Origin of the sequence: Xenorhabdus sp. NBAII XenSa04 (assembly GCF_963866145.1) — a bacterium.
Classification (GTDB): Bacteria; Pseudomonadota; Gammaproteobacteria; order Enterobacterales; family Enterobacteriaceae; genus Xenorhabdus; species Xenorhabdus indica.
The window spans coordinates 1-44,257 of record NZ_CAWMEB010000450.1 but is presented as its reverse complement, the minus strand read 5'-3'; the positions used below and the strand labels follow the sequence as shown (position 1 = coordinate 44,257).

Genomic DNA, 44,257 nt, shown 5'->3' with positions numbered 1-44,257 from the left:
GAATTAACCGATATGCGCAAGCGCAACATATCAATATGTTGATGCAATACATTCCACACCTTTTGCAAAAGGGCTATATCAATCTGTTTTTCTATAAAAGCATACCAACCGAGATTGTGTATTGGACTATTTTCATAAAGTGCCTGTTCGTAAAACACATCTTCCTGAGAAGGGTGGAGGGGATATAAGTTCGGACGCAATGAATTCTCAGATATTCTCATAATAAATTATACGAATGTATTCCGTTTACAAGTTATTTGTAATTTATGGTGTAAATGAGTAGATTTAATTATTTGCCTGATCTTAATTAATTTATGTTTTAGCATTCATTTAATTAAGGGTGATATACATCTGATTTTATATCTTTCAATATTAAATTGTTATTTTTGTTTAATCGGTATTGGCATAATCTATCATAGTGTTATTACAGATAATCTCGCAATCTTTCAACACTCTCCTTAATGAAAAATAGTTAATATTTATTGGGTAATGATTGATTTTTTATTTTTGATATTTTCAAGTATACATCCTTATCACCTGCCTTATTTTTTAGTTTATTTTCAGTAATATTATCATTGCTTTTATTTGTCACTTTATGGTCATAAAACCCTTTGCAGTGCAATAGTGATTCTCATTTGAGTTGATGTCTATATTATTTTTTGTTTATTATGGCCATTTTTTATGGTTTATAGAGGTAAGGTGGTATATTTAAAGCTATTTATAACCGTCTGTTGATGATTTGATTACTATACCAATCTAACTTCAAGATGCGTATGATTTCTCCCCGCGAAGCGGGGAGAAATCAGGTTTCATCTAGTGTTGTAAATTGCAATTTGAAGTTTAATGCGTATATATTGTTGTTTTTTATTTTTGATGAATAATTTTATTAAGTTATTTTGTTAGTAAGTTATTAATGATTTTTTAATATTATTTTTGTTGGTAGCCAAACAAAGTTTAAAACTTAGATAGAATTATTATTCTCCGATTTAAGAGAGTGAATGAATTATAAGTAATATATGAAGGTAAGATCATTTATTATATACCCGTTGTCTTTCAAGTTGCTTTTTGAAATCCATAGGGTATAAATTTTTATCTCGGCTTATATTTGTTTTTGCCGCATTGGTTTTTAATAATCAGATAATCGGCGGTATATTGCTTAAATTTAACCACGCTTTAAACTTTCACTCGGTGTTTCACCATAGCGTGCCTTATATTCTGCACTGAATCGTCCCATATGGGCGAACCCCCAACGCAGAGCGACTCCCGTGACATTGCTTGCTTCTCCTGCCAGTAGCTCTGTACGAACATGTTCCATGCGCAAGTCGCGTAAATACTGCATCGGGCTGATATCCAAAAATTCCCTGAAACCAGAATAGAGACTGCGAAGGCTGACTCCTGCCACTTGAGCAAGCTGCTCTACCGTAATAGGTTCATGGGCATGAGCCTGTAAATATTCCTGCACTTTTCGTACATGTCGTGGGCGAATGGAACAGCGACGATTCGTGGAGGAGCCGCTGTAATTATGCTGATGGGTGGACAGCAGGGTAACAGAAAGTAATTGCTCAATCTGACCAGTAATAAGTTTATATTGCAGAATATCAGGTAGTTGTGTCGTATATTCAAGCAGATAGAGCATCAGGCAGCGCCACGCCTGACAACGTTGCCATTCAAACCCCAGTTCAAATACCAGTGGTTGATCCAAAGGATGCCCCAATTGTCCAATAAGGGTTCTTTCCAGCAAAGTGCGGGAGATCCTGATCATAAACTGATCATTATCGGCACTCCAGCGCATGGAGGTATGCTGATCCGGGCTGAGGATGGAGGCCAGATTTGGTGTTGAATCAAGGTGCTGACCACCGCTTTCAATACAGGCACTGCCTGATAACGGCATCTGAATAAGAAAAAAAGACTCCAGTGCGTTCGGATTGATTTCAACATTAGCCCCGTAACGCAGGCGGCTCATGGAAAAGTCCCCAAACGGGATATAGTGCATTCTGGCATCCAGCTTCCGGCTGCTACCCAGTATATTTAGCTGGTGGGGTTTCATCACCCGACCGACCATTGATTTCACTTCATCAAGATCATGGGATGAAAAAAGTAAATGTTCTGGAGAATTGAGGTGAGACTCAATTTTGGGTACTGCATATTTTGGGTCTGCGTACCTTGAATCAGAGCTTCTGGGATCAGAATAATAGTGAGACCACGGATTGCCCATCATTATTAGATACCTCTTTAAACATTTATTAAAGCTATACAGTTTTCTACTAGCAGTATCCACATTTTGCTTAAATGGAAGATATATGATTATGAATATATTCATGAGAAACCTTACTCATTATTAAGATAGTAATAAGTTTCAATCACCCTCATTCATATCTGTTTTGGCGGTTTTTTTTATCCGCTCTCTGCATGTTCTATCCAGACACTGCGTAAATCATAATGACATGACAGATCATGTATTGACCGTTGATTCATACTCTCATTACATAATACCCATACAGAAATGCGAGGCGATTGATCATGGCGGAACGATCATTTGTTAAAGAAGTGGAAAAATTACGTTTGGGTCAGGGGGAACTTTTCCGAGGGGAAGGCATACTCGCTGTGACAAAAGCGTTGTTGGAATCAGGCGTTGCTTATGTTGCAGGTTATCAGGGCGCACCCATTTCCCATCTGATGGATGTCCTGGCTGATGCGCAAGCGATCCTTTCCGAATATGGTATTCGTTTTGAAAACAGTGCCAGTGAAGCAACGGCCGCTGCCACACTAGCGGCTTCTGTTAATTATCCATTACGCGGGGCTGTCACATTTAAGGCGACTGTAGGCACAAATGTTGCCTCAGATGCGTTGGCAAATCTGGCATCCGGTGGCGTTTTAGGCGGTGCGCTGATTATTGTCGGCGAAGATTATGGTGAAGGTTCTTCCATCATGCAGGAGCGCAGCCATGCGTTTGCGATGAAATCCCAGATCTGGTTGCTTGATCCGCGTCCCAATCTGCCTTCAATTGTGCAGGCAGTAAAAATGGGGTTTGCGTTATCGGAAGCCAGCCATACACCAGTGATGTTGCAGATGCGTATCCGTGCCTGCCATGTGCACGGTCGGTTTGTTTGCGCAGATAATCGCGTATCAGCATTCAAAATAAAAGATGCACTGACAAATCCGGCGCGTGAGCTCAATCGGATTGTTTTGCCTCCTGCCAGCTTCTTACATGAGAAAGAGAAAATTCAGGAACGCTGGCCTGCTGCTGTGCGCTTTATTCAGCAGAAGGAATTGAACGAATTTTTTGCTGAAAGTGCTGATGACATAGGCATTGCTTTGCAGGGAGGATGCTATAACACCGTGATCAGAGCCCTAAATTTGTTAGGGCTGGCGGATGTGTTCGGTAACAGCCGGATTCCGCTATATGTCATGAATGTGGCATATCCGTTGATCGATGAGGAATTTGAACGCTTTTGTTATGGCAAGCAGGCAATTTTAGTATTGGAAGAAGGTCAACCTAATTTTGTAGAACAAAATATCGCCAATATCTTACGGCAGCGTGATATTACCATTCGGTTACATGGTAAAGATTTACTGCCAATGGCGGGAGAATATGATACAGCCACTGTGTTAGCAGGAGTTCGTGCTTTTCTTGAACGTTACGGCAAGGTTGAAGCTGAAGTGTCAGTCGCGGCCTGTCAGGTGCGCATTCCGACGGTTACTTTGCCCGCTGAGAATTCATCAGATAAAGACTCATCAGACAAAAAATCGTCAGTGACAGAAAATAATGTGGTTCATGTCCGCCCGCCCGGTTTTTGTACGGGTTGCCCGGAGCGTCCGATCTTTACCGCTATGAAATTGATAGAGCGGGAATTGGGTCAACATCATGTCAGTGCGGATATTGGTTGCCACCTGTTTGCCATCTTGCCTCCATTCAATTTGGGGAATACCACGATGGGATATGGGCTAAGTGCAGCGAGCGCAGCAGCATTGAGTGTACCAGTTGTGGATAAGCGAGCGATTTCAGTGATGGGAGATGGGGGATTCTGGCACAACGGCTTGACGAGTGGTATTGCTAACAGTGTTTTTAATCGCAGTGACAATCTGACCATTATTGTGGACAACAGCTACACTTCCGCCACAGGAGGGCAGGATATTCCATCTTCAACTGCTTTCAACGCCAGCCGCAGTACGGGTCATGATATCGAAAAAGCGGTTAAAGGCGTTGGGGTGAAGTGGATACGCACGATCAAACGTACCTATGACCTTAAGACCATGATCCATACTCTGCGGGAAGCACTGACAACAAGTGAACAGGGGCCGAAAGTCGTGGTCGCACAGAGTGAATGTATGTTGAATAAACAGCGCCGTGAGAAAAAAAGGAACAGAGAAACGATAGCGGCAGGACAACGAATAGTGCGTGAACGCTTTGGCGTTGATCCTGATACTTGTACGGGAGATCACTCTTGTATCCGTTTGTCTGGTTGTCCTTCACTGTCAATTAAGCCAAATCCTGATCCCTTGCGTACCGATCCGGTGGCAACAGTATTGAATAGCTGCGTGGGTTGTGGATTGTGCGGGGAAGTTTCCCATGTCGCGGTATTGTGTCCTTCTTTCTTTAAGGCCCGGATCATCACCAACCCCAACTACCGGGAGCGGTTGCTTCATCGTATTCGTAAAGGATTTATCAGTTATTTGCAACGTCGTGATGCTAAACGTCGCGAGCGGTATGACGTTTAAAAGCTAAACCCTGTAGGCTCTAAGGGGAAATTATGTCTATGTCATCATCCATTCAGTCTCCGATTATGAAACCGAAAATCCAACCTATCAAAATTGCGATTTTGGCAATGGGAGGTGAGGGTGGTGGTGTACTGGCAGATTGGATCGTCAATTTGGGTGAAGAGCATGGTTATTTTGCTCAGGCAACATCCGTACCCGGTGTCGCACAACGGACAGGTGCGACGATATATTATGTCGAATTGTTCCCCGGAGCAGATGATCCCGATGTTCCGGCTCCGGTACTGGCATTAATGCCAACGCCCGGTGATGTGGATATTGTATTGGCTTCTGAGTTAATGGAAGCCGGACGTGCAGTCCAGCGCGGTTTTGTGACGCCGGATCGTACTACGTTGATCACTTCAACTCACCGAGTATTCTCAATGGAGGAGAAAACAGCAATGGGTGACGGGCGTGTGGGTAGCCATGTCCTGATCCAGCAATCACGACAGGCTGCGTTACGTTTTGTCCATTTTGACATGGCATGGATGGCAGAAAAGAGTGGCAGTGTGATAAGTGCTGTGTTGTTTGGGGCACTCTGTGGTACGGGGCTCCTGCCATTCAGCCGTATGCATTTTGAAAAAACGATTATCAAAGGAGGCGTGGGGGTAAAACCTAGCCTGCAAGCATTTGGCTTGGGATTGAGCAGGGTACAGTCAGAAGAATCCGGCTACCAGCCTTGCTATCAACATTCTCATCATGAGCATTCTCAATATGGCCGCTTAAATCGTAATCGTTTCAACCATAATCGTACCGATGACGAGAGCATAAAAGCTTTTTTATTGCGTATTCGAAAAACATTGCCTTCCTCTATCCATGAAATTGCTGCTGAAGCCGTCAGGCGTTTGGTGGATTATCAAGATCCGGCTTATGCCGATTTATATCTTGATAAATTGCAGTATCTGACTGAGCAGACTGGAAAACATCATCAGCGACTACTGTGTGAAACTGCCCGTCATCTGGCGCTGTGGATGACTTATGAAGACACTATTCGGGTGGCAGATCTGAAAATCAGAGCCAGACGGTTTGAGCGGGTTTACAAAGAAGTGGGGGCACACAGTAAAGAGCTTGTTGAAATTAATGAATTTCTGCATCCCAGAATGGAAGAGATCTGTGACACCTTGCCCGCCCCTGTTGGCCGTTGGTTATCCCGTCCTCATTTTGTAAACCGGATGCTGACAAAACTATTCAGCCGTGGGCGTGTCATTACCACCAGTTCAATTTGGGGATTTTTGTTGCTGTATACGCTGGCGGGTTTACGCCGTGTTCGCCGACGTACTCTGCGTTTTCAGCATGAAACCGAACGGATTGAAAATTGGTTGCAGCGGATCGTGATTGCAGTGAAACATGACCCGGCGTTGGCTGTAGAAATTGCCCTATGCCAGCAGTTGATTAAAGGATACGGTGATACCCATACCCGTGGATTGCGTAATTTTCAAAGCCTGATGGGGATTATTGATCGCCATCTCGTTCATTTGTCTCCGGCCAACTTGCGACAACTGCGTGAGGCGGCATTAGCAGATGAAGATGGCAGACGGTTACGTGAGTACCAACAGCATCTTGAAGCCACTATTTTAGAACAACGTACTAAAACGACGGTATTAAAACGACAACATTGAGGAGGAGTCACTGATGAGCCTGCTTAGATTTGTACAGCCTCATAAGATTCGATTTTCTGAATGTGATCCTGCGGGGATTGTTTTTTATCCCCAATATTTTGTGATGTTCAATAATTTGTTCGAAGACTGGTTCGATGAATTAACTTCAATCGGATACGCCAATTACATTGCTAAGCATCGCTTTGGTCTGCCAACTGTTCATTTAGAGGCAGAGTTTAAAGCGATCAGCAGAATGGGAGATCAGGTTTGGCTGGAGTTAAATGTTGAGCAGATAGGCAAAAAATCACTGAAACTTCGCCAGCGCTGTATCAGCAAGGAAGGAGAATTAAGGATGAGTGCAGTTCAGACTTATGTGACGACATCACTGGATACCCATCAGGCTATCCCGATCCCTGATGAACTTTATTACTCATTAACTAAATCAATACCTTAATTAAAACAATGCCTTAATTAAAACAATGCCTCAACTATATATAACCTAAACTAAATACCTTAACTGAATCCCTGAATTTATGCGCCGTGGCAGGTATGGTGTAACGGGAGAGAAACCATGAACAAAAAAAATATGAACATCGTATGTATTGGCGGCGGGCCAGCGGGTTTGTATTTCGGTTTGCTAATGAAATTACAAAATCCTGCTAACCGTGTTGTCGTGATCGAGCGTAATCGTCCCTATGACACTTTTGGTTGGGGGGTGGTGTTTTCGGATGCAACATTGGAAAACCTGAATGCGGCAGATGCGGTATCAGCCAGTACCATTGGTGCAGAATTCAGCCGTTGGGAAAATATTGATATCCATTTCAAGGGAACGATAAATCGTAGCGGCGGTCATGGATTTATCGGTATTGGCCGTAAAAAATTACTCAATATCCTGCAAGATCGCTGCCAGCAGTTGGGGGTTGAGTTGGTGTTCGAAGTACAGGTTAAGGACGAACAGGAAATCGCCCGAAGATACGATGCCGATTTGCTGATTGCTTCTGATGGGATCAACAGCCAAATCCGCACCCGCTATGCTGAGGCTTTTGCACCTGATATTGATCAACGCCATTGCCGTTTTGTCTGGTTGGGAACCCGAAAAATATTTGATGCTTTTACATTTTTGTTTGTTGAAACAGAACATGGCTGGTTTCAGGTTCATGCCTACCAATTTCAGGAAGGATTATCGACTTTTATCGTTGAAACTACAGAAGAGGCATGGTTAGCCGCAGGTATCGATAAAATGTCACAAGAAGAAGGCATTGCATACTGTGAAAAGATATTTGCCCCGTGGCTGGATGGATATGAGTTGATATCCAATGCAGCGCACTTACGCGGAGCTGCTATTTGGATCCGTTTTCCTCGTGTCATCTGTCATCATTGGGTGCACTGGATCAGGCCGGAGGGCGGTAACGGCAAAAATGTACCGATCGTGTTAATGGGGGATGCTGCCCATACCGCCCATTTTTCTATTGGCTCCGGGACAAAACTGGCATTAGAAGATGCGATTGAGCTGACTAACAGTCTGAAAACGCATCAGGGAGATTTGTCTGCGGGCTTGTCACATTACCAGAAAGTACGCAGTGTGGAAGTGTTGAAAATCCAAAATGCGGCACGTAATTCCACGGAATGGTTTGAAAATGTAGCGCGCTATGAAGATTTTCCGCCGGAACAGTTTGCGTATTCTTTGCTGACACGTTCACAACGTATTTCTCATGAAAACCTGAGATTGAGGGACAAAACATGGCTGGAAAGTTATGAACGTTGGTTTAATCAGCAGCCTGACCAACAGTCTCCCTTAACTCCACCAATATTGACACCTTATCCGGTGCGGGGAGTCACCCTGAAAAATCGCGTCGTGATTTCTCCTACCCTACTGTATAAGGCCGTGGATGGCATACCGGGATTATTTCATCAGGTCCATCTTGGTAGCAGAGCATTGGGCGGTGTGGGGTTGGTGATCGCCGAAATGACAGCAATTTCACCACAGGCGCGTGTGACGCCTGCGTGCACAGGATTGTGGAATGATCAACAAGTGCAGGGATGGAAGTTGATCACCCATTTTATCCATCAGAACACAGATACTCTGATAGGTATTCAATTGGGACATGCCGGGCGACGAGGTTCGACCCAACGGGGATGGGAACAGTCTGACCATCCGTTGCCGGAAGGTAACTGGCCCCTGGTGTCGGCATCAGCTGTGCCTTATTTATCAGCGATTTCACAAGTTCCGGCCGCTATTACCAGGGCACAAATGAGTGAGGTTATTGCACAGTTTGTCGCGGCAACCCGCCGGGCTATTGATGCGGGCTTTGACTGGTTGGAAATTCAGGCTGCCCACGGTTATCTGCTTTCCAGTTTTATTTCACCGATAACTAACCTGCGTGATGATGAATATGGCGGTACATTGGAGAATCGACTTCGTTTCCCGTTAGCTGTTTTTAACGCGGTACGTGATGTCTGGCCGGCTGATTTGCCGATATCTGTGCGCATCTCTGCCACCGATTGGGTTGAAGGAGGAACTAGCATTGATGAAGCTGTTTTGATTGCCCGGCACTTCCACAATGCGGGGGTGGATATGGTGGATTGTTCCACAGGGGAAGTTTCTGCTGAACAACGGCCTGTGTACGGGCGTATGTATCAGACTCCGATGGCTGATCGTATTCGTAATGAGGGCAATGTGCCGGTTATCGCGGTTGGTGCGATTACAGACGCTGATCAAATCAATGGCATTATTGCTTCTGGCCGGGCCGATCTCTGTGCTTTATCACGTCCATTTTTATCCGATGCGGCCTGGTTGCTACATGAATGTGCCAGATATGGCTGGACAAACGTCGATTGGCCGAAACCCTATCTTTATGGCAAACAGCAACTGGAACGCCAATTGATGCAGATACAGCGAGGTATTCAATAGGTCTCAGGTTAGCTTTCAAATCACAGTTACCATCCGTACAGGAGATAGCCATGTCTCAACAAGAAAATGTTCAATCACATGATCAATATCGGGAAAACATTATCGGTCGCGCTAATGTCGCCGATAACCCTGAACTGCTGGCTTATTACCAAGAACTGGAGAAACACAGAACAGGTGCACTCTGGACAATCGCTAATAAAATTGAACCGTGGCAACCGAAATCCGCTTCGGTTCCGGTACTTTGGCGTTATAGCGTTCTGCGTGAACATGTCCTGAAATCTGCTGATTTGGTTACACCAGAAAAAGCGGGACGTCGTGTGGTCTATCTAAACAATGCTGGAGATCCGGGTTCATCCAGTGCCGTGGGGTTGCTTTATTCCGGGATTCAGACTATGCGGCCGGGAGAAGCGGCATCAGCTCATGCTCACTCCTCTTCCGCCCTGCGTTTTATTATGGAAGGGCGCGGAGCTTATACCATTGTTAATGGACATAAAATGCCGCTGGAAGCGAATGATTTTGTTTTAACCCCTGGTGGAACATGGCATGAACATGGCGTTGATCCTGATGGTTCACAATGTATCTGGCAGGACGGTCTGGATATTCCGTTAGTCAATGTACTGGAAGCTGGCTTTTATAAGGTACATCCTGATTTACGTCAGGCGGTAACAGAACCTGTGGATGCCTCTGTTGCTCTTTGGGGAGCACCGGCCTTGCGTCCGCAAAATATCGGTTGGGATAAACCTTATTCTCCGTTGTTCAAATATCAATGGGAGCCAACCTATGCAGCACTGCAACGTTATGCCCATGTTTCAGAAGGTTCACCCTTTGATGACATTCTGATGCACTACACTAATCCGTTGACCGGAGGTCATGTGATGCCAACTCTTGGTGCCAGTATGCAGCTATTACGCCCCGGATTCGTTGGTAAGGCGCACAGGCATACGGGGAGTTTTATCTATCAGGTAGCGAAAGGACAGGGCTACTCTGTTATTGATGGTCAGCGGTTTGACTGGCAGGCGCGGGATATTTTCTGTGTTCCTTCATGGGCGCTGCATGAACATGTCAATACATCACAAACGGAAGATGCTTGTTTATTCTGTTTCAATGACCTGCCAGTGATACAGGCATTACAGTTGTATTATGAAGAAGCCCTGACCGATAACGACGGACATCAACGAGTAGGAGGAGAAAGATGCGTTTAATCACTTATCGTACCGAAATCACTGCTGCTGCACGATTGGGGGCAATTGTAAATAATCATGTAGTGGATTTGGCAAAATTGGCCGCTCATGCCGGAAGTATCTTACCGGATAACATGCTGGACTTTATCGAATTAGGGCCATTGGCCGTAAACAGTACAGCTATATTGTTAAATTCATTTGAAGGTCTATGGCCAACCGGCGTGACCCGGCCATTGGAGAATGTAAAAATTCTGGCTCCCATTCCCCGCCCGCGCAAAAACATTTTCGGCATTGGCCTGAATTATGTTGAACATGTTGAGGAATCCAGTCTGTCTCTTGATACAGCAAAAGATCTGCCGAAAGAACCGATTATTTTTTCTAAGCCGCCAACCACAATCATTGGTCCGGGGGATGCAATTGAACACAATCGTGAAATCACCCGGCAATTAGATTGGGAAGTGGAGTTAGCCGTGATCATCGGGCAGCGTGCGAAGGGCGTACCAGAGTCTGACGCACTGAAATATGTCTTTGGTTATAGTTTGATGATCGACATGAGCGCTCGTGATTGTCGCCGTGCCGGGCAGTGGATCTACTCTAAAGGTCAGGATACCTATGCACCTTTTGGCCCTTGCATTGTCACTGCTGATGACATTCCCGACCCGCATAATCTTGCTTTGCGTCTGAAAGTTAATGGAGTGACTAAGCAGGATTCCAATACTCATCATATGTTATTCAAGGTTAATGCTTTGATCGCAGATATCAGCAAGGGTATTACACTGGAGCCGGGAGATATCATTGCGACAGGAACGCCATCCGGTGTTGGGGCAGGGCGCGATCCGCAGGAATGGCTATGGCCGGGGGATGTCATTGAAGCACATCTTGAGAAAATAGGTGATTTGCGCCACCCCGTTATTGCTGTGTAACTTTTCCGATAGACGAAAGAAAACAGGAGCCTGCTATGCTGAATCTTCCTAAATTTAAGGCAGCTACGGTACAGGCTGCGCCGATCTTTCTGGATACGGAAGCGACAGTTGATCTCGTTTGTCAGCTTATCCAGGAGGCGGCAAATAATGGTGCCAGTCTGGTGGCTTTTCCTGAAGTATTTATTGCGGGGTATCCCTATTGGAACTGGGTAATGACGCCCGTTCAGGGCAGCCCGTGGTTTGAAAAATTGTGCAAATCTGCCATTGAAGTGCCGGGAGATGAGATCCATAAAATCGCTCAGGCCGCTGCTCGTCAGCATATTAATGTCGTGATTGGCGTGAATGAGCGCAGTCCCACAGGTATTGCAACACTTTATAACACGCTGGTGACTATTTCTGATAACGGGTGTATTTTGGGGCGCCATCGTAAACTGATCCCGACGTGGGCTGAAAAACTGACATGGGCGAATGGTGATGCTTCTTCATTAAAAGTGCATGATACGAGTATTGGCCCACTGGGAGTGCTGGCCTGTGGTGAGAATACCAATCCGTTGGCACGTTTTGCTTTGTTATCTCAGGGAGAGCTGGTACATGTTGCCAGTTATATCTCCCTGCCTGTTGCACCAGCAGATTATGATATGGCTGAGGCGATCCGTTTACGTGCAGCTGCGCATTGCTTTGAAGGTAAAGTTTTTACCCTCGTTTCTTGTTCCACTATTTCCCCGGAAATCGCACAGGCTATGACAGCCAGCCATCCCGAAGCTGAACAATTGCTGGCACGTCCTAATAGTGCGTTTACGGGAATTATCGGGCCGGATGGGCGTGTGATGGGGCATCCTCTGATTGATAAAGAAGGAATTGTCTATGCGGAAATTGATCTGAACCGTTGTATTCAACCCCGCCAGATGCACGACATAACAGGGCATTACAACCGTTTTGATATTTTTGATTTGAAAGTGAATCGCCGTGCTACGAATGCGATCCAGTTTATTGATTCATGGGATCAGGCAGATTCTAATCTGTGTGCTGATTGGGTTAATCCCACACAAGAGGATCGCTTATGAGTGAACAGCGTAACTTCCGGGTCGGGCTGATTGTGCCTTCGTCAAATACCACTATGGAAACGGAAATTCCCGCTATTCTGCGCACGCGGGAAATGATCACCCCTGAACGTTTTACCTTTCATTCCAGCCGCATGAGAATGAAAACGGTCAGAAAAGATGAACTGGCATTAATGGATGCAGAGAGTGATCGCTGTGCATTGGAGTTGTCGGATGCGTCAGTGGATATCGTGGGATATGCCTGTCTGGTAGCCATTATGAGCATGGGGAAAGGATACCATCGAATTTCGGAAAAACGTCTTCATTTACGGACACTGGAAAATGGTTATCCGGCTCCGGTTGTCACAAGCGCAGGAGCATTGGTGAACGGGCTTCACGCTTTGGCAGCGAAACGGATCTCTATATTGACACCTTATATGAAGCCATTGACTCAATTAGTGATTGATTACATCGAAAATGAGGGCATTGAAGTCATTGATAGCATCTCGTTGGAAATCGCGGATAACCTCGCTGTCGGGCGACAAGATCCTCTTGCACCAGTGGAAATTACTAAGCGCTTGAACAGTAATGTCGATGTTATTGTTGCTTCTGCCTGCGTACAAATGCCTTCATTGGCATCAGTACCTTTGATCGAGGCGCGTGTGGGAGTACCTGTTATCTCCGCCTCTGTGGCAACGACTTATATGATACTGAAACAGCTTGGGCTAAGCACATTCGCTCCGGGATTTGGTTCACTGTTATCTTGAATAGATACCCGTGACTTAAACTGGCCAGCAAAGTGAGAAGGGGCAGGCAAATAAAATGTAGGTATTCGGATATAATAGTGAAAGATTATTAATATCCTGGATATATACCCGATGGTTTTTCAGAATGCAGCTAAAAAAACTGCAATTGAGAAGATGACGGGTATAGCAGTTTAACCAAAGGCCTGCATATGACGCGCTACGAACAACTGGCAGTAACAATCCGTCAACAGATAGAGGATGACATTTGGCAAGTGGGGGACAGGTTGCCATCACTGCGGGAATCGGTGAAATCGTCGGGATTAAGTTTGATGACGGTGCTGCAAGCCTATCAATTATTGGAAAGTCAGGGCTGGATCGTGGCACGTCCGCAATCAGGCTATTATGTTGCCCCGCGGATAAAACCCTTTGCAGCGGTAAAAGGGGGAAAGAAACTGAATCTGAGTGAAAATGTGGAGATTAGTGCCTCAATTTTTGATGTCTTACAAGCGTGTAAAGATCCACAAATCGTTCCTTTTGGTTCCGCATTTCCTGATCCTTCCTTATTAGTAGAACCCAGATTAGCCAAAACACTGGCGTCAGTCGCTCGTCGCTTTGTTCCCCACAGTTCATTGGCTAATTTACCTCCGGGAAATGAACGATTGAGGCGTAATATATCCCGTCGTTATGCCGCACAAGGTATCCATGTTTCTCCTGATGAAATTGTGATCACAGCAGGCGCAATGGAATCGTTGAGTTTCAGCTTACAGTCAGCAACTTCCCCCGGAGATTGGGTCGTGATTGAGTCACCGGCTTTTTATGGCGCATTACAGGCTATAGAGCGTTTACGTTTGAAAGCCATTGCCATAAAAACGGATCCAAAAACAGGTATTGATTTGGATGTACTGGAAGAAGTTGTTGGTAAATATGAAATAAAAGCTTGCTGGCTGATGTCCCGATTTCAGAACCCATTGTGTGTCAGTATGCCGACAGAAAATAAACAGCGGTTAGTTGAAATTCTGAACCGAAGCGGCATTATCCTGATTGAAGATGATGTTTATGGCGAACTCTATTTTGATCAGGACCCGCCGATGCCAATTAAAGCATGGGACAAGGAAAATAATTTCATGCACTGTGCATCCTTTTCAAAATGTCTTGCTCCCGGATATCGCGTCGGATGGGTAGCTGCGGGAAAACATGCGATAAAGATCCAACAATTGCAGATGATGAGCACCGTTTCAGCCAGTATCCCCACACAGTTGGCGATTGCGGAATACCTGACTCAGGGAGGATATGATACCCATATACGGCGGTTGCGGCGTCAATTGGAGCAAAGGCAACTTCAAATGCTGCGGGCAGTCAGTGGATATTTCCCACAGTCGGTCAAAGTTAACAGCACGCGTGGTGGTTATTTTATCTGGCTGGAATTCGAACCGCCTTTCAATGCTAATCGGTTATATCAACTGGCGCTGGCTAAAGGCATCAGTATTGCGCCCGGCAGCATGTTTTCCACCAGCTCTCAGTTTGATCACGCTTTCCGGTTGAATACCTCATTTGCATGGAATGAAACTCAGGCGGCAGCCATGAAAACATTGGGAAGTTTGTGTCGTATGTTATTAAAGGAATACGGGTAATTAATCACATTTTAATTGTTTCTTGGTTGCGGCAGGAAAAATTATTTGCGAAGTTTACAATTGGACATTTATTGCCTCTTCAGGTGTAAGTAGAACAGTAAGAGTAGTGAAAGGAGAGCATGAGAATGAAATGTTTCGATTATGCAACGTTACCAAGAGAACAATGGGCTGGAGGGATCGGGGAAGTAAGGGATATTGTTTGCTGGCCGGTTGCTGATGATTTCGCTTGGCGTGCTTGCTTCACATCTATTCATCAAAATGGGGCACTGGGGCAATTTCCTGATATTGATCGCTCCATCGTATTATTGAAGGGAAAAGGCATCCGTTTAACCAGTCCGGGTTTTCTGGAACATGAGCTGGTGAAAAAAATGACCCCTTTCCATTTTTCCGGTGATATTCGGGGGCATGTTGAACTGTTGGATGGATCTGTTCAATGCTTCAATATCCTGATCCGCCGTTCTTCCTGGGTTTCTGAAATTTCTGTGGTGACTGCTGAACGCCGCTTACCGACATCTCACAGCGGAGTGCTGTATGTTCTGAAAGGGCGTTGGGAAATGATCGGCACAAATTCTGTTCAGCTTGCTTTTGGGCAAGGTGCATGGTGGTTGCCAGAGGATATACGGGAAGGGGCGATTAAACCGTTAGTTGCTGATAGCCAGTTATTGTGGGTGGATTTATACCCGAATAGTAAATATTAATGAATTTATCATTAAAGCTAGTTTGGCAATATTAATTTGAACTGAAGTCATTATTAATAAGCCCCTTTTCAGGGGCTATATTAAAATTACCCACTAGACAAAATTGTTTTCACTTTATTTGTTGTGAGGAAACTCTTCTAAATAGAAATTAAAATGATAACTGCTGGCTTTTTCAAACCGCATATAGGGAGGTATTGTATCATAAGTAACAATATCAAGGTCAGTGCCATTATATTTAAAATAAACAGCACCATTAGTTACCACGATATTTTGATCATTAAATACGGCGACAGAGGTAACATATAGTTGCCCATCTTTTGGTATTAGGCCAACGACTTCATAGTCGCCATTTGAATAACAGTTTACAGCATCAGGAATGGTATAAGTTTGGATATTTGCCCTAAATACCTGATCTATTCCTGATTCGTTAATCAATTTTATTGCCAGCAAATCACGGTTTGACGGAGATACAATAAATTTTGACAAGCCTTGAATATCACTAATATCAGCCTGACTTGAATCCCATTCGCGATAAATTTGTCCTGCTTGACTATCACTGCCATGCCGCCAGGCAAAAACTATTGACTCCAGGCCAACTTCGACAGAAAGAAACTGATCATTGAGTGGGGTGCCTATTAAATTTACTTCTGTACTATTTTCTGGATATTGATAAGAACAACCCGTGTAATTTTTTTGGGTGTAAAATATAGCGCCATTGGCGAGCTTATTTTTAGACATAATAGATATTCTCCTTACGTTTATTCCAACAATGTCAAACTAGAATAAGGAGAAGAAATTATGTGTCAAGGTGGTGAATAACTCTTATATTGAGACATGGTTTTAAAAAAGATTTGTTTAAATTTAGAAGTGTGAAAATTAATAAATAAGCGCATTTTTATTTATCAAGGTTTGATTTTATTTAATCTCTATAATATTTATTTTCTTAATAGCCTTTCAGATAAATTATTTTCATAAACCTTGATGAAAATGATATGCCTAAAAAACAAATTTAGTTATTTTAGGGGCGTTATGACTACTTCGGTAAGCGCATGGTGAGTTTACCGTGCGCTTACTTCTGAACAACTCAGCGCTTAAATTGTTTCAAAATATTGTCTTACAATTTCTCTGCCAATTTCAAACGATGCCGTAGCGGCAGGCGAGGGAGCATTGCAAACGTGCAGTGAGCGATGGCCCTTCACAAAGTGAAAATCATCCACCAGTTTGCCATCAACTGTTAATGCCTGGGCACGAACACCCGCTGGCCCCGGTATGATATCTTCGGGCTGTAAATCAGGAATGAGCTGGCGGGCATTGTCAGTAAAGTGCTGGCGTGAATAGGAACGGCGTATTTCTGCCAGGCCTTCACCAAAGTAGCGTGTGGCAATTTTCCAGAATCCTTTGTAAGTCAGTATTTCCGTCAGATCCCGCAGGCTGAAATCTGTTTTATGATAGCCTTCACGCTTAAATGCCAATACTGCATTAGGGCCAACATCCCGTTTGCCATTGTGCATACGTGTGAAATGAACACCTAAAAACGGAAAATCAGGGTTGGGGACAGGGTAAATCAAGTGATTAACCAAATAGTTTTTACTGCTATCCAAGACATAATATTCACCACGGAATGGTACAATCTTCATACCAGTATCATAGCCCGCCAGCTCAGCAATCCTGTCGCTATGTAGTCCGGCACAGTTCAACAGCCATTTGGCCTGATAACCGCATTGTTGAGTCTGTACCTCAACATAACCACTATGTTCACGGATAGCTTTTACCTGTTGTTGACAGTGAATATCTCCGCCTCTGGTTTGTATGATCTCAGCCAGTTTTGCTGCAATTTCCTGATAATTCACGATCCCTGTATCCTGCACCAGAATGGCTTCCAGGCCGTTGACATAAGGCTCACGTTCTTTCAAAGCAGCTTGTGATAACCGACTGACATTAAGATCATTTTGTAAACCGCGTTGATAAATATTTTCCAATAAAAGGAGTTCTTTTAATTGAGTTGCAACAATAACTTTGCCGCAGCGGTCGTAATATAAGCCATGTTCTTGGCAAAACTGATATATCGTTTGATTGCCTTTTTTCGCCAGACGCGCTTTCAGACTGTCGGGGGGGTAGTAAATACCAGAATGGACAACATTGCTGTTATGACCACTCTGATGAGCAGCCACATTCTTTTCTTTATCCAATACTAGCAGGCGTAAGTGTGGATGATGTTCTTGCAGGGCATTGGCAGTACCAAGCCCGACTAATCCTGCACCAATAATAATCACGTCATACATTTTTACTTTGCCTCTTTAATTGTTTTTTCTCAATTGGCTCCAAAGTCATGCTTGCTGCTATTGTCCGGTGGGGCTTAATCATACAGGAGTTGGAGGTTGCGATAGAAAGAGAGTAAATACCAATTAATGCCGTCATTATCATGTAAAGAATGGACAGCACATTCAAGTCACTGCCTTGCATCAATAATGTGGGGTTGTATACCAAAATAAAAGGGATGATAAAACCAGCCGGACAACACTCCATATATTGGATAGCGCACCGAACACAGAAAACAAAGAAATTATGAATGAATAGAACTTGCTTCTCGGTTTACTGATAAATTTCAGATTTTGAAACCTGCATCTTCAAATGAGATAGGTATATTACGAGTATACATAAACGCCAACTATTCAAAAAAATTAATAAGATTCGTAAAAAATGATACTTAGACATTATAGATAAACAGTTACATTATAGTGTCAAAATGTGTCATACAGGAAAGTAATATGTTACAAGTATTAGCGACTCAAACATCTCGCTTGGAACTGACTGAAAGCATTATTGTAGCTAAACTTGCTAAAAATCTTTCATGGGAAGAGATTGCAAATGGTACAGGAATGAATGTTGCTTTTGTGACGGCGGCTTTACTTGGACAACATCCGTTGCCTATAGAGGCAGCAAAGAAGGTTGTTGAGCAATTGGGTCTTACAGATGATGCGGTAAAGCTTCTACAGGCTGTCCCTATGCGAGGTTCCATTCCAACAGGAGTACCAACTGATCCAACGATTTATCGTTTCTATGAAATGTTGCAAGTATATGGAACAACATTAAAAGCATTAATACATGAACAATTTGGTGATGGTATTATTAGCGCAATTGACTTTAGGTTAGATATTAAGAAAGTCGAAGATCCAGAAGGCGGAAGTCGGGCAGTAATAACTTTAGATGGTAAATACTTACCTACTAAACCTTTCTGATGATAATTTTTTAGAAATAAGCCAGCATCATTTTATGAAGTTGGCTTATTGATTAATATGATTTTTTTAAGTCTATAAAGAAGTTGTGTAATTTATAGTTAAAGTACACACTAACTTGCATATTTTTCATTTAGCAGGGTACTGCCTGATAACACGAGATATTCTTAATAGGTAATAAGGTATTTGAAATATAGAGAATAGAGATTGATATCACAATCATAAAATTAATAGTTTATTCATTTATTTTTGTAGAAGTTTGAACCATATCATGTCTTTATTCAACATCATTAATTTCATCGTTAATTACTCTTTTTCATAGTAAAAACATTTCATATTGGAACACGGAAGTTATTGAAAGAATCAATCAGGAAAGTTCAAAAATAATGGTAATGAATTCCTAAAGTTGTTATTTATTTAAGAATTATTGAGGGAAAAAATCAGATGTATGTGAATGTTAATAATTGAGAGGGGACAAAAAATACCGTAGTGTCATGCTATTAGTCTGTAAGACATAAAGATATCAAGGTAAAATGCAATAATTTACTGTATTTTTCAGCAGAAAAATTACTCTTCAATTCATTCATTAGGAGATAGAATCATGGCGGCTGCACACACTAATATTCATTACTATGATATATCTACCCTTTATGCTCGTATTTCAGTATTAGATACTGGCGGTAATCGGCTTCCGGTTCTTTTAATACATGGTAATTCAAGTAGTAAAGAGATATTTCGCCATCAGATTGAGTATCTTAAAAAGGACTATCGGGTTTTAGCGCTTGATTTACCGGGGCATGGTGCATCTTCTAATGCCAATGATCCACGTCAGACATATTCAATGCCGGGTTATGCCCGTACCGTTATTGAAGTCCTGAACAAGATTGGAATTAACAGAGTGGTTGTTTTTGGCTGGTCATTAGGGGGGCATATCGGTCTGGAAATGCTGGCACTGTACCCCAAAATGATTGGGCTGATGATTTGTGGTACACCCCCTGTGGCTGCTGGTAAAGAGAATGTCGCACTTGGTTTTCGTCAAAGTGAGCATATGGGGCTTGCCGGGAAAGCTGATTTTACTGAAGAGGATGTGAAGAATTATGCTTATCAAACAGTCGGTGTTAACGCTCCCCATGAACCGTTTATCTTTGAAGCAGTAGCAAGAACAGATGGTTTGTCACGCCAGTATATGTTTGAAGCTTTTACTTCCCCACAGGCGACAGATCAAAAGTTATTGGCCGAAACAAGTAAAATACCTTTGGCTATCGTGAATGGGGCAGGTGATCCTTTTATCAATGCCGAATATATTGAAAGTTTGCATTATCAAAATCTTTGGCAAGATCAAATTATGAGTTTGGTCGGTGTGGATCATGCACCGTTTTGGGAAGCACCAGCTAGGTTTAATCCGATATTGTCTGATTTTCTTTGTGATTTCCAATAAATTCGATTAACTAATTGAAAATATGATTGGCTGGGAAATTTATGAGAATGTATTCAAATAAATTTTCCAGTTTCATCTGTTTTTTTCCTTCATTCATTTGATGAACCTAAAGAGTGGGTTATAGATGAAACTTGTTTGGCATTAGTTCACTATGCAGCGCAGGAGATCCAGCAGCAAAAACAGGCACTGTCCGACATTGATAGTATCTAAGGCGATAATAAAGTAATAATAGGATAACGATAGGATAATAGTATAATGTTGAGCTCTGACAGTAATGTGTTGAAAAAATCACCGCTGACAGGTTGGATATAATTTTATTTGTTTAATATTTTAACACATCGTTTAATTTTGTTTCCATCATTTCTATTATTCCTATTATATAACATGATATTTGCATAATAAGATATGCTAGTCTGACAATGATTATGAAAAAAAGAGTTATGAAAATAATATTTTCTATTATAGAAAGATGTTTTCGATATTATTAATCTATACCCGTTTCATCAATGTTGATATTATCCGGAGTAAATTGATTTCTATTCACAGCTAATCTATTCGTATTTAACCTATTTACAGTGAACAAAGAGGTAACTAAAAAATGAAGGACATACATTTGCGCAGAATAATGTGCTGATTACCATGAATGACAGTCAATTTATGGAATAAAAGGAAGATAATTATGCGAGTTGAGTCGTTGTCAGAGCGTCATTCAAATCATTCCGTATTTTGTTGTGTGCATGAACTATTTGAGCAGCAGGTAGCGAAAACACCGGATGTTATTGCCATAAAATTTGGTGAGCACTCATTGTCTTATGATGAATTAAATCGTAGAGCAAACAGATTGGCCCATTATATCCGTCGGCACCACCATCATGATGGTGAAAAAATTTCTCCGGTAGGTATTTGTCTTGAACGTAGCATTGATGCGATTGTTGCGGTTATTGGTGTTTTAAAAGCCGGAGCTGCTTATGTCCCGATTGATCTGAGTTATCCTATTGAGCGTCAATCTTACATTTTAACCGATTCTAATGTCTCAGTTGTTATTTCCCGTGGTGATATTGAATTATCATTTCCTGAGACTATCGCACGTATTGATTTAGCTCAGTATGATTTTTCCGATAGTAATAATAAAGAGAATACCAATAGCGATAGTTGTGATATAGAAAACCTGGCAGTAGCTTGCTCCCCTCAAGATCTTGCCTATTTAATTTATACCTCAGGTTCGACAGGAAAGCCTAAAGGGGTTTGTATGCCTCATCAGTCGTTGGTGAATATGTTAGCCTGGCAAATTCATCAGCAAGGCGATTATTTTGGTAAGAAAACGTTGCAGTTTTCTCCACTAAGTTTTGATGTCTCATTTCAGGAAATATTTTCAACTTTATCCAGTGGTGGTGAGTTAGTGTTGATCTCCAATCATTTACGATTGGATCAATTGGCTCTGGTCACGTTTATTGCAGAACAGCAGATTGAACGAATATTTTTGCCTTATGTCGCATTAAATGGTTTGGCAATGGCGGCGATTGCACAGGAATGTTATCCAGAGAGCCTGATTGATGTGATCACGGCGGGGGAACAATTGGTTATTACCACTGCTATCAGGCAATTTTTTCAGGCATTGCCCCATTGCCACCTGCATAACCACTATGGCCCATCAGAAGCTCATGTTGTGACGGCTTACACTTTGGAAGGCAAAGCAGAAGAATGGCCGGTTCTGCCTCCTATTGGCGCACCGATTGACAATATTGAAATCTATCTGCTGGATACCAATAACTGTGTTATTAAGGATGAAACACCGGGTGAGCTGTGTATTGCGGGGGCACAACTGGCCGAGGGTTATCATCAGCGGCCGGAAGAAACTGCGGCTAAGTTTGTCAATATTGCAGTAAATAGTATGCCTTCCAAACGAATGTATCGCACCGGTGATTTAGCAAAATGGCGCAAGGATGGTTTGCTGGACATTCTTGGCCGAATGGATTTTCAGGTCAAAGTACGGGGTTATCGCGTTGAATTGGGTGAAGTTGAAGTGCTGTTGATGAAACACCCGGCAGTGCGTGATGCTGTTGTGTTGATACAAACAGCGCGGGAACAAAGTGAAAGTTCAGAAGACAACCGGTTAATTGCTTTTGTGATTATTTCAGAACGTGCTTTGCAGCATCATTCACAGAGCAGTGTGAAAGAGAGCATTCAGCAATTCATGAAAAAAGTGGCGCCTGATTATATGCGGCCGGCAGCCATTGTTATTGTCAATCATTTTCCTTTATCTGCCAGTGGCAAACTCGATCGCAAGGCTTTTCCGGTTATTGCTATTGGAAAACTTAAACAACAGGATGCCGCTCTGGCAAAAGAGGGGATCGAAAAAACACTGGCTGAAATATGGAGTGAATTGTTCGGGGTTAAAAAAGTCAGCAGACATGCTCAATTCTTCAATTTAGGTGGTAATTCACTGTCAGCTATAAAAATGGTACAGGAATTACGTCGTCGCGGATTGATGGTGGAAGTACATATGCTGTATCAACATCCTGTATTGTCCGAATTAGCCATTCATTTGCAGGCTTGCAACTCAACAGATATCGGCTCCGATGGGATGAAATGCCCCAAGATGACGGCATCTTTGTTAAAAGATGATAAACCGTCTTCAACGCCATTTGATGTGGAAACCTATTTAGGTATCGATACCGTGACGGCCCAGGCGTGGTGGCAGTTACCGGAGAATTTGTGTCATCAAATACGCCAACAAGCTAAGGTACATGCTGTCAGTGTTGCTGCTATTTTTCACTTGGTTTGGGGCAAAACAGTGGGTTGTCTGGTTGGGCATAATGACGCTGTTTTTGGCACGGTTTTATCGAGGCATATGTTTGCAGGCGCGGATACTGAGAATGAGGCAGAGCAATTTATTCACCAATTTATTCACATAGTGCCAATGTATATGCGTCTGGATAATTTGCCTGTGCTTGAGTGCCTCTGGCTTGTTCAAGACAATCTGGCACAGTTGGTCAAACATCAGAAGGTATCGCAGGCACTGACCCTGCAATCGTTACAACAGCAATTATCACAATTGTCGGGAACTGCACCATTATTTACTTCATTATTGAATTATTATCATAGTGAAATACGTAGCATCTTTCCGGCAGAGCCACTATTGGCAGTAACGCCTTCTGGTGATGTCGGGCCTTTCAGTCGCGCTTGTATTGTGAAACATCCGATTTACATCAGTATTGAAGATATTGGCAAAGACTTTGCGATCCACATACAGGCGGAACAGGGGGTTAATCTTGAACGTGTCAGTGATATTTTCCAAATGATATTACAGAAAATTGTTACCGCTCTGGACAGTGCGCCGGAGAAAAAGATAGATCGTATTAACCCAATTACCGGTAATTCCGATCATTTTATGACGCACTTAACGAATAATCAGATTAACTAAAGGCCTTAATTTTGACTGATTCAATCCTGTATCCTGCGTTCAAAAGAGCAGAAGCGAAAGTTCAACTTGTGTTTTTACATCATGCTGGTGGCTCCAGTTACTCTTATTTGCAACTTTCTCAGAAGCTATCTGGATTTATAGAAACTTACTGTATGGAACTGGCAGGCAGGGGGTCGCGTTTCATGCAGCCATTTCAGACGGATGCTGAAACGGTAATATCCGATCTTCTGGCTTCGATCAAACGGTTGAAACTGGGAGAAGATAAGTCCTTACTGTTGTTTGGTCATAGCCTGGGAGCAGAGCTTGCTTACCATGTAGCCCGAAGATTAAAAAGTGAGGCACCGGAAAAGAAATTGGGCCTTGTGCTTTCTGCGCGGGGAACGTCCGCTCCGGATGATTTACGAAATGAGACATTATCAGAAGCAGAAATAATAGGCTTGCTGGAAGCATTTGAAGAGACGCCGCAGGATGTTTTCACACACCCTGAATTGCGAAAATATGTGGTTAATGCCATGCGAAGTGATCTCCGTCTGCTGGCTTCTTTATCCCGGTTGCCGAAACCGGTGATAAATTGTCAGGCTTATGTGATTGGTGCGGATCATGATGAGCACGTGCCTGTCCCTTGGTTGGCACAATGGCGAGAAATATTTACCACGCCCGTGACACAAAAAGTTTTTGCAGGTGAGCATTTCTACTTGTTTTCCAGTGATGAAGTTATTGATTGGATAGAGGAGCGAGCGCGGGAATTGGCGGCCTGACTTTCCAAACTATACTCAATAAATTTCAAGCTGCATCACGGTGGCCGACCTGTGGTGAAAGACGAGAGGTATATCTATAAGCGGGTGTCAGCAATGCTGACACCCGTATTTGCAGATACATTGAGGCTAAAATAAATATAGCACTATATAAACCATTTTCTGTCAGAAATTGTAACAAATAGTTCTTAAGACAATTATACGTGCAGGCAATTTGGGGATTAAATTCTATTACCATCTGTGATTCGGTATATTTAATTCAATTTTTTTGTTGTTAATTTGTAAATATTCATTCGGCTGTCGTGTTTATGTTAAATAATTATAGACATAAATACTTTGTTGTTGTATAAGCTCATGCTGAAAACACTCATGTAATATAAGGTCAATGTATGAAATTATGGTTGATGTTATATAAGTTTTTTTCCAAAATACAGTCCAATATTGGTTATCGAATATTGCAACCTCTCCCTGCCTGTCTTTAAATTACTTTTTGCTAAAAATTATTTTTAAAACTTTGCATTTATAAGCAAAAAGACTTGTGCATTTTCACTGAGAAATAGTAAGTATTTTGTTCATTATGCAATGCGGTTCATTATTGTTTTTCTTTTTAATTAGGTACATTAAGATGAAGCGTATTCCAGAGCCCTTTCGCATTAAAATGGTAGAAAATATTTATACCACAACTCGTGCAGAGCGTGAGGCTGCATTGGAAGCTGCGGGATATAATCCATTTATGCTGCCTTCTGATAGGGTTTATATTGATTTACTGACTGATTCTGGAACAGGTTCCATGAGTAATCAACAGTGGGCTGGTGTGATGATGGGAGATGAAGCTTATGCAGGGTCTCGCAACTATTATCATTTAGTCGATAAAGTCAAAGAGTTGATCGGTTATAACTATACTGTTCCTACTCACCAAGGGCGTGGAGCAGAGCAGATTTTATTTCCTGCTTTGATTGCCCGAAAAAAATTAAAAGGTGGAGCTAAAAACCCCGTATTTATTTCTAATTTTCATTTCGATACAACAATAGCACATGTGGAATTAAATCACGCTAAGGGGATCAATGTTGTTACAAATAAAGCCTTTGATACGGAAAATTATTATGACTGGAAAGGTAATTTTGATATTGAATTACTAAAACAAACCATCGAAGAATATGGCAAGGATAATATTGTCGCTATCATAACAACGATTACTTGCAATAGCACAGGAGGGCAGCCCGTTTCTCTTGCCAATATGAAAACAGTGTATGAGATCGCGAAACAGTATGATATCCCAGTTGTGATTGATTCAGCACGTTTTTGTGAGAATGCCTGGTTTATTAAACAGAGGGAAAAAGGTTACGAAAATAAATCAGTCAAAGAGATCGTTAAAGAGATGTATCAATATGGCGATATGCTGACTATGTCAGCGAAAAAAGATCCAATGGTAAATATCGGAGGTTTTTACGCTGTTCGTGATGATGAGTTGTTATTTAATGAAGTGAGTGTTAATTGTATTCCGAGTGAAGGGTTCGTGACTTATGGCGGGCTTGCCGGGCGTGATATGGAAGCGATGGCAATTGGTCTTGAAGAGGGGATGAATGAGAATTTTCTATCTTATCGCATTGGTCAGGTGACTTATTTGGGGGAGCAATTAAGAAAAGCGGGGATCCCTATTCAATATCCGGTTGGAGGGCACGCAGTCTTTGTCGATGCAAAACGGTTTTTACCCCATATTCCGAGTGGGCAATTTCCAGCTCAAGCGTTGAATAATGAATTATATTTGGCAGCAGGTATCAGAAGTGTGGAAATTGGCTCTTTATTATTGGGGCGTGACCCGCAGACAGGTAAACAAAAGGAATCACCGATGGAATTGATGAGATTGGCTATTCCTCGCCGTGTTTATACCAATGATCATATGGATTATATCGTAGAGGCTTTTATTGAGTTAAAACAGCGAGCGACCGATATCCGGGGATTAACTTTTACTTATGAACCACCGGTATTACGCCATTTCATGGCCAGATTTAAGCCAGTTTCTGAGAAATAAGTGATATACGCTGTAATTTTCAAAATGTAGTATCACAATACAATCTCAAGTTGCAGTATAGGCAACTTGAGATTAAGGGTATAAATATTAATAACTACATGAAACTACGGATAAATCAGTTGAAAAATCAATAATATTAAAACCAAAACCTTTTGCTGTTTTGACGGTATTTGTGCCTAATAACCATTGGAATGAAACTGCGGGTGCAACACTGATTGTCATCTCATTTTTATGCCAAATACGTGAGGTGTGTGCATGCCCACAACCAATAAATTTAATCTTATACTTCTCACATAGCGCCAGTAGAGCATTAGCGTTTTCCAGCATACAGCTATCTACAATTGGCGTACCAACCGGTTTGACATGGTGATGCATAAATAAAGCAATATTAAAATTACTGTTTTTAATAATTCTTTTTTCTAATTCTGCAAGGTTAGTTATAGTGATGAAGCCATAATCTTCACCTTCAACAACAGTGTTGATATCAGTAATATACCAATTGTCCCTATTATATTCACGGGAGATGATATTATATTTTGGTTTGATTTCTTTAAGGGCAATGTTAAATTTATCCTTGAGATCATGGTTGCCAAGTATTGTGAAGTAAGGTGTGTTGAGTGATTCCATTTTATTTAAAAAATATCTGTAAGCATCGGTGTCACCATCATTTGCAATGTCACCTGAGACTATAATTAACTCTATTTTGTTAATAGTCTGAATACGACGTATTTCCTCACAAATGATATCGAAATTGTTATAAAGATTTACATCAAATATTGTTTTCTCTCTTTTCTGAGTCAGATGTATATCTGTTAACTGAATTACTTTCATTTTTTATTTCCTCCAAAAGTAAACGGATTATATGATATTCCCCAGTCGTATACATCGGCAGATTCTAATTTTTTGACTTTATCTGCTAAGATGATACCGATAGGTAAAAGTATAATAGACATTATTACTTTATAAGACCAAGTTGTAGAAATTATTATGATTAATTCATTTACACTATATTTTGAAGAAAGGCTTATAGGGTATGATGATAATAAAAGAGCTGCTTGTGTGATCATTGAAGCAATGATATATCTGAGAAAAAAGAAGCGACCAAGGAAAACTTTTTTTAGAGAAGATATTACAAACCCATTGATAAAGTAAGAAATTGGCACAGAAGTCCATGTGCCTACCATAACGCGCCAAAATTCGCCAAACAATGACTTAAAATTCATTGAGATTTGATTATTTTCTGGTTGAATATGTGACGCAATAAAAATGACCATTACAAAAATTGATTGGCATAAGACCATAATCCAAACTGTTTTTACTCCTTGTCTATAACCATAAACTTCTGTTTGAACTGTGGATATAAGAAAATAAAAAGAAAATAGAATTCCGCTAAAAGTAATTTTAAGGCCATAAAAATCCAGAGTCTTATAGACAAGAACGTCACAAGTTATCATGATTGTGACGGATAAAGAAATAAATAAAGAATTATACTTGAAATTTGAGTTGGCAGGGTAGATTTGAGTCACTTTATTACCTTTAAGTTTGCAGATTTAGATGATTTTATTCTTTCTGTTTTGGAAATTTCATCGGAAATTTTTCTTCCATCTTTTAATCCAGATAGGTAGGCTATCCTTATAAGGCTGGCAGGGTCTAATTTTCCTATAATATTCTGATCTGAAAGCAGCTCTTTTCCATTTATTGTTCTGCGAGAATATTCATTTTGTATAGTAAATGACAGATCTCTGTTTTCTTCTATTATCTTGAATTTTTGTTTTTCTTTCAGATCATGCTCTTCGAATTTTGCTATAAAAATAATATCATAAGGATTGATATTATATAATAAATCACTTTCAAAAATATCTTCTGCTCTCACTTTTATACATGTATGAGTACCTAATTCTTTTAAGATGTAGAACCCGTTTTCTTTTATTGGTTCGAACTTCTGCAAATTGTAAATGTAACGAGGCTTGAATATCTTTCTGAAAAAATCAATTATTTTACCCACAATTAAATTCCTATTTTAAGTTTTTAATTGATTTAATCAGAACCCCAATTATTGTGTAATTTTGGCTGAATATTGTTTTTCGATCATTATCGATACCTAATATTGAAAAGTAAATCCCACGCTCACCGACAAAGGCTTGTCTGAAACAAATAGGGGTATCTTTAATTTTTACTAGAACTATATCACTATCACAAACTGATTCAGATCTGGAAATGATTGCAATGGTGTTGCTATCAAAATACGGAGATAAAAGATTGTTTGCAAATTCTACTGCGAAGAGTGAGTTTTTCTGGTTATCCTGGATACTGATTTTGTATAGATTGGTGTGGATTATTTTCCCGCATATATATCCATCTAATTCATCATAACGAATTAGAGGTATTGATGAAATAGTTTCTTCTTGTCGATAAGATTCAGATAATTTACCATCGGTAATTTCACCAACATTTACACCAAATATATCAGCAATGGATGAGACTGTAGCAATAGTAGGATTTCCAACACCACGTCTAAGGCTGTTAATCGTAGCAATTCCAAGGCCCGTCAATTTACTTAGGGCTTGTGAGTCTATATTGTTTTTTTTCATTAAGAAGTCAATGTTTTGTGAAATGTTAGAAAGTAAAGCATCAGCTTCAGTTGATTTTTTATTGTTTGGCTCTTGCATTATATTATCTCGTTGATATTATCTTGTCAGATGTCGGTGTTTATAAGCGTATCTTATAGATTGATATTTTATAATACAAGAGCTCAAAATAAGAGAAATACTGGTATCTTAGTGACATACAAGAAGATAATATTAAAGGTAGTATATTTTTTAGTATGTCAACCCTATAAATTTCGTTTTCTTGATAATAATCTATTTTATCTGGCTTTTAATACACCAGGGGAACTATATCTTATGGATTTCAAAAAGCTGTAACTTGAAAGACGATGGGTATAATATAAAAATAATGACTATTGTTATAATCGATTAAGTTTATTTTTTATCTATTAGTGGATTTATAATGTATCTTTAACACTGAAGAAGTAACATAAATAGTTATAATTAGAATCTAAAAGATAACGCCCGCAACAGCGGGCGTTATTCATGTTTTTATTTCCTCTCTATCATCGCCTTAAGTAATACCTTACCCACATCCTGAATATTAGGTTGCATCACAATAGAACCGTGGTCTCCTTTAATCGGGATAATAGTTAGTCGTTCATTTGGTACAATTTTATCCCATCCAAGAGAGGCATTTCCCTGAGCCGCTTCTTCGGTTGCTCTGAATAGCGTAACGTCTACGGCTGCCGGAGATGGCGTATAACTGTAGGCTGCAACAGCGATATTGTGGCGTAATTGCAAAAGATCGTTGATATTCTCAAGCGTGATTTGTGGTGGTAGTAAATTATTCTGTTCTGCAAAGGTCAGCATCGCATTGTAATCACGATTTTTAGCCAGTCTATACAGTTCATTACTGAAATGCTCTGGAATGCCTTCTGGCAGTAATTCAAGCAATGTGGTGCTTTTCTCAAATGGTATTCCGGCTTGCTGTTCTTCTGGAGTGAAGAATTCCAGATAATTGGAGGCGGAATCCAGTAATCCGACAAAGTTGACTGTCTCACCATCGGCGACCAGTTGGCAGGCTATTTCATAAGCAATAGTTCCGCCTGATGACCATCCTGCCAGATAATAAGGGCCATGAGCCTGTACCTGACGGATACATTCAATATATGTCTGAGCCATTTTGTTAACGGTGAGTTGTGCATTTTCTTCTGCATAGGCGTCACTGGTCGCGAGTCCATAAATTGACAGTTCACTATCTTCAATATAAGGAGCAAGATCGTAAGCATAGTGAATATCTCCATCTACCGCATGGACAAGAAACAGTGAGATATCACCATTACCTTTACGGATAGTCACCAGATTTTCTTGTTGAGAAAGCGCAGCATCTGACTGCATAAAAGCAGCCAGTTCACTGATGGTCGGATGGACAAGCAGATCACGTATCCCGATATCTTTGCCTAATACTTGTTGCAAGCGAACAGCAACCTGTAAAGTTAACAGGGAATGACCACCAAGCTCCAGAAAGTGATCGTGTCGTCCTACACGTTCCAGTCTGAGTACGTCCTGCCATATTTCTGCAATGATTTCCTCTGTTTTACCGACGGGAGCTTCATAATCACGACTGATAACAGCGGATTTATCTGGTATCGGCAATGCCCGACGATCTAATTTGCCGTTTGGTGTCAACGGGAATGTCTCCAGGAGCACAAAAGCACTGGGAACCATATAACTGGCTAAATGAGTGTGTAAGGCTTCACGCAGATTTTCCACATCTACTGTTGCTTCTGGTTGTGGTACTACATAGGCCACCAGGCGTTTGTCATTGGGAATGTCTTCCCGTACTATAACAATCGCGTCTTTGATATCAGGGTAGGCGAATAATCTGGCTTCAATTTCCCCCAGTTCGATACGGAATCCGCGGATCTTAACCTGAAAATCGTTGCGTCCGAGATACTCAATCGTACCGTCCGGCAACCAGCATCCTAAATCACCTGTTTTATACATTCTTGCATCGGATTGATGGTTGAATGGGTCAGGAATAAAACGTTCCCCCGTGAGTTCAGGTTGATTGAGATAACCGCGGGCAACGCCTGCGCCGCCAATATGGATTTCACCAGCAACACCAAGAGGAACAGGTCGCCCCTGAGTATCCAAAATATAAATGCGGCTATTGGTTAATGGATAACCAATGGGCAGGTTTGCCGCAGTATAAGCGGAATGACCATCTACTTTTAATACCGTGGCGATGACAGTGGTTTCCGTTGGTCCATAGGAGTTTATCCAGCAGCAGGATTGGGTTTCAGGCAGTGATTTCCAGAGGTTGAGATGGTGAAGCTCTGCTTTTTCTCCTCCAACAATCACCAGACGTAAAGAAGGGCTGAAACCGCACCGTCCTGCGGCTAATTCTTGTACCCATTGATGCCAGAAGGCAGTGGGGAGGTCAGTAACGGTGATTTTCTGTTCCTGTAAGAAACGGGCAAAGTTGCTATCTGGTACACGAAGATCTGCCGGTCGCAGAATTAAAGTCGCACCTGTCGCCAGTGTGGCAAAAATATCGGAGACGGTGGTGTCAAAAGCCACAGACGTAAATTGCAGCACGCGGTCAGTTGGTGTCAGTTCGTTAGTCTGGCGTTGGACATGAACAAAATTAACGACATTGCGGTGCTCAATCATCACGCCTTTCGGTTGGCCGGTCGAGCCGGAGGTATAGATGATATAGGCCAGATGATGCGGAGACAGCCCTGACAAATGCGGTTCAGTGTTATGGGTGCAATGTTGTGCTACGGCAGTTAAATAATCTTCACCATCCATTAACCAAACCGGTACGTGAGTTGTCAGACGATTTTGTAAATGTTGCTGAGTCAGTAACAATTTTGGTTTGCAGTCTGCCAGAATATAGCTCAACCTCTCGGTCGGATAATCTGTGTCCAGTGGTACATAACCGGCACCGGCTTTCAGTATCCCGAATAGGCCGATGATCATATCCAGACTGCGTTCAACACAAATAGCTACCCGATCATCCGGTTGCACTCCCGCGGCAATCAGAGTGTGGGCTAACTGGTTAGCACGTTGGTTCAGCTCAGTGTAACTGAGTTGTTCTTCACCACTTATCAGGGCAATGGCATCAGGTGAAACAACGGCTTGTTGTTCGAATAACTGATGGAGCAGCATATTTTGCGGATAAACAATCTCAACACCGTTGAAATCTACCATTAACTGAGTGTGTTCTTCTGGTGGCAAGATAGTGATTGTCTGAATAGCCTGTTTCGGTGTGCTTTGCAGTGCGGTCACTAATTCTCTTAGTGCGGTCACCACATAGGCATTAATGCGAGCAGGGTCTATTTGCTGGTTACACTGAGCAGTCAGTTCAAATCCATCCTCATAAGCATCAACATCCAGTGATAAAGGATAATTGCTGCGTGACTCTTTCGTGTTGAGTGTTTCAATCCCTTCCCAGATTGATGAGAGCGCCTGTTCATCTTCATCAGACTCATCTGAGCTATGACGGAAATTGAGCAGACTGTTAAATAACGGCAGAGAAGCGGGAATGCCACTGCAACGTTGAGCAATCGCCAAAGGGGCTTGTTCATGTATCAGTAATGTACTAAGTTGTTTGTAAGTATCTTGTACTGTTTGTTGAACATTGCGTTCCCGCAGAATAACCCGGACAGGCAATGTGTTGATAAACATCCCTAATATTCGCTCTGTCTCTTCTCCACTCTGTAATCTTCCCAGTAACACTGTTCCGAAGACGACATCATCACGACCACTGCATTGTGCCAGTACCTGAGCCCAGGCAACATGGAACAAGACCGCAGTGCTGACACCCTGCTGGCGGGCACATTGCTGGATCATTTGAACCAAGTCATCATCCAATGTCAGAACATTTTCCACAATTTCATCGTTATTATTCTGAATATCGAGTAAACCAAATGGCAGGGTAGGTTCTTCTACATCACCGAGTAGCTGCCGGAAGTAGCTCTGATGCTGCTCAAGGGGAACATTTTTCGTCTGGGCAATAAAATTGCGATAGGGTAAAGGCGTTGGCAATTGCTCACTTTTTCCCTGTAGCAAGGTATTGACTTCATTAAATACCAATTTCAGCGATAAATGGTCGCAGACTAAATGATGATGCAGCAAGGATAACAGCCACTTGTCACTATGCGGATCTTTAGCGATGCTGGCGGACAATAAGGGGGCTTTGGTGACATCCATGCGTACCACGTCAGGATCGGTATAATCGCGCAGTTGTTGTTCAGCGTCAGTTTCAGATGACAATTCCAGTTCTGTGACAGGCATTGATGCGTGGCGATGAACCACTTGTACCGGCTCCGGCAGATTTTCCCAATACACTGCACTGCGCAGAATATCATGGCGGGCGATGACCTGTTGTACTGTCTGCAAAAACTCATCCAGACGTGCACGGTTGTCGAAAGTCATCAACAGATTGTCCAGATAGGTATCGCCGGTTGTTTCCAGTAAATGGTGGAACAGGATACCCTCCTGTAATGGCCCCAATGGATAAATATCCTGAATATTGGCAACGCCACCGGCAACTTGATCCACAATCTGATCAATGTTGTCTTGCGTCAGCGTGACCAACGGCAACATATCCGGTGTGATAGCCTGGCAGTTATCAGAGATAAGATTAGGGGGAACATCATAGGTAATGCCGTCACTGGCTGCTGTTTTTGTCAAACGTTCTGCCATTGCCATCAATGAGGGAGAAGAGAAGACGGCACCGATTGCCAAAGTAAAACCACGCTGGCGCAACTGTTCAATCAGACTAACCACTAACAGTGAATGCCCACCCAATTCAAAGAAATTGTCATACCGTCCGACTTGCTCTAACCTCAACAAAGTCTGCCAGATAGTTGCTAAAAGTTGCTCAGTTTCCCCTTGAGGAGCCTGATATTCACGGCTGACAATTGCAGAGCGATCCGGCTCTGGCAGGGCCTGACGATCCAGTTTACCGTTCGGAGTCAGCGGGAAGGCGTCCAGAACCACAAAGGCGCCAGGCAGCATGTATTCCATCAGACGGGCGCCAAGCTGTTCACGTAGCTGAACAATATCCAATGTTATTTTCGGTTGGGGTATCAGATAGGCGACCAAACGTTTATCACCGTTTTCATCTTCACGTGCGATAACGATGGCATCTTTGACTCCATCACAGGCCGCCAGTTGAGCTTCAATTTCTCCCAATTCAATCCGGTATCCGCGGATTTTGACCTGAAAGTCATTGCGTTCCAGATATTCAATTGTCCCGTTCGGTAGCCAGCGGCCTAAATCACCGGTTTTGTACATGCGGGCATGCGGTTGTTCGCTGAATGTATCAGGGACAAAACGTTCGGCGGTAAGATCGAGACGATTCAGATAACCACGGGCAACCCCGGCGCCACCGATATGAATTTCACCAGCAACACCAAGAGGAACGGGTTGTCTGTCTTTATCCAGAATATAGATCCGGCTATTGGTGAGCGGGTAACCAATCGGCAGAATTTCTGCCATGTAAGGTGAATGACTATCCAGCTTAAGAACAGTAGCGATAACCGTAGTTTCCGTCGGGCCGTAAGAGTTAATCCATTGGCATGAATGAGTTTCCGGCATGGATTGCCAGGTTAAGAAATGGCGAAGTTCGGCTTTTTCACCGCCAACGATCACCAGGCGCAAATATGGGCTGAAACCGCAACGTCCTGCTGCCATCTCCTGTACCCATAAGTGCCAGAAGGCGGTCGGGAGATCGGAAACAGTGATTTGTTGTTCCCGCAGGAATTCGGTAAAGGTGATATCGGGTATGCGCAGATCCGCAGAGCGCAGAACTAAAGTTGCACCAACCGCCAGTGTGGCAAAAATGTCGGAGACGGTGGTGTCAAAGGCAACAGACGTAAATTGCAGTACACGGTCAGATGATGTCAGTTCGTTGGTCTGGCATTGGACGTGAACAAAATTGACCACATTGTGATGTTCAATCATCACACCTTTTGGTTGGCCGGTTGAGCCGGAGGTATAGATGATATAGGCCAGATGGTGTGGTTCCAGCCCTAGCTGGTACGGATCAGGGTTGTATGCCGGTTGTTGTGCCATCGCAGCCAGATGGTTGTCACTGTCCAGTATCCAGGTTGGTATATCCGTTGATAAACGCGTTTGTAGGTGCTGTTGGGTCAGTAACAGCTTAGGCTGGCTGTCTGACAGAATATAAGCCAATCGCACTACCGGATATTCGCTATCCAGTGGTACATAGCCCGCACCGGATTTTAATATTGCCAACATGGCAATCACCATATCCAGACTGCGTTCGACACAGAAAGCGACGCGGTCATCAGGTTGTACACCTGCTGAAATCAGTGCGTGCGCCAGTTGGTTGGCACGTTGGTTCAGTTCTGTATAACTGAGATGCTCTTCACCGCTGACCAGCGCAATGGCATCGGGTGAGAGAGAGGCCTGTTGTTCAAGCAGTTGTTGCAACAGCCGTATATCTTGTGGAGAAGCGACACTGGCACCATTGAAATCTACCAGTAACTGGCGACGTTCAGCGGATGGCAGAACCGGGATAGACTGAATATTTTGCTCAGGGGCATTTTGCAATGCGCGCACCAGCCCTCTTAATGCAACGTCCATATAGGCGTTAATGCGGGCAGGATCGATTTGCTGGCTACACTGAGCAGTCAGTGAGAAGCCATCATCAAAATCATCCACATCCAGTGACAAGGGATAATTGCTGAGCTCTCCGGTGTCAAGAGTCTGTATCCCTTCCCAGGCTGGTGATATAGCGTGCTCGTTGTCGCTCGAATTATGACGAAAATTAAGCAGGCTGTTAAATAAAGGCAGAGAAGCTGGAATATTGCTGCAACGCTGGACAACCGCCAAAGGAGCCTGTTCATGTGCCAGCAATTTGCTGAGTTGCTGGTACGCTTCCTGTACCGTTTGTTGAACTGAACGATCCTGTAGCGTTATGCGGACAGGTAATGTGTTGATGAACATTCCCAGTATTCTTGCCGTGTCTTCCCCACCTTGTAACCGTCCCAATAAAACAGTCCCGAAGATCACATCATCCCGGCCGCTGCATTTCGCCAGTACCTGTGCCCAGGCAACATGAAACAAAACCGCAGCACTGACACCTTGCTGGCGGGCACAGTCCCGTAGCGTTTGCGCCAACTCATTGTCCAGTGTGAAAACAGCTTCTGCAATCTGGTGACGGCTGCCCTGTATATCAAGCAGTCCAAAAGGCAGAGTCGGCTCTTCCACATCTTCCAACAGTTGTTGGAAATAAGCCTGATGATTTTCCAACGGAATGTTTTTGGTCTGAGCGATAAAATTGCGATAAGGCAAGGGCGCAGGTAAGTCTTCGCTTTGTCCCAGTAATAAGGCTTCAACTTCGTCGAATATCACTTCCAGTGACAAATGATCACAAACCAGGTGATGGTGCTGTAAAGCCAGTAACCAACGCGGATTTTGTGAAGAATGGTGTTGTAAAGAACGCTCTGGCGCAATACTGGCGGACAATAATGGCGCTCTTGTAATATCCATACGTGTCGAATGAGAGTCGGTATGATGGCGCAGTTGTTGTTCTGCGCTGCCTTCTCCTGACAGTGTTAATTCTTTAACAGGAAGTGGTGCATGACGGTAAACCACCTGAACTGGCTCTGGCAAGTTATGCCATTGGACGGCACTTCGCAGGATATCATGACGATCGATAACTTTTTGCATAGCCAGCAGGAAAGTATCCAGACGTTGGCGGCTGTCAAAAGTCATGATGACGCTATCGAGATAAATATCGCCTTCGGTTTCCAGTAAATGCTGGAACAAAATCCCTTGCTGTAATGGACCGAGTGGGTAGATATCCTGAATATTGCTGACACCACCTGTTACCTGAGCGACTATCTGATCAATATTACCTTGTGACAACGTGACTAATGGCAGCATGTCCGGTGTAATTGCTTGACAGTTAGTTGGGATCAGGTTTGGTGGCACAACCGGACTGTTTGCCTCTGAACCAGCGTGCGCCGTTAGATGCGTTGCCATCGCAGCCAATGTTGGCGCGGAGAAAACAGCACTGACATCAAGAGCACAATTGCGCTGACGTAGCTGTTCGATCAGGCTGACGACTAATAATGAGTGGCCTCCTAGCTCAAAGAAATTGTCATGACGCCCAACGTGTTCCACTCCGAGCAATTCTTGCCAGACTGTTGCCAGTTGTTGTTCCGCGTCTCCTGCTGGAGCCTGATATTCCCGGCTGATGATAGCCCTACTATCAGGGGCTGGCAGTGCCTTGCGATCAACCTTTCCGTTAGGCGTCAGGGGGAAGGCATCCAGAATGACATATGCGCTTGGTAGCATATATTCCATCAATTGAGTGCTTAATTGTTCACGCAACTGAATGATATCCAGTGTTGTTGCGGACTGTGTTGTTGTAAATTGTGGCACCAGATACGCCACCAGACGTTTATTGCCGCTTTCGTCTTCATGCACGGTAACGACGACATCCTTGACACCATCACATTTAGCCAGTTGTGTTTCAATTTCGCCCAGTTCAATGCGGAAACCTCGGATCTTGACCTGGAAATCATTACGCTCCAGATATTCAATCGTGCCATCAGGCAGCCAACGGCCTAAGTCCCCGGTTTTATACATCCGGGCATCAGGCTGTTCACTGAATGGATCAGTCACGAACCGCTCAGCGGTGAGGTCAGAGCGGTTCAGATACCCGCGGGCCACGCCTAAGCCACCGATATAGATTTCACCCGTAACACCAATGGGTACAGGTTGTCCCTGAGTATTGAGGATATAAATGCGGGTATTGGTGAGCGGGTATCCAATAGGGACTGTACCCGTCAGACAAGGGGAGTGACTGTCCGGTTTCCATACTGTGGCAATCACTGTGGTTTCCGTTGGGCCATAAGAGTTTATCCAACGGCAGGATTGGGTTTCCGCTAACGATTGCCAGGTGTTGAAGTGACGGAGTTCGGCTTTTTCCCCACCGACAATCACCAGCCGTAAAGAAGTACTGAAACCACAGCGGCCAGCCGCCATCTCCTGTACCCACAGGTGCCAGAATGCGGTGGGTAAATCGGAAACGGTGATCGCTTGTTCCTGTAAGAATTGGCTGAAGTTTTTGTCAGGAATGCGCAGATGAGCATCTCTCAGCACTAATGTTGCTCCGACGGCCAGGGTGGCAAAAATATCGGAGACAGTGGTATCAAAGGCCACTGAGGTAAATTGCAGTACCCGATCCGCCGGGGTCAGTTCATTGGTTTGACACTGGACATGCACAAAATTGACCACATTGCGGTGTTCAATCATGACGCCTTTCGGCTGCCCGGTCGAGCCGGAGGTGTAGATGATATAGGCCAGATGATGGGGTTCCAATCCCCGTTGTTGTGGTTCGGGATTGTAGTTGGGCTGTTGTGCCACATAATCCAGATAGTCATCATCATCCATGACCCAGACAGGGACGTTGGTCGTTAAACGGCTTTGTAAGTGATGCTGAGTCAATAATAATTTAGGTTCACAATCTGACAGAATGTAAGCCAGACGTTCAGTGGGGTATTCAGGATCTAATGGTACATAACCGGCACCAGCTTTCAGGATACCGAACAGGCCAATAATCATGTCCGGCCCACGCCCGACACAAATCGCCACGCGGTCATCCGGCTGCACACCAGCGGTAATCAGAGCATGGGCCAGTTGGTTAGCTCGCTGGTTCAGTTCAGCATAACTAAGTTGCTCTTTACCGCTAATCAACGCAATAGTATCAGGTGAATGCCCGACCTGTTGCTCAAGGAACTGTTGGAGCAACCTATCTTGTGGAAAACAGGCCTCTCTGGCATTGAAATCTGCCAGTAATTGGGTTCGTTCATGGGGCATCAGCAGTGGAAGATCTGCCACACGTTGTGAATCATCGCTAACCATAGCGGCCAGAAGCGTTTGCAGATAACCTGCCATACGTTTCATGGTGGTCTGGTCAAACAGATCGCTGGCATATTCCAGTTCACCGATTAATCCATTTTCGGTGTCATGGAGTGATAAGGAAAGATCAAAGTGTGAACTGTCTTCGGATAGATCCAGTTCACTGATGGTTAATTCTGGCAGCTCAAACTGCTGTTGGCCGGGAGTATTATCCAGTGACAGCATAACCTGAAAGATAGGACTATAACTCAGGCTGCGGGGTGGTTTTAATGCTTCAACTAATTGTTCAAATGGAAAATCCTGATGTTCAAAAGCCTGCAAAGTATGTGCTTTCACATGTGCCAGTAATTCGCTGACAGTGGGATTATTCTGTAATTGAACCCGTAACGCTAAGGTATTGACAAAAAAGCCGATTAACGGTTCCAGATCGCGATGTTTGCGATTAGCTACGGGAGTGCCTATGACTACATCATCTTGTCCACTCAGGCGGGAAAGTAATATTGACCATCCTGCCAGCAAGGTCATAAATAAAGTAGCGCCATGACGTTGAGCGAAAGCCTTTAATTTTCCGGTCAAATCTGGTGACAACGTAACGATAGCCTCTCCTCCGGCATAGGTTTGCCGTGAAGGACGAGGTCTGTCAGTCGGAAGTGTCAAAAGTGCCGGGGCATCTTGTAGAGCGCTACGCCAGTAATCCAGTTGTTTCTCCAGTGCTTTACCCTGTAATTTCTGCCGTTGCCAGAGAGTATAATCAGCATATTGGATCCTTAGTGGGGGTAATGGGTCAGGCATCCCGTGGCAGAAACTTTGGTAAAGGGTGGAAAATTCCTGCATTAACACGTTGACTGACCAACCATCCGAAATAATGTGGTGCTGAGTTAATAGCAGGGTATGTTCATCTTCTGCGAGCTTGAATAATTGCCCCCGTATTAAGGGGCCGTTTTCAAAATCAAAGGGGTGGGTCGCTTCAAACTGCATGGCACTCTGAATCGTCGCCTGCTGTTCATCTTTGGTTAACCGGCTGAGATCTTCAGTCATTAAAGAAAAACCATAATCCGCATGATGAACGATTTGCAGGGCCCCTCCTTCCGCCCCGGTTTTTCCTTCAACCTTGACTTTATTTTCTGTCAATGTCGTTGGTGTATGCGCAGCCGATGTCATCGTAGTACGCAAGATCTCATGACGAGCGACAATCCGATCCAGCGCGGCCTGTAAGGCCGGCTTGTTCAGATGACCTTGCAGATGGAGAGCGGTTGGAATGTGGTACGCTGTCAGCGCCGCCGGATCTAATTGAGCAAGGAACCATAGGCGCTGTTGCGCCCAGGATAATGGTATTTCCTGCTGTGGATCTCTGGCAGGGATCTGATCTTTTTCTGCGGTCAGGCTGCTTTGAATACGTTCTTTTAGTTTCTTCTGGAGTACTGCTTGCCTTAATTGATTTAGTGTTTGTTCATTTTTATTCATTGTTGGCCTCCATTGGGTTGATCTCCATTTAGCATGGCAAGCAACTCTTCTTCGGATAGGTTTTCCAGCTCTTTTTGAATCTCTTCAATATCCTGATCAAAATAGGTTTCTACCTGTTTTGACAGGATAAATTCAGCAAGTTTGGATAAGGTTGAATGACGGAAAATATCTGCAATTGAGATTTCCAGATGGAATTCTTCATGTAGTCGCGTTGATAATTGCATGATTGATAAAGAATTTCCTCCAAGTTCAAAGAAGTCATCATGACGACCAACCAACTCCAGTCCCAGTAGGTTTTGCCAGATAGCAGCCAGTTGTTGTTCTGCTTCTCCTTGTGGTGCTTCATACTCCCGCGTTGCAGTAGCAGAACGGTCAGGTGCAGGCAGAGATTTACGATCCAGTTTACCGTTCGGGTTCAGCGGGAAAGCATCCAATACGATAAAGGCACTGGGGATCATGTAATCCAGCAGATGATTGCTCAGTTGTTCGCGTAAGCTGGCGACTTCCAGCGCGGCATCAGGGTGTGGCACCAGATAAGCCACCAGACGTTTATCACCTGTTTCATCTTCACGAACCATGGCGATAGCATCTTTGACTCCCTCACAAGCTGCTAGTTGAGTTTCGATTTCACCTAGTTCAATGCGGAATCCGCGGAGCTTGATCTGAAAATCATTGCGTCCGAGATATTCAATCGTACCGTCCGGCAGCCAGCGGCCTAGGTCACCGGTTTTGTACATGCGGGCATGTGACGGTTCGGTTGATAATTCAGCAAATGGATCAGGGACAAAACGGTCTGCCGTGAGTTCAGGTTGATTGAGATAACCGCGAGCCACACCAGCACCTGCAATATAGATTTCACCGGAAACGCCCATCGGGACAGGTTCTCCACGCGTATCAAGGAGATAGATGCGCGTGTTGGCGAGAGGATAGCCAATCGGTAAAGTTTCTGCGCTATAGACAGAAGTACTATCCAATTTCAGCACTGTAGCAATAACGGTGGTTTCCGTTGGGCCATAAGAGTTAATCCAGCGGCATGAACGGGTCTCCGGCAGCGATTGCCAGGTCATAAAATGACGCAGTTCCGCTTTTTCCCCGCCGACAATCACCAGACGCAGAGAAGGGCTGAAACCACAACGTCCTGCGGCCATCTCTTGTACCCACAGGTGCCAGAAAGCAGTAGGTAAATCCGTCACCGTGATTTTCTGTTGCTGTAAGAATCGGGCAAATGCACTATCTGGTACACGCATTTCGGATGGACGTAATACTAAAGTTGCACCGGCAGCGAGTGTCGCAAAGATATCCGACACAGTGGTATCGAACGCAACGGAAGTAAATTGCAGTACCCGATCTGCCGGAGTCAGCTCATTGGTTTGACGCTGGACATGCACAAAATTGACTACATTGCGGTGTTCAATCATCACCCCTTTGGGCTGCCCGGTGGAGCCGGAAGTGTAGATGATATAGGCCAGATGATGGGGTTCCAGCCCTAACTGTTGCGGTTCGGGGTTGTGAGTGGGCTGCTGTGCCATCAGCTCTGCATGATGATGATTATCCAGGTTCCAGACAGGTACATCGGTTGATAAGCGAGTCTGTAAGTGTTTCTGGGTCAGCAATAACTTAGGTGCACAATCTGACAGAATATAATTCAGGCGTTCAGTCGGGTAGTCTGTATCCAGTGGCACATAACCAGCACCGGCTTTTAAGATCCCGAACAAGCCGACCACCATATCCAAACCACGCTCAACACAAATCGCCACGCGATCGTCCGGCTGTACCCCTGCTGCAATCAGTGCGTGCGCCAGTTGATTGGCTCTCTGGTTCAGTTCCTTGTAAGTGAGTTGCTGTTCTTCACCAGCTTGTCCTTCACCAATTTGCTCTGTGCTAATTTGTTTGCTGTGAATCAATGCGATAGCATCAGGAGTGAGCGCAACCTGCTGTTCAAATAGCTGCTGGAGTAACATATCCTGAGGGCAGTCAACGTTGGTCCTGTTAAAGTCTACCAATAGCTGTGTACGCTCTGCCGGTGGCAGGATGGTGATAGATTGAATAGGTTGCTTTGGCCTATTCTGTAATGCCGTCACCAGTGCTCTCAATGCCGTCTCCATATAAACGTTAATGCGGGTCGGGTTAACCTGACGGTTGCATTGAGCCGTTAACGCAAAGCCATTTTCAAAATCATCCACATCCAATGACAAGGGATAATTACTGCGTTCTTCACTGCTGAACGTCTGAATGCCTTCCCAAACTGGTGAACCAGCCTGTTGATCGTACCGTTGGCTATGACGGAAATTGAGCAGACTACTAAAAAGTGGCTGAGGTGCCTGAATACCACTGCAACGTTGGGCGATGGCTAACGGGGTCTGTTCATGCTCCAGTAATGCACTGAGTTGTTGGTAAGTTTCCTGTACCACCTGTTGCACAGTACGTTCCTGTAACAGGATACGTACAGGCAGAGTATTGATGAACATGCCGAGCACTTGAGTGGTATCCGTTCCTCGTTGAGAACGGCCCAATAAGACTGTACCGAAAACAACATCTTCCCGTCCGCTGCATTGTGCGAGAACCTGTGCCCACGCCACATGGAACAGAACAGCGGCACTGACTCCCTGTTGACGGGCACAATCACGTATCTGATGAGCTAATTCATCATCCAAAGCAAATTCAGCTTCTTCTATCTTACTGTTTTCATTCTTACTGTTTTCATCTGAATCGTCGTGTTCATCGTGATTACCTTGGATATCAAGTAAGTCAAAAGGCAAAGTAGGCTCATCCACATCACCCAAAAGCTGGTGGAAATAGGTTTGATGTTTTTCCATCGGTACTGAGCGGATTTGGGCGATAAAGTTACGGTAAGGCAGAGAAGGCGGTAAATGGTCTTTTTGCCCAAGCAGTAACATTTCAACTTCATTGAAGATCATTTCCAGCGACAAATGGTCACAAACCAGATGATGGTAGAGTAATGCCAAATGCCAGCAGTCAGTTTGTGGATCTTTGGCAACATTGGCAGACAATAATGGTGCTTTGGTGATATCCATCCGTATTAAACGGGGGTCTGTCGCATCACGTAATTGCTGTACAGTGTCGATATCAGATAACAGCTCTGATTCGATGATTGGCAGAGGTGCATGGCGATAAACCACCTGCACAGGCTCCGGCAGGTTATTCCAATGAAATGCACTGCGCAGAATATCGTGGCGGTCGATGACTTGTTGCAATGTCAGCAGGAAAGTATCCAGACGAGCCCGGCTGTCAAAACTCATCAGTAGATTGTCCAGATAAATATCGCCTTTTGTTTCCAGCAAGTGATGGAACAAAATTCCTTCCTGTAATGGCCCTACCGGGTAGATATCCTGAACATTGGTAACACCACCAGAAACATGAGTCACAATCTGGTCGATGTGATCCTGGGTCAGAGTAACTAACGGCAACATTTGCGGTGTGATGGATTGGCAATCGTCAGTAATGAGGTTAGGTGGTACATCATATGTGACAGTATCATCTAATGCTGTATCCATCAGGCGTGCTGCCATTGCCATCAAAGTTGGAGAGGAGAAGACGGTACTCACTTCCAGAGTGAAACCTCGCTGGCGAAGTTCTTCGATTAAATTGACAACCAGCAACGAATGTCCGCCTAATTCAAAGAAATTGTCATGACGTCCAACTTGTTCCAATCCCAATAAGGCTTGCCAAACAGACGCTAATTGCTGTTCAGTTTCCCCCTGAGGAGCCTGATATTCCCGACTGATAATAGCGGAGCGGTCGGGAACGGGCAGTGCCTTGCGATCCAGTTTGCCATTCGGGGTCACAGGAAAGGCGTCTAAGATGACATAGGCACTAGGTAGCATGTACTCCATCAGGCGGGTACTCAGTTGTTCGCGCAACTGAATGATATCCAGTGTTGTTGCGGACTGTGTTATTGCAGATTGTGTTATTGCAGATTGTGGGATCAGATAGGCCACCAGACGCT

24 protein-coding genes are annotated in these 44,257 nt (G+C 43.6%); 15 read left to right on the top strand and 9 right to left on the bottom strand.

Features of this window, described 5'->3' with window-relative positions; all coding sequences use genetic code 11:
* Positions 1-1,162: 1,162 nt before the first annotated feature.
* Positions 1,163-2,218, bottom strand: coding sequence for an AraC family transcriptional regulator (locus AAC147_RS19680; RefSeq protein WP_156115401.1), 1,056 nt, complete (start codon positions 2,216-2,218; stop codon positions 1,163-1,165).
* A gap of 302 nt (positions 2,219-2,520) precedes the next feature.
* On the opposite strand from AAC147_RS19680, the gene AAC147_RS19675 reads away from it, so the two are divergent.
* The 10 genes from AAC147_RS19675 (at position 2,521) to AAC147_RS19630 (ending at position 15,483) form a co-directional block, all read left to right on the top strand.
* Complete coding sequence (locus tag AAC147_RS19675; RefSeq protein ID WP_047684130.1) at positions 2,521-4,719, top strand: thiamine pyrophosphate-dependent enzyme; 2,199 nt, start codon at positions 2,521-2,523, stop codon at positions 4,717-4,719.
* A gap of 32 nt (positions 4,720-4,751) precedes the next feature.
* Entirely contained in the window at positions 4,752-6,374 is a 1,623-nt protein-coding gene (locus tag AAC147_RS19670; RefSeq protein WP_231571526.1) for an indolepyruvate oxidoreductase subunit beta family protein, read from the top strand.
* A 13-nt stretch (positions 6,375-6,387) separates the two neighbouring features.
* A complete protein-coding gene (locus AAC147_RS19665) occupies positions 6,388-6,807 on the top strand; it encodes an acyl-CoA thioesterase (RefSeq protein WP_047684128.1) in 420 nt (139 codons plus the stop codon).
* A gap of 117 nt (positions 6,808-6,924) precedes the next feature.
* Complete coding sequence (locus AAC147_RS19660; protein WP_231571525.1) at positions 6,925-9,264, top strand: bifunctional salicylyl-CoA 5-hydroxylase/oxidoreductase; 2,340 nt, start codon at positions 6,925-6,927, stop codon at positions 9,262-9,264.
* A gap of 50 nt (positions 9,265-9,314) precedes the next feature.
* A complete protein-coding gene (locus AAC147_RS19655; protein WP_047684125.1) occupies positions 9,315-10,466 on the top strand; it encodes a cupin domain-containing protein in 1,152 nt (383 codons plus the stop codon).
* Positions 10,457-11,368, top strand: a complete 912-nt coding sequence (locus AAC147_RS19650; protein ID WP_047684122.1) for a fumarylacetoacetate hydrolase family protein — start codon at positions 10,457-10,459, stop codon at positions 11,366-11,368. Before AAC147_RS19655 ends, AAC147_RS19650 begins: the two co-directional genes overlap by 10 nt.
* Before the next feature lie 35 nt (positions 11,369-11,403).
* On the top strand, positions 11,404-12,432 hold the full coding sequence (locus AAC147_RS19645; protein WP_047684120.1) for a carbon-nitrogen hydrolase family protein: 1,029 nt from the start codon (positions 11,404-11,406) through the stop codon (positions 12,430-12,432).
* The gene (locus AAC147_RS19640; RefSeq protein WP_047684118.1) at positions 12,429-13,175 is read left to right on the top strand and encodes a maleate cis-trans isomerase family protein; all 747 of its coding nucleotides are present in this window, start codon (positions 12,429-12,431) and stop codon (positions 13,173-13,175) included. Before AAC147_RS19645 ends, AAC147_RS19640 begins: the two co-directional genes overlap by 4 nt.
* A gap of 188 nt (positions 13,176-13,363) precedes the next feature.
* The gene (locus AAC147_RS19635; protein WP_047684115.1) at positions 13,364-14,785 is read left to right on the top strand and encodes an aminotransferase-like domain-containing protein; all 1,422 of its coding nucleotides are present in this window, start codon (positions 13,364-13,366) and stop codon (positions 14,783-14,785) included.
* 119 nt (positions 14,786-14,904) lie between these two features.
* The gene (locus AAC147_RS19630; protein ID WP_047684112.1) at positions 14,905-15,483 is read left to right on the top strand and encodes a HutD/Ves family protein; all 579 of its coding nucleotides are present in this window, start codon (positions 14,905-14,907) and stop codon (positions 15,481-15,483) included.
* Positions 15,484-15,597: 114 nt separating this feature from the next.
* On the opposite strand, the gene AAC147_RS19625 is transcribed toward AAC147_RS19630, so the two are convergent.
* A complete protein-coding gene (locus AAC147_RS19625) occupies positions 15,598-16,221 on the bottom strand; it encodes a beta/gamma crystallin domain-containing protein (protein ID WP_047684110.1) in 624 nt (207 codons plus the stop codon).
* 353 nt (positions 16,222-16,574) lie between these two features.
* The gene (gene lhgO / locus AAC147_RS19620; RefSeq protein ID WP_047684107.1) at positions 16,575-17,765 is read right to left on the bottom strand and encodes an L-2-hydroxyglutarate oxidase; all 1,191 of its coding nucleotides are present in this window, start codon (positions 17,763-17,765) and stop codon (positions 16,575-16,577) included.
* Between the two features lie 486 nt (positions 17,766-18,251).
* Here lhgO and cynS point away from each other — a divergent pair, with 486 nt between their 5' ends.
* The 5 genes from cynS to tnaA all read left to right on the top strand — a co-directional run bounded on the left by cynS (position 18,252) and on the right by tnaA (position 26,368).
* Positions 18,252-18,722: a cyanase gene (gene cynS, locus AAC147_RS19615; RefSeq protein ID WP_047684105.1), complete on the top strand. Its 471-nt coding sequence runs from the start codon at positions 18,252-18,254 to the stop codon at positions 18,720-18,722.
* Positions 18,723-19,320: 598 nt separating this feature from the next.
* A complete protein-coding gene (locus tag AAC147_RS19610; protein WP_047684102.1) occupies positions 19,321-20,157 on the top strand; it encodes an alpha/beta fold hydrolase in 837 nt (278 codons plus the stop codon).
* Between the two features lie 679 nt (positions 20,158-20,836).
* Complete coding sequence (locus AAC147_RS19605) at positions 20,837-23,581, top strand: non-ribosomal peptide synthetase (protein ID WP_052189685.1); 2,745 nt, start codon at positions 20,837-20,839, stop codon at positions 23,579-23,581.
* Between the two features lie 11 nt (positions 23,582-23,592).
* Entirely contained in the window at positions 23,593-24,339 is a 747-nt protein-coding gene (locus AAC147_RS19600) for a thioesterase II family protein (RefSeq protein ID WP_052189683.1), read from the top strand.
* Between the two features lie 622 nt (positions 24,340-24,961).
* Positions 24,962-26,368 carry a tryptophanase gene (tnaA, locus tag AAC147_RS19595; protein WP_047684099.1) on the top strand — a complete coding sequence of 469 codons (1,407 nt, stop codon included), beginning with the start codon at positions 24,962-24,964 and terminating at the stop codon, positions 26,366-26,368.
* An 87-nt stretch (positions 26,369-26,455) separates the two neighbouring features.
* Here the strand turns inward: tnaA and AAC147_RS19590 are convergent, their stop codons facing one another.
* The 6 genes from AAC147_RS19590 to AAC147_RS19565 form a co-directional block, all read right to left on the bottom strand.
* On the bottom strand, positions 26,456-27,199 hold the full coding sequence (locus AAC147_RS19590) for a metallophosphoesterase family protein (RefSeq protein WP_047684096.1): 744 nt from the start codon (positions 27,197-27,199) through the stop codon (positions 26,456-26,458).
* Positions 27,196-27,894: a VUT family protein gene (locus tag AAC147_RS19585; RefSeq protein WP_047684094.1), complete on the bottom strand. Its 699-nt coding sequence runs from the start codon at positions 27,892-27,894 to the stop codon at positions 27,196-27,198. The genes AAC147_RS19590 and AAC147_RS19585 overlap by 4 nt, the downstream gene beginning before the upstream one ends.
* Positions 27,891-28,373 (bottom strand): hypothetical protein, encoded by a 483-nt coding sequence (locus AAC147_RS19580; protein ID WP_047684091.1) that lies wholly within the window; start codon positions 28,371-28,373, stop codon positions 27,891-27,893. Before AAC147_RS19580 ends, AAC147_RS19585 begins: the two co-directional genes overlap by 4 nt.
* 10 nt (positions 28,374-28,383) lie before the next feature.
* Entirely contained in the window at positions 28,384-29,037 is a 654-nt protein-coding gene (locus AAC147_RS19575) for a helix-turn-helix domain-containing protein (RefSeq protein ID WP_081989104.1), read from the bottom strand.
* Between the two features lie 429 nt (positions 29,038-29,466).
* Positions 29,467-40,290, bottom strand: a complete 10,824-nt coding sequence (locus tag AAC147_RS19570) for an amino acid adenylation domain-containing protein (RefSeq protein ID WP_047684089.1) — start codon at positions 40,288-40,290, stop codon at positions 29,467-29,469.
* Positions 40,287-44,257: non-ribosomal peptide synthetase (locus AAC147_RS19565; protein ID WP_156115400.1), on the bottom strand; the 3,971-nt coding region annotated here is incomplete at its 5' end. The genes AAC147_RS19565 and AAC147_RS19570, both read right to left, overlap by 4 nt.

Bases quoted from the DNA above. Each gene is read 5' to 3' on its own strand.
- AAC147_RS19645 (WP_047684120.1), top strand. From the start codon at position 11,404: ATGCTGAATCTTCCTAAATTTAAGGCAGCTACGGTACAGGCTGCGCCG.
- AAC147_RS19660 (WP_231571525.1), top strand. From the start codon at position 6,925: ATGAACAAAAAAAATATGAACATCGTATGTATTGGCGGCGGGCCAGCG.
- AAC147_RS19670 (WP_231571526.1), top strand. From the start codon at position 4,752: ATGTCTATGTCATCATCCATTCAGTCTCCGATTATGAAACCGAAAATC.
- AAC147_RS19635 (WP_047684115.1), top strand. From the start codon at position 13,364: ATGACGCGCTACGAACAACTGGCAGTAACAATCCGTCAACAGATAGAG.
- AAC147_RS19675 (WP_047684130.1), top strand. From the start codon at position 2,521: ATGGCGGAACGATCATTTGTTAAAGAAGTGGAAAAATTACGTTTGGGT.
- AAC147_RS19655 (WP_047684125.1), top strand. From the start codon at position 9,315: ATGTCTCAACAAGAAAATGTTCAATCACATGATCAATATCGGGAAAAC.
- AAC147_RS19630 (WP_047684112.1), top strand. From the start codon at position 14,905: ATGAGAATGAAATGTTTCGATTATGCAACGTTACCAAGAGAACAATGG.
- lhgO (WP_047684107.1), bottom strand. From the start codon at position 17,765: ATGTATGACGTGATTATTATTGGTGCAGGATTAGTCGGGCTTGGTACT.
- AAC147_RS19665 (WP_047684128.1), top strand. From the start codon at position 6,388: ATGAGCCTGCTTAGATTTGTACAGCCTCATAAGATTCGATTTTCTGAA.
- AAC147_RS19680 (WP_156115401.1), bottom strand. From the start codon at position 2,218: ATGATGGGCAATCCGTGGTCTCACTATTATTCTGATCCCAGAAGCTCT.
- AAC147_RS19640 (WP_047684118.1), top strand. From the start codon at position 12,429: ATGAGTGAACAGCGTAACTTCCGGGTCGGGCTGATTGTGCCTTCGTCA.
- tnaA (WP_047684099.1), top strand. From the start codon at position 24,962: ATGAAGCGTATTCCAGAGCCCTTTCGCATTAAAATGGTAGAAAATATT.
- AAC147_RS19650 (WP_047684122.1), top strand. From the start codon at position 10,457: ATGCGTTTAATCACTTATCGTACCGAAATCACTGCTGCTGCACGATTG.
- AAC147_RS19610 (WP_047684102.1), top strand. From the start codon at position 19,321: ATGGCGGCTGCACACACTAATATTCATTACTATGATATATCTACCCTT.
- AAC147_RS19625 (WP_047684110.1), bottom strand. From the start codon at position 16,221: ATGTCTAAAAATAAGCTCGCCAATGGCGCTATATTTTACACCCAAAAA.
- AAC147_RS19575 (WP_081989104.1), bottom strand. From the start codon at position 29,037: ATGCAAGAGCCAAACAATAAAAAATCAACTGAAGCTGATGCTTTACTT.
- AAC147_RS19605 (WP_052189685.1), top strand. From the start codon at position 20,837: ATGCGAGTTGAGTCGTTGTCAGAGCGTCATTCAAATCATTCCGTATTT.
- cynS (WP_047684105.1), top strand. From the start codon at position 18,252: ATGTTACAAGTATTAGCGACTCAAACATCTCGCTTGGAACTGACTGAA.
- AAC147_RS19570 (WP_047684089.1), bottom strand. From the start codon at position 40,290: ATGAATAAAAATGAACAAACACTAAATCAATTAAGGCAAGCAGTACTC.
- AAC147_RS19590 (WP_047684096.1), bottom strand. From the start codon at position 27,199: ATGAAAGTAATTCAGTTAACAGATATACATCTGACTCAGAAAAGAGAG.